59 protein-coding genes and 3 tRNA genes (1 of these 62 only partly in view) are annotated in these 56,445 nt (G+C 40.4%); 42 read left to right on the plus strand and 20 right to left on the minus strand.

Going from position 1 to position 56,445, the window contains the following annotated elements:
• Positions 1-322: 322 nt before the first annotated feature.
• From B6N13_RS20740 to B6N13_RS20750, 3 genes are all read right to left on the minus strand, one after another.
• Entirely contained in the window at positions 323-1,489 is a 1,167-nt protein-coding gene (locus B6N13_RS20740; RefSeq protein ID WP_012069876.1) for a type III PLP-dependent enzyme, read from the minus strand.
• 266 nt (positions 1,490-1,755) lie between these two features.
• A complete protein-coding gene (locus B6N13_RS20745; protein WP_012069877.1) occupies positions 1,756-2,175 on the minus strand; it encodes a DUF6691 family protein in 420 nt (139 codons plus the stop codon).
• A 10-nt stretch (positions 2,176-2,185) separates the two neighbouring features.
• Complete coding sequence (locus B6N13_RS20750) at positions 2,186-2,584, minus strand: YeeE/YedE family protein (RefSeq protein ID WP_012069878.1); 399 nt, start codon at positions 2,582-2,584, stop codon at positions 2,186-2,188.
• Between the two features lie 208 nt (positions 2,585-2,792).
• On the opposite strand from B6N13_RS20750, the gene B6N13_RS20755 reads away from it, so the two are divergent.
• Both B6N13_RS20755 and B6N13_RS20760 read left to right on the plus strand, forming a co-directional pair.
• Positions 2,793-3,263 carry a hypothetical protein gene (locus B6N13_RS20755; protein WP_169460475.1) on the plus strand — a complete coding sequence of 157 codons (471 nt, stop codon included), beginning with the start codon at positions 2,793-2,795 and terminating at the stop codon, positions 3,261-3,263.
• The gene (locus B6N13_RS20760) at positions 3,257-3,703 is read left to right on the plus strand and encodes a TerB family tellurite resistance protein (RefSeq protein ID WP_169460476.1); all 447 of its coding nucleotides are present in this window, start codon (positions 3,257-3,259) and stop codon (positions 3,701-3,703) included. The genes B6N13_RS20755 and B6N13_RS20760 overlap by 7 nt, the downstream gene beginning before the upstream one ends.
• A 73-nt stretch (positions 3,704-3,776) precedes the next feature.
• On the opposite strand, the gene B6N13_RS20765 is transcribed toward B6N13_RS20760, so the two are convergent.
• Positions 3,777-4,361, minus strand: a complete 585-nt coding sequence (locus B6N13_RS20765) for a Fe-Mn family superoxide dismutase (RefSeq protein ID WP_169460477.1) — start codon at positions 4,359-4,361, stop codon at positions 3,777-3,779.
• Positions 4,362-4,519: 158 nt separating this feature from the next.
• Between B6N13_RS20765 and B6N13_RS20770 the strand changes: the two genes are divergently transcribed.
• From B6N13_RS20770 to cysN, 3 genes are all read left to right on the plus strand, one after another.
• On the plus strand, positions 4,520-5,443 hold the full coding sequence (locus B6N13_RS20770) for a hypothetical protein (protein ID WP_169460478.1): 924 nt from the start codon (positions 4,520-4,522) through the stop codon (positions 5,441-5,443).
• A 224-nt stretch (positions 5,444-5,667) separates the two neighbouring features.
• Positions 5,668-6,573 carry a sulfate adenylyltransferase subunit CysD gene (cysD, locus tag B6N13_RS20775; RefSeq protein ID WP_012069883.1) on the plus strand — a complete coding sequence of 302 codons (906 nt, stop codon included), beginning with the start codon at positions 5,668-5,670 and terminating at the stop codon, positions 6,571-6,573.
• Between the two features lie 18 nt (positions 6,574-6,591).
• Positions 6,592-8,205: a sulfate adenylyltransferase subunit CysN gene (gene cysN, locus B6N13_RS20780; RefSeq protein WP_169460479.1), complete on the plus strand. Its 1,614-nt coding sequence runs from the start codon at positions 6,592-6,594 to the stop codon at positions 8,203-8,205.
• Positions 8,206-8,269: 64 nt separating this feature from the next.
• Here cysN and B6N13_RS20785 read toward each other — a convergent pair whose 3' ends face one another.
• Together B6N13_RS20785 and B6N13_RS20790 are read right to left on the minus strand one after the other, a co-directional pair.
• Entirely contained in the window at positions 8,270-9,010 is a 741-nt protein-coding gene (locus tag B6N13_RS20785; RefSeq protein WP_169460480.1) for a siderophore-interacting protein, read from the minus strand.
• A 10-nt stretch (positions 9,011-9,020) separates the two neighbouring features.
• On the minus strand, positions 9,021-9,467 hold the full coding sequence (locus B6N13_RS20790) for a MarR family winged helix-turn-helix transcriptional regulator (RefSeq protein WP_169460481.1): 447 nt from the start codon (positions 9,465-9,467) through the stop codon (positions 9,021-9,023).
• Positions 9,468-9,665: 198 nt separating this feature from the next.
• On the opposite strand from B6N13_RS20790, the gene B6N13_RS20795 reads away from it, so the two are divergent.
• The 14 genes from B6N13_RS20795 (at position 9,666) to nadA (ending at position 20,506) form a co-directional block, all read left to right on the plus strand.
• Positions 9,666-10,157 carry a GreA/GreB family elongation factor gene (locus tag B6N13_RS20795; RefSeq protein WP_012069887.1) on the plus strand — a complete coding sequence of 164 codons (492 nt, stop codon included), beginning with the start codon at positions 9,666-9,668 and terminating at the stop codon, positions 10,155-10,157.
• 189 nt (positions 10,158-10,346) lie between these two features.
• On the plus strand, positions 10,347-12,119 hold the full coding sequence (gene aspS, locus B6N13_RS20800; protein ID WP_169460482.1) for an aspartate--tRNA ligase: 1,773 nt from the start codon (positions 10,347-10,349) through the stop codon (positions 12,117-12,119).
• Between the two features lie 160 nt (positions 12,120-12,279).
• A complete protein-coding gene (ruvC, locus tag B6N13_RS20805; RefSeq protein WP_169460483.1) occupies positions 12,280-12,837 on the plus strand; it encodes a crossover junction endodeoxyribonuclease RuvC in 558 nt (185 codons plus the stop codon).
• Positions 12,834-13,436 (plus strand): Holliday junction branch migration protein RuvA, encoded by a 603-nt coding sequence (ruvA, locus tag B6N13_RS20810; protein WP_012069890.1) that lies wholly within the window; start codon positions 12,834-12,836, stop codon positions 13,434-13,436. Before ruvC ends, ruvA begins: the two co-directional genes overlap by 4 nt.
• 3 nt (positions 13,437-13,439) lie before the next feature.
• Entirely contained in the window at positions 13,440-14,453 is a 1,014-nt protein-coding gene (gene ruvB, locus B6N13_RS20815; protein ID WP_169460484.1) for a Holliday junction branch migration DNA helicase RuvB, read from the plus strand.
• Between the two features lie 9 nt (positions 14,454-14,462).
• Positions 14,463-15,143: a protein TolQ gene (gene tolQ, locus B6N13_RS20820; RefSeq protein ID WP_012069892.1), complete on the plus strand. Its 681-nt coding sequence runs from the start codon at positions 14,463-14,465 to the stop codon at positions 15,141-15,143.
• Positions 15,143-15,571: a protein TolR gene (tolR, locus tag B6N13_RS20825; RefSeq protein ID WP_012069893.1), complete on the plus strand. Its 429-nt coding sequence runs from the start codon at positions 15,143-15,145 to the stop codon at positions 15,569-15,571. The genes tolQ and tolR overlap by 1 nt, the downstream gene beginning before the upstream one ends.
• Positions 15,571-16,512 carry a cell envelope integrity protein TolA gene (tolA, locus tag B6N13_RS20830; protein WP_169460485.1) on the plus strand — a complete coding sequence of 314 codons (942 nt, stop codon included), beginning with the start codon at positions 15,571-15,573 and terminating at the stop codon, positions 16,510-16,512. The genes tolR and tolA overlap by 1 nt, the downstream gene beginning before the upstream one ends.
• The gene (tolB, locus tag B6N13_RS20835) at positions 16,512-17,810 is read left to right on the plus strand and encodes a Tol-Pal system beta propeller repeat protein TolB (protein ID WP_012069895.1); all 1,299 of its coding nucleotides are present in this window, start codon (positions 16,512-16,514) and stop codon (positions 17,808-17,810) included. The genes tolA and tolB overlap by 1 nt, the downstream gene beginning before the upstream one ends.
• A 19-nt stretch (positions 17,811-17,829) precedes the next feature.
• Positions 17,830-18,408, plus strand: a complete 579-nt coding sequence (gene pal / locus B6N13_RS20840) for a peptidoglycan-associated lipoprotein Pal (protein ID WP_012069896.1) — start codon at positions 17,830-17,832, stop codon at positions 18,406-18,408.
• Complete coding sequence (gene ybgF, locus B6N13_RS20845) at positions 18,408-19,196, plus strand: tol-pal system protein YbgF (protein ID WP_169460486.1); 789 nt, start codon at positions 18,408-18,410, stop codon at positions 19,194-19,196. Before pal ends, ybgF begins: the two co-directional genes overlap by 1 nt.
• A 41-nt stretch (positions 19,197-19,237) precedes the next feature.
• A tRNA-Lys gene (locus B6N13_RS20850) sits at positions 19,238-19,313 on the plus strand.
• 29 nt (positions 19,314-19,342) lie between these two features.
• A tRNA-Lys gene (locus tag B6N13_RS20855) sits at positions 19,343-19,418 on the plus strand.
• A gap of 41 nt (positions 19,419-19,459) precedes the next feature.
• Positions 19,460-20,506, plus strand: a complete 1,047-nt coding sequence (gene nadA / locus B6N13_RS20860; RefSeq protein ID WP_169460487.1) for a quinolinate synthase NadA — start codon at positions 19,460-19,462, stop codon at positions 20,504-20,506.
• A 21-nt stretch (positions 20,507-20,527) separates the two neighbouring features.
• Here the strand turns inward: nadA and B6N13_RS20865 are convergent, their stop codons facing one another.
• A complete protein-coding gene (locus tag B6N13_RS20865) occupies positions 20,528-22,042 on the minus strand; it encodes a hypothetical protein (RefSeq protein ID WP_169460488.1) in 1,515 nt (504 codons plus the stop codon).
• Positions 22,043-22,153: 111 nt separating this feature from the next.
• Between B6N13_RS20865 and B6N13_RS20870 the strand changes: the two genes are divergently transcribed.
• Positions 22,154-22,720, plus strand: a complete 567-nt coding sequence (locus B6N13_RS20870; RefSeq protein ID WP_012069900.1) for a nitroreductase — start codon at positions 22,154-22,156, stop codon at positions 22,718-22,720.
• Positions 22,721-22,813: 93 nt separating this feature from the next.
• Positions 22,814-22,901: transfer RNA gene (locus B6N13_RS20875), tRNA-Ser, on the plus strand.
• 65 nt (positions 22,902-22,966) lie between these two features.
• Here B6N13_RS20875 and B6N13_RS20880 read toward each other — a convergent pair.
• The 4 genes from B6N13_RS20880 to B6N13_RS20895 all read right to left on the minus strand — a co-directional run bounded on the left by B6N13_RS20880 (position 22,967) and on the right by B6N13_RS20895 (position 26,881).
• On the minus strand, positions 22,967-24,865 hold the full coding sequence (locus B6N13_RS20880; protein WP_169460489.1) for an alkaline phosphatase D family protein: 1,899 nt from the start codon (positions 24,863-24,865) through the stop codon (positions 22,967-22,969).
• 58 nt (positions 24,866-24,923) lie between these two features.
• Positions 24,924-25,322, minus strand: coding sequence for an acyl-CoA thioesterase (locus tag B6N13_RS20885; protein ID WP_012069902.1), 399 nt, complete (start codon positions 25,320-25,322; stop codon positions 24,924-24,926).
• 23 nt (positions 25,323-25,345) lie between these two features.
• On the minus strand, positions 25,346-26,374 hold the full coding sequence (locus B6N13_RS20890; RefSeq protein ID WP_169460490.1) for a GGDEF domain-containing protein: 1,029 nt from the start codon (positions 26,372-26,374) through the stop codon (positions 25,346-25,348).
• A gap of 162 nt (positions 26,375-26,536) precedes the next feature.
• Positions 26,537-26,881, minus strand: a complete 345-nt coding sequence (locus B6N13_RS20895; protein WP_012069904.1) for a translation initiation factor — start codon at positions 26,879-26,881, stop codon at positions 26,537-26,539.
• Between the two features lie 145 nt (positions 26,882-27,026).
• Here B6N13_RS20895 and B6N13_RS20900 point away from each other — a divergent pair, with 145 nt between their 5' ends.
• The gene (locus tag B6N13_RS20900) at positions 27,027-27,569 is read left to right on the plus strand and encodes a GNAT family N-acetyltransferase (protein WP_048813995.1); all 543 of its coding nucleotides are present in this window, start codon (positions 27,027-27,029) and stop codon (positions 27,567-27,569) included.
• On the opposite strand, the gene B6N13_RS20905 is transcribed toward B6N13_RS20900, so the two are convergent.
• From B6N13_RS20905 to B6N13_RS20915, 3 genes are read right to left on the minus strand one after another with little or no spacing between them, the layout of a single operon-like run.
• Entirely contained in the window at positions 27,538-28,266 is a 729-nt protein-coding gene (locus B6N13_RS20905; RefSeq protein ID WP_169460491.1) for a pseudouridine synthase, read from the minus strand. The two genes, B6N13_RS20900 and B6N13_RS20905, sit on opposite strands and share 32 nt — an antisense overlap.
• Positions 28,263-29,201 (minus strand): D-2-hydroxyacid dehydrogenase, encoded by a 939-nt coding sequence (locus B6N13_RS20910; protein WP_169460492.1) that lies wholly within the window; start codon positions 29,199-29,201, stop codon positions 28,263-28,265. Before B6N13_RS20910 ends, B6N13_RS20905 begins: the two co-directional genes overlap by 4 nt.
• A 19-nt stretch (positions 29,202-29,220) precedes the next feature.
• Positions 29,221-29,823: an arylesterase gene (locus tag B6N13_RS20915; RefSeq protein ID WP_248280402.1), complete on the minus strand. Its 603-nt coding sequence runs from the start codon at positions 29,821-29,823 to the stop codon at positions 29,221-29,223.
• Between the two features lie 53 nt (positions 29,824-29,876).
• Here B6N13_RS20915 and B6N13_RS20920 point away from each other — a divergent pair, with 53 nt between their 5' ends.
• Genes B6N13_RS20920 through B6N13_RS20930 form a run of 3 tightly spaced genes read left to right on the plus strand, consistent with a single transcriptional unit; the run spans position 29,877 to position 35,425 of the window.
• The gene (locus B6N13_RS20920; RefSeq protein ID WP_012069909.1) at positions 29,877-30,560 is read left to right on the plus strand and encodes an ABC transporter ATP-binding protein; all 684 of its coding nucleotides are present in this window, start codon (positions 29,877-29,879) and stop codon (positions 30,558-30,560) included.
• Positions 30,557-33,016 carry an FtsX-like permease family protein gene (locus B6N13_RS20925; protein ID WP_169460494.1) on the plus strand — a complete coding sequence of 820 codons (2,460 nt, stop codon included), beginning with the start codon at positions 30,557-30,559 and terminating at the stop codon, positions 33,014-33,016. Before B6N13_RS20920 ends, B6N13_RS20925 begins: the two co-directional genes overlap by 4 nt.
• 60 nt (positions 33,017-33,076) lie before the next feature.
• Positions 33,077-35,425, plus strand: a complete 2,349-nt coding sequence (locus B6N13_RS20930; protein WP_169460495.1) for a DNA polymerase II — start codon at positions 33,077-33,079, stop codon at positions 35,423-35,425.
• 14 nt (positions 35,426-35,439) lie between these two features.
• Here B6N13_RS20930 and B6N13_RS20935 read toward each other — a convergent pair whose 3' ends face one another.
• Positions 35,440-36,216: a TatD family hydrolase gene (locus B6N13_RS20935; RefSeq protein WP_169460496.1), complete on the minus strand. Its 777-nt coding sequence runs from the start codon at positions 36,214-36,216 to the stop codon at positions 35,440-35,442.
• Positions 36,213-37,397, minus strand: a complete 1,185-nt coding sequence (locus B6N13_RS20940; protein ID WP_169460497.1) for an HDOD domain-containing protein — start codon at positions 37,395-37,397, stop codon at positions 36,213-36,215. Before B6N13_RS20940 ends, B6N13_RS20935 begins: the two co-directional genes overlap by 4 nt.
• Positions 37,398-37,510: 113 nt before the next feature.
• On the opposite strand from B6N13_RS20940, the gene B6N13_RS20945 reads away from it, so the two are divergent.
• From B6N13_RS20945 to B6N13_RS20970, 6 genes are all read left to right on the plus strand, one after another.
• A complete protein-coding gene (locus tag B6N13_RS20945; protein ID WP_169460498.1) occupies positions 37,511-38,446 on the plus strand; it encodes a chemotaxis protein CheV in 936 nt (311 codons plus the stop codon).
• A 105-nt stretch (positions 38,447-38,551) separates the two neighbouring features.
• Entirely contained in the window at positions 38,552-39,355 is an 804-nt protein-coding gene (locus B6N13_RS20950) for a sulfite exporter TauE/SafE family protein (RefSeq protein WP_169460499.1), read from the plus strand.
• A 180-nt stretch (positions 39,356-39,535) separates the two neighbouring features.
• Positions 39,536-40,528 carry a ferrochelatase gene (gene hemH / locus B6N13_RS20955; RefSeq protein WP_169460500.1) on the plus strand — a complete coding sequence of 331 codons (993 nt, stop codon included), beginning with the start codon at positions 39,536-39,538 and terminating at the stop codon, positions 40,526-40,528.
• Position 40,529: 1 nt separating this feature from the next.
• The gene (locus B6N13_RS20960) at positions 40,530-41,267 is read left to right on the plus strand and encodes an HAD family hydrolase (protein WP_169460501.1); all 738 of its coding nucleotides are present in this window, start codon (positions 40,530-40,532) and stop codon (positions 41,265-41,267) included.
• Entirely contained in the window at positions 41,267-41,635 is a 369-nt protein-coding gene (locus B6N13_RS20965) for a hypothetical protein (RefSeq protein ID WP_157035970.1), read from the plus strand. The genes B6N13_RS20960 and B6N13_RS20965 overlap by 1 nt, the downstream gene beginning before the upstream one ends.
• Positions 41,636-41,638: 3 nt before the next feature.
• On the plus strand, positions 41,639-42,154 hold the full coding sequence (locus B6N13_RS20970) for a topoisomerase DNA-binding C4 zinc finger domain-containing protein (protein ID WP_012069919.1): 516 nt from the start codon (positions 41,639-41,641) through the stop codon (positions 42,152-42,154).
• Between the two features lie 22 nt (positions 42,155-42,176).
• Here the strand turns inward: B6N13_RS20970 and B6N13_RS20975 are convergent, their stop codons facing one another.
• Entirely contained in the window at positions 42,177-43,073 is an 897-nt protein-coding gene (locus tag B6N13_RS20975; RefSeq protein ID WP_248280403.1) for a TIGR01777 family oxidoreductase, read from the minus strand.
• Between the two features lie 152 nt (positions 43,074-43,225).
• Here B6N13_RS20975 and B6N13_RS20980 point away from each other — a divergent pair, with 152 nt between their 5' ends.
• From B6N13_RS20980 to B6N13_RS21010, 7 genes are read left to right on the plus strand one after another with little or no spacing between them, the layout of a single operon-like run.
• Positions 43,226-43,633 (plus strand): CbiX/SirB N-terminal domain-containing protein, encoded by a 408-nt coding sequence (locus B6N13_RS20980; protein WP_169460502.1) that lies wholly within the window; start codon positions 43,226-43,228, stop codon positions 43,631-43,633.
• 39 nt (positions 43,634-43,672) lie between these two features.
• Positions 43,673-45,064 carry a Wadjet anti-phage system protein JetA family protein gene (locus B6N13_RS20985; RefSeq protein WP_012069922.1) on the plus strand — a complete coding sequence of 464 codons (1,392 nt, stop codon included), beginning with the start codon at positions 43,673-43,675 and terminating at the stop codon, positions 45,062-45,064.
• A complete protein-coding gene (locus B6N13_RS20990; RefSeq protein ID WP_169460503.1) occupies positions 45,064-45,711 on the plus strand; it encodes a DUF4194 domain-containing protein in 648 nt (215 codons plus the stop codon). Before B6N13_RS20985 ends, B6N13_RS20990 begins: the two co-directional genes overlap by 1 nt.
• Positions 45,712-45,720: 9 nt before the next feature.
• Positions 45,721-49,137, plus strand: a complete 3,417-nt coding sequence (locus B6N13_RS20995; RefSeq protein ID WP_012069924.1) for an SbcC/MukB-like Walker B domain-containing protein — start codon at positions 45,721-45,723, stop codon at positions 49,135-49,137.
• Between the two features lie 11 nt (positions 49,138-49,148).
• Positions 49,149-49,463, plus strand: coding sequence for a BolA/IbaG family iron-sulfur metabolism protein (locus B6N13_RS21000; RefSeq protein ID WP_012069925.1), 315 nt, complete (start codon positions 49,149-49,151; stop codon positions 49,461-49,463).
• 18 nt (positions 49,464-49,481) lie between these two features.
• Positions 49,482-49,784 carry an STAS domain-containing protein gene (locus B6N13_RS21005; protein WP_012069926.1) on the plus strand — a complete coding sequence of 101 codons (303 nt, stop codon included), beginning with the start codon at positions 49,482-49,484 and terminating at the stop codon, positions 49,782-49,784.
• A gap of 8 nt (positions 49,785-49,792) precedes the next feature.
• Complete coding sequence (locus B6N13_RS21010; RefSeq protein ID WP_012069927.1) at positions 49,793-50,944, plus strand: fused response regulator/phosphatase; 1,152 nt, start codon at positions 49,793-49,795, stop codon at positions 50,942-50,944.
• 28 nt (positions 50,945-50,972) lie between these two features.
• On the opposite strand, the gene B6N13_RS21015 is transcribed toward B6N13_RS21010, so the two are convergent.
• Entirely contained in the window at positions 50,973-51,617 is a 645-nt protein-coding gene (locus B6N13_RS21015) for a UPF0149 family protein (RefSeq protein WP_169460504.1), read from the minus strand.
• Positions 51,618-51,713: 96 nt separating this feature from the next.
• Between B6N13_RS21015 and B6N13_RS21020 the strand changes: the two genes are divergently transcribed.
• The 4 genes from B6N13_RS21020 to B6N13_RS21035 all read left to right on the plus strand — a co-directional run bounded on the left by B6N13_RS21020 (position 51,714) and on the right by B6N13_RS21035 (position 55,528).
• A complete protein-coding gene (locus B6N13_RS21020; RefSeq protein WP_169460505.1) occupies positions 51,714-53,480 on the plus strand; it encodes an ATP-dependent DNA helicase RecQ in 1,767 nt (588 codons plus the stop codon).
• Positions 53,471-53,995, plus strand: a complete 525-nt coding sequence (locus B6N13_RS21025) for a SprT family zinc-dependent metalloprotease (protein WP_012069930.1) — start codon at positions 53,471-53,473, stop codon at positions 53,993-53,995. The genes B6N13_RS21020 and B6N13_RS21025 overlap by 10 nt, the downstream gene beginning before the upstream one ends.
• Positions 53,996-54,114: 119 nt before the next feature.
• Positions 54,115-54,954: a tRNA 2-thiocytidine(32) synthetase TtcA gene (gene ttcA, locus B6N13_RS21030; protein WP_012069931.1), complete on the plus strand. Its 840-nt coding sequence runs from the start codon at positions 54,115-54,117 to the stop codon at positions 54,952-54,954.
• Between the two features lie 10 nt (positions 54,955-54,964).
• On the plus strand, positions 54,965-55,528 hold the full coding sequence (locus B6N13_RS21035) for a YfaZ family outer membrane protein (protein WP_012069932.1): 564 nt from the start codon (positions 54,965-54,967) through the stop codon (positions 55,526-55,528).
• 66 nt (positions 55,529-55,594) lie between these two features.
• Here the strand turns inward: B6N13_RS21035 and B6N13_RS21040 are convergent, their stop codons facing one another.
• Both B6N13_RS21040 and fnr read right to left on the minus strand, forming a co-directional pair.
• Complete coding sequence (locus B6N13_RS21040) at positions 55,595-56,137, minus strand: adenine phosphoribosyltransferase (protein ID WP_012069933.1); 543 nt, start codon at positions 56,135-56,137, stop codon at positions 55,595-55,597.
• 24 nt (positions 56,138-56,161) lie between these two features.
• On the minus strand, positions 56,162-56,445 hold the 3' end of the coding sequence (gene fnr / locus B6N13_RS21045; RefSeq protein WP_012069934.1) for a fumarate/nitrate reduction transcriptional regulator Fnr. Its footprint extends 478 nt past the window's final position; the window shows 284 of its 762 coding nt (coding positions 479-762); the start codon falls outside the window, past its right edge; it ends in the stop codon at positions 56,162-56,164.

Raw genomic sequence — 56,445 nt, forward strand, 5'->3', positions numbered from 1 at the left:
GTTAACAATGCCACCCTCAAACACAGCCTAGGTCTGACTGAGTATCGGGCTTTGCGCTATTTTGCACGCTTACCCACCTAAACTGCCGAAGCAGGTTCACTTGCGTTGTGTACTGTTAACTTCCTATCGCTTCCTTCAGACCCTGCCGTTGGCCAGCAACGCCCTTGCGATTCGGATTCTCTTCCCCCCAGTCGGGGTGAGACAGGTTTCTTACAACCTGACGGGTTTGCCAGCTTCGCTGGGCAAACAAAAAAAGCCTCAGAAAATGCATTTCTGAGGCTTCTTTTCTAGCTATAAAGCGTATTACTTATAAAAAAAGTACTTACAAGTAGTATGAAGCCAATGGCGGGAAGCCGTTAAATTCTACTGCGCTGTACGTTGTTGTATAGGCACCAGTAGATAACCAGTACATGCGATCACCAATAGCCAAATTCAGTGGTAGGCCATACTTGTAGTTTTCATACATAATATCGGCGCTGTCACAGGTTGGACCAGCGATAATAACTTCTTCTAGCTCGCCACCTTTTTCAACATGAATCGGGTATTTGATGGATTCATCTAGCGTTTCAATAAGGCCAGAGAATTTACCAACGTCAGTGAACACCCAGCGATTTAATGCGGTGTGTGATTTGCGAGAAATCAAAACCACTTCGCTTACTAGAACACCTGCGTTAGAGATCAAAGAACGGCCTGGCTCTAGAATAATGCGAGGTAAATCTGTTCCAAAGTCTTCTTCTAAGAAACGGGTAATTTCTTCTGCGTAGGTTGCAAGATCATTAGTACGAGCAATATAGTTTGCAGGGAACCCACCGCCCATATTGATCATCTCTAATACGATACCGTCTTCTTCTTTAAGGCGTTCAAAAATTACTTTAACACTAGCGATCGCAGCATCCCATGCACCGATATCTCGTTGCTGAGATCCAACGTGGAAAGAAATGCCGTAAGGAATCAATCCAAGTTCTTTTGCAAGTACCAATAAGTCCATTGCCATGTCTGGACGGCAGCCAAATTTACGAGAAAGTGGCCAGTCAGCTGTTACTGTGCCTTCAGTCAAGATGCGAACATAAACGCGAGAACCTGGAGCGGCCTTTGCGATGTTACGCAAGTCTGCTTCAGAATCTGTTGCAAACATACGTACACCTTTTTCATAAAAGTAACGCACGTCCTTTGCTTTCTTGATGGTGTTGCCGTAGCTCACTTGATCGGGAGAAATGCCGCCGATTGCAAACAGCTTGTCCAACTCGTAGCGTGACGCTACATCAAAGTTTGAGCCACGGTCGCGAAGTAGAGTTAAAATTTCTGGAGCTGGATTTGCTTTTATAGCATAAAAAATATCAGCAACAGGAAAGCCTTTGGTTAACTCTGTATAAGCTTCATCAATAATGTCAGTATCGATAACAACAAAAGGGGTGTCTTTGGTTTCAGCAAACGCTTTAAAACGGGCAAAACGCTCAGGTGTGTAGAAAGAATTGACGTCGATAGTCATGGGCTAAAGGCTCCTTAATTATGCAAAACATAAACCGATTAAATAAGTAAACGCCTTTACCTTCTCCCGTCCTACTTATGGCTGTTACTTATCCGGCGGCAAGGCCTTAAGCGACTAGCGCAGCAGTTGAAGCGGTGCGGATTATGTTCAGCAATGACGCGGGCGAAATTTAAGACGCAAGCCGTCTTGGGTCAAGTATTTTTTCATATTTTAGACTAAAAAAAAGAGACTGCAAAAGTCTCCTTTTTATTTAGGGATTTCTAGGTCTATTTTTGAGTGATGCGAGTCTGGATGTAATGTAACCCACTGCCAGCAATTAAAGCCGCCACGAAGTAAAAACCTTCGCTTGGGTTATTTACTAATGCCGTTAATCCAGGCCCAGGGCAATAGCCACTAATTCCCCAACCAATGCCAAAAAGCGATGCACCTATGACGAGTTTTGCGTCGATATTGCGCAGCGTAGGAACCTGCCATTTACTGGCCAGCAACGGTGTTAAGCGTTTTCCTTTAATAACATAGCCAATCATTCCAACTGCAATGGCGCTTGCCATTACAATGATTAAAGAAGGGTTCCAATCACCGAAAATATCTAAAAAGCCAATAACGACAGCCGGATTGGTCATTTCGGAAAACGCCAACCCTAAGCCAAATAATAAGCCAGCAGCGAGTGTAATAATTGCGTACATAGATTTTCTCCTAATTAAGCGCAGCAACTGTGATAATAGCCGCAGTCATGAAGACCAAAGTGGCTACTATTGAGCGAGGGGAAAGTCGCGATATACCACAAACGCCGTGACCACTCGTGCATCCACTCCCGAGTCGTGTCCCATAACCAACCAGTAGACCGGATACAATCAAAAGAAGAGGGCTTCTTGTTTCCGGAAAAGCAACAGTTTGTTCTGTTAGAATTCCATAAGCGCTACCACCTATTATTAGTCCTGCTATGAATAGAAATGGCAAATAACGTTCTTTGCTAAAAAGTAACTGAGATAATATCCCACTAATGCCGATCACTTTTCCGACACTGAGAAGGTAGATTGTGGTTGTGAGACCTATTAATAGGCCTCCTACGAGAGGGTTAAACATTGTATCCATAATTAGATTCCTTTAGTTTATATAAGATTATTCTAATTTACATTAATAAGAAAAGTCTAATGTAATATTGTAAATAAAACTTTATTTACCTAGATAAAAATAAGTTATATGGAATGCTTGGTGGGCTGCCTGTTGCACAGTCTTTACCTATTAGCTTGCAGATATTAAAAAGCACCCGCTGTATTCTTATAAACCTAAGGAGTCTCATATGAGCAAATTGTGGCTAGGTGCTTGTGTTGACGAAGCCAATTATGTATTTCTGTTGCCAAACAGACCTATTTTGCCGACACCAGTCGATATTGTTTTTTTAAAGAAGCCTGATGTTTCTATCTTAATTGAGTTAAATGGTAATCACTGGCGTAAAATTTTCACTATCATGGCAAAACTAACAGTCCCTAGTTATGATTCATGGAAAGTCTTTCGCGATAAAGAGCTGTTTACTAAAGTAGGTATTGCGTTTTCTTTAGATCAGCTTCATGACTATAAAGGCGTTGTTTTTATTGTCGGAAATACATTTAGAAACGAGCGGCCTGTAGTGAGTTCTGCGCAAGAGATCGGCGAAGTGCACACTTCTTTTGTTTACCTACCGTATGTTTGGTGTCCATATCTAGATTATAGGCAATTTCCTAATATTCTAATTGAAGCTCTGCGTGAGTATATTTTGGAGAAAAAATGCTAAAAGCTTTAAAAAGTCTTTTCAGTCTTCCTGTAGAGCAGGGAGAGCAAATATCTTATCAGAAAGCTGTAGCGGCTTTACTGATGGAGGTTATGCTGGCTGATAATGAAATAAATGAGCAAGAAGAAGGCCAAGTGAAGCGCTTCCTGCGTGAGGTAAGTGAGTTGGGAGATGACATAGATACTCTCTATGAAGAGGCTCGCTCTGGCGTAGATCAAGCCAACGATCTTTATCAGTTCACTAAAGTAATTAATGAAACCGCGACTCTAGAGCAGAAGATGTTACTTCTAAAAGCACTATGGCGTGTTGCGCTTGCTGATGGTGATATTGACTCTTATGAAGATCATCGTATCCGTACAATTAGTGAATTGTTGTTTATGCCGCACTCTGAGTTTATTCAAGCAAAACTATTTGTATTGGATGAAATGAAATGGGATAAATGAAAGGCAAAAAAAACGCGGCAATGGCCGCGTTTTTGTTTTAGTCTTATTCTACTTTATTAACGAAAAGATAGAATTAAGCTGCGAAGTTTGCTGCTGCAAATTCCCAGTTAGCTAATGCCCAGAAGCCTTTTAGGTAATCAGGACGAACATTGCGGTAGTCGATATAGTAAGCGTGTTCCCAAAGATCCACAGTAATGATAGCCGTTTGACCATTGGTCATTGGGGTAGCTGCGTTGCTTGTATTCACGATTTCTAGAGAGCCGTCAGCGTTTTTAACCAACCAAGTCCAGCTAGAACCGAAGTTGTTAACTGCTTTATCATCAAATGCTGCTTGGAATTCTGCGAAAGAACCCCATTTTGCGTTGATTGCATCCGCTAGAGCGCCAGTAGGCTCGCCACCGCCATTAGGGCTTAGGCTGTTCCAGAAGAAAGTGTGGTTCCAGATTTGTGCTGCGTTATTGAAAACTGGGCCAGCTGGAGCAGATACAATGATCTCTTCAAGTGATTTATTTTCGTATTCAGAACCAGGAACTAAGCCATTTAATTTAACAACATAAGTGTTGTGATGCTTACCATAATGGTACTCAAGCGTCTCAACAGACATGTGAGGCTCTAGTGCGTCTTTAGCATAAGGAAGAGCGGGTAATTCAAAAGCCATTTCTATTCTCCTTGCTTTTATTTAACGAAAAATGCTTGTTATCAAGCAGTTAATGGTGCTTATATAGTAGCATTGAAGAACTTAAGATAACATTCTTTAGGACTGTTCAATAACTAATTTCCATAATTTCTATTAATAGTGACTATATAAGATTTTCCATGCGTAGAGACGATGATGTTGAGATCCCAAGCCTGACTCTGGATCAAGATGAAGTCAGCGATAGAAGGCCATCCAGTGCAACAGTACAAAAAGGCCATACCACTCCCACTCCAGCAAAACCAGCCCATGCGCCTACTATTGTTCATAAAAAGCCTAGCCTGGCGGGTATTTATATTTTATTGATACTCATTTTAATGGCTTCGGCCGGTGCTGGGTATTGGTTATGGCAACAAAATATGCAGCTGCGTAATGAACTGTATGGTGCAAAAAGTGAGATTCAAAATTTGGATCATCAGCTTCTCGCGGCTGATGTTTCGGCTAATAAGCAAGGTCAAACCTTAGAAGAGACGTTGAAGAATCACGAGAGTGAGATTCGTAAGCTCTGGGGGGTTGCTTACGATACTAATAGAAAGTCGATAGCTACTAATGATGCAGCGATTGATGAACTTCAGAAAAAACTTTCATCATTACGAGATACTGTATCGACTCAATCTAAACGCATTGCGGTACAAGCTGAAGCCTTTAATGAGGTCGAGGCTGGTTATAACAAACTTGTTCCCTCTGTTGCTTCTATAGATGAAGCTGTGAAAGCAATTGCAACGAAACAAGATGATCAAGCAAAACGATTACAGTCATCCGAGAAGCAGATTCTTGCTCAAGCAGGACAAAATGAAGCTCAAGCCTTGAGTTTGGATCAGATTTCGCAGGACTTATCAGCTTTGCAGAAAAAAGTAGCTGTTATAGAAAAACGCACATCAGATACAAGTTCTACAGATGTGGCGAAAATTCAAGACACATTGGCTAAGCATCAAGATGCGATTAACTCGAGTGATGCATTTAGGACTCAGGTCAATGGTGAAATTATCCGTTTACGTAAGCAGATTAATCAGCTCATGCTAGAGCAACAACTAAGCTCTCAGTAATTTACTTCTAAAAACAGAAAAGGCCGATTTTATCGGCCTTTTCTGTTTTTAGTACTGTTACTTATCCTTTTAAGGTTTTCTCTTCGCGATCGCTATAAAGGTTTTACTTATAAAGCTTTTTTAATATGCATATTCTACTAAAGTCTAGATGAGGTGCTTTTTATAACCTAAAGGCATGTTATAGTTCAAAAAATGCTGAAGCCTGACAACAGAGATGGGAAATTATGACAGAGGCAAGACTTACTCACCTAAAACAGCTAGAAGCCGAAAGTATTCATATTATACGTGAGGTAGCTGCTGAATTTGATAACCCAGTAATGCTTTATTCAATTGGTAAAGATTCTGCAGTGATGCTGCATCTTGCCATGAAAGCGTTTTATCCTGGTAAGCCACCGTTTCCACTAATGCATGTGGATACTGGTTGGAAGTTTAAAGAAATGATCACTTTCCGTGATGAAATGGTTTCCAAGCTTGGTTTGGAATTAATAGTTCACCAAAACCAAGAAGGTGTTGAGCAGGGTATTGGGCCGTTTACGCATGGTAGCTCAAAGCATACTGATGTGATGAAAACCCAAGGTCTTAAGCAGGCTTTAGATAAATATGGCTTTGATGCTGCATTTGGTGGAGCACGCCGCGATGAAGAGAAGTCTCGTGCCAAGGAACGGGTTTATTCTTTCCGTGATAAACAGCATCGTTGGGACCCAAAAAACCAGCGCCCAGAATTATGGAATATTTATAATGGTAAAGTTAATAAAGGTGAGAGCATCCGTGTGTTCCCTCTATCTAACTGGACTGAGCTAGATATTTGGCAATACATATATTTAGAAAGCATTCCAATTGTTCCTTTGTATTTTTCAGAAAAACGTCCTGTTGTTGAACGTGATGGTACTTTGATCATGGTTGATGATGAACGCATGCCTTTAAACGGTGAAGTGCCTGAGATGAAGTCCGTTCGTTTCCGTACGCTAGGCTGTTACCCATTAACAGGGGCGGTTGAATCCGAAGCGGCAACTTTGCCTGAGATTATTCAGGAAATGTTGTTGACTAAAAGTTCAGAGCGTCAAGGGCGAATGATTGACCACGATTCATCTGGGTCAATGGAAGAGAAGAAAAAACAAGGCTATTTCTAAGTTTGGAGTAAAGAAAGAATGTCTCACCAATCAGAATTGATCAGCCAAGACATACTTGGTTATTTGAAACAACATGAAGAAAAAGACTTATTGCGTCTTCTTACTTGCGGCAATGTTGATGATGGAAAAAGTACACTCATCGGCCGCTTACTTCATGACTCAAAATTGATCTACGAAGATCATTTAGATGCGGTAAAACGTGACAGTAAAAAATCTGGCACACAAGGCGAAGAAGTCGATTTGGCTTTATTGGTTGATGGCCTTCAAGCTGAGCGTGAGCAGGGCATCACTATCGATGTGGCTTATCGTTATTTCTCAACGGAAAAACGTAAGTTTATTATTGCCGATACGCCGGGGCATGAGCAGTATACTCGCAACATGGCGACAGGTGCGTCCACTTGTGACCTTGCCATTATTCTGATCGACGCTCGCTATGGCGTGCAAACTCAAACACGTCGTCATAGCTACATTGCTTCATTGTTAGGCATTAAGCACGTTGTTGTTGCGATTAATAAAATGGACTTGGTTGAATTCTCTGAAGATAAATTTAACCAGATCAAAAATGATTATTTAGCATTTGTCGACCAACTTGGTGATCGTAAGCCTGAAGATATTTATTTTGTTCCAATGTCTGCATTACGTGGCGATAACGTAGTAAATGCTTCTGAAAGCACACCTTGGTACCAAGGTGGACCATTGATGTCCATTTTGGAAACAGTGCAAATTAATCGTGATGTTAAACGTGACGCTTTTCGCTTTCCAGTGCAGTATGTTAACCGTCCTAACTTAGACTTCCGTGGTTTCTCAGGAACTATTGCAGCTGGTGTGGTTAAGCCAGGTGATAAAGTTGTGGCTTTGCCTTCTGGTAAAACCTCTACCGTTGAAAGAATTGTAACCTTTGATGGCGATCTTGAAACGGCTAAGGCTGGTCAGGCAGTCACTATTACTCTAGAAGACGAAATAGATATTAGCCGTGGTGATATGTTGTCCCATGTTGGACAAGAACCACTTATTGCAACAACTCTAAGATCGTCCATTGTTTGGATGGCTGATCAGCCGCTGGTGCCAGGTAAGTTGTATGACTTTAAGCTTGGTACCCAAACAGTTCCAGGTAAAGTGCATCATTTTAACCATCGTGTTGATGTTAATACGCTTGAAGTGAGTGAAATTGATGCATTGGAGTTGAATGGTATCGGTGATGCGGTAATTCAGTTTGATGCGCCAGTTGCATTTGATGAATACACGGATAGTCGATTTACTGGTGCTTTGATCATCATTGACCGTCTAACCAACGTAACAGTAGGTGCTGGCATGGTTGAAGAAGCCGTGGCGGAGCTTGATCAAGATACTGTTGTTAGTGCAGAAGATCGTGCAGCACGACTTGGACAAAAGCCAGCTGTTATTGCATTAGCAAATAGCGTATTGGCACAAAGTGACGCGCTTGAACGTTTATTATTGCGCCAAGGTGTTGTGGCATTGGTTAAGGCTAATGCGACGGCGCAAGAAGCAGTATTGGTTCGTCAAACTGGTGTAGTTTTTTTAGTGGCTGATGCTTCGATAGCTGATTCTCAAATTACTGAATCTTCATTGGATGAAGTGGTAGATTTGATTGCTGAAAGCGTCCAGTTATAACTCAATAAAAAACAAAAAAACCAGCTCCGTGAGCTGGTTTTTTTGTTTTTAGCTCAAACTTGTTTCACGCAGTTGCTTCTGTATCTATTCGCTTGACTTCTTTGTGCTGATCTTCGTTGCTACCTAATTTCCAGTAGCTAGAAATATAGAAATTTTCTTTTTCAATCTTTAGGTCATTTTTAAAAAATGAGCGCAATGTTTTCATGCAGCTAAATTCACAAGCTACCCAAACAGATAAACTACCTTCAAGCCAAGATAATGACTGAACTTGATCCAACAGTAGGCTGGGATTTTCTCCTGGGTGAGGATTAATAACCCATTTTAGTTCAATGCCAGAAGGGTGCTTTAAAGGCTGAATGTCTTCTTTTGAAATTACTTCGAGTATTGCATAGCCTTTGGCATCTTGAGGAAGCTTTGCTAAATTCACACTAATTGCAGGCAGTGCGGTCATATCTCCTACTAGAATTTGCCAATCAGTAGACTTTTCAATAAGTTTCTTTGGGCCGGGTCCTCCAACTAAAATAATATCATTAGGTTGAGTCTGCTTTGCCCATGAAGATGCTGGGCCACTATCTTCATGTAGTACGAAGTCAATGTCTATTTCATCGGCACGTTGGTTGCGAATAGTATAAGTTCTTACTAATGGTTTTTGATCGCCTCTTGGAAAAATAAGCTTCACATAGCCACTTTCTTGGTCCTCCGGGATGGTCTGTATATTCTCGCCGCCTAGTGTTACTCGTAGCATATTTGTTGTTACATGTGATTTTCTAATAACCGTTAGCTCACGCGGAAGTGGTCTACTCATTTTTAGCTCCCTAATTTTGATTGTCGCAAGGCGGAGATTGATCAAGATTGTTTACCATTATTTCCGAAATGCGAGTGAATTCTTCTATCTGTTGTTCTGTTAAGTTTTGTGTCATGTTTTCGGCGGCGGTTCGGTCTAACATCATAATTTTGTTAAGCAAATCTGCGCCATTCATAGTGAGACTTAATAACTGACTGCGATGATTGTCGGGACTGCGAATTTTTTCAACGTAGCCTGATTCAACTAATTCCTTCAACACTCGAGTAATTTGTGATTTATCTAGTGAAAGTCTATCTGCGATATCCTTTGCACTACATTTTTCAATCTTATTAATGCACTTTAGTGAGCGTATGTGACTAACGGGGATTGAAATACCTGACTTAAAAGCGGCTTCACGCAGTTGCTGTCGATAGTGATGCATCAACTTATGAAGTGACTCGCCAATATTTTCTTTCATCTAGCCTTCTTTCTGGTTATGTTTTTATATGAGAACGATTATCAATATAATACTCTTAGTTGACATTGTCAACTAAGAGTATTGGTGAGTGTATTTGTGACATTTCATAGAATGAGTTACCAAGCGGCAGTTAATGGTTTTTCTTATTGAGGTGAATCATTACAATGCGATGATTGAAATTAAATATATCGAAACATAATGAATAAGCACGATGTGCATAAAGCAGTTACCGCAGCGTTGTTAGGTCGCTATGAAACAGCCAAATGGGCTGCTAAGCAGGCTCACGAGGCCGCTACAAATGAAGAAAGTGTGGCGGAAAATAAATACGACACTTTTGGTTTAGAAGCTTCTTATTTGGCTCATGGGCAATCGCAGCGAGTGTTGGATTGTGAAAAAGACTGGTTGCTTTTTGAGAAGAAGCAGCCCGCTTTAATCAAGGAAGAGGGTGTAATTGATTTGTGGTGTCTAGTTACATTAACAGAGCTTGAATCTTCATGTGGCACTGAAAAATATTTTTTCATTTCTCCTTGTGCTGGTGGACTCACCATCGAAATAATTGAAAAGAAGGTTTGTCTTGTAACGCCATTTAGTCCAGTTGGTAAAAAGTTACTTGGTAAAGTTGTCGGTGATGAGGTTGAATTACTCCAGAATGGTAAGCAAATGGCTTATGAAATAACCACTATTGAATAAAGCTAGCATTGTGAAGGACAAATTTGGCTCAAGCTCTAGAGAGTCAGACTCTGTTCGCATATAATGCTTTGCCTTAAAATATTCTGTTCTTCTATTTGATATATAAAATTCAGTTTACATTACTGACCGAATAGAAAACGTTCTAAGAAAAAATCACTCTCTTACTGAGAAAGTAATAGGAAAGAAATTATGCGCAGCCATTATTGCGGCGAGTTAAATGCTTCTAACATTTCACAAGAAATTACCCTTTGCGGTTGGGTTCATCGTCGTCGTGACCACGGCGGAGTTATTTTCTTAGACGTTCGTGACCGCGAAGGTATTACTCAGGTTGTTTTCGATCCAGATCGTGCCGAAAGTTTTGCTCTTGCTGACAGCGTTCGTAATGAATTTGTTGTTAAGCTTAAAGGTTTAGTGCGTGCTCGTCCTGAAGGCACAGTAAACCCAAATATGAATACCGGTGAAATCGAAGTATTAGGGACGGAACTTGAAATACTAAATGCTGCAAAAACGCCACCATTTCAGCTAGATGAGCACCAATCAGTAGGCGAAGATGTACGATTAAAAAATCGTTTCATCGATTTACGTCGCCCTGAAATTCAACAAAAAATGCGTTTCCGTTCAAAAGTAACATCTGTATTACGCCGCTACTTAGATGGTAATGGTTTTCTAGATATCGAGACACCTATTCTAACTCGTGCAACGCCAGAGGGTGCCCGTGACTATTTGGTACCAAGCCGAACGCAGCAAGGTAGTTTCTTTGCATTGCCTCAGTCTCCACAGTTGTTTAAGCAATTGTTAATGGTGTCTGGTTTTGATCGTTATTACCAAATCGCAAAATGTTTTCGTGATGAAGATTTGCGTGCGGATCGCCAACCAGAGTTTACTCAAGTGGACATCGAAACATCGTTCATGAGTGAACAAGAAATCATGGCAATGACGGAAGAAATGATCGTTGGCTTGTTTAAAGAGCTAATGGATATTGATTTGGGAACTTTCCCTCGCATGCCTTATTCTGAAGCAATGGAAACTTATGGCAGCGATAAGCCGGATCTTCGCATTCCGCTTACAATAGTAACTGTTTCTGATTTGATGGCTGGCGTTGATTTCAAAGTCTTCTCTGGCCCAGCGACGGATCCTAAAGGTCGTGTTGCCGCTCTTAAAGTGCCTGGCGGTAACGCCTTAACTCGTAAGCAAATTGACGATTACACTAAATTTGTTTCGATTTACGGTGCGAAAGGCTTGGCTTACATCAAGGTTAATGACAAATCTAACCTTGAAGAAGGTTTGCAATCTCCGATTGTTAAGTTCCTTCCAGTTGAAGTTCGTGCAGCTTTGCTTGAGCGCTTGGAAGCTGAAGATGGTGATTTGATTTTCTTCGGTGCGGACTCGGCTAAAATAGTAAATGAGGCACTTGGTGCATTGCGTTGCAAGCTAGGTGATGATTTGAACCTATATACTTGTAAGTGGGCACCTTTGTGGGTTGTTGATTTCCCAATGTTTGAAGAAACAAGTGATGGCGGAATTACAGCGATTCACCATCCATTTACAGCGCCGTCTTGTTCTCCAGAAGAACTAAAAGCAAGTCCATTGACTGCGCTTTCGCAAGCCTATGACATGGTTCTAAACGGTACTGAGCTTGGCGGTGGTTCTATTCGTATTCACCAGTCATCAATGCAAGAAACAGTATTTGAACTACTTAATATCACTAAAGAAGAGCAAGAAGAGAAGTTTGGTTTCTTATTGGATGCGCTTAAGTTTGGCGCGCCACCACATGGTGGTTTAGCCTTTGGTCTAGATCGTCTTGTGATGCTAATGACTGGTTCTAGTTCTATACGTGATGTTATTGCTTTCCCTAAAACGCAAAGTGCTACTTGTCTATTGACTCAAGCGCCAGGCGAAGTAAGCGAGAAGCAATTAAAAGAATTGAATATCCGCATTAGAAAACCTGTTGTTGAATCATAGAAATGACTCTTAAACTTATTCTAAAACAGTAAGTTATGTTAAGGGATTGAAAGAAAAACGTAAAAGGCCGCTTATTAGCGGCCTTTTTTATGTTTTGCCATTGCATACTTTGTAAAGGGCTGTTGAAATATACAGTAATTATAAAAGGCATAGAAAAGTCATGGCCACGACTAGAATTTTAGCAATTGACCCCGGTTCCCGAATAACAGGCTTTGGGATTGTTGATGTTACAAATGGAAAATCTATTTACGTAAGTAGCGGTTGTATTCGATTACCGGATGAGGCGCTATCAGTTAGGCTTAAATATATTTTTCAAAATGTTTCAGGGTTATTAGAAGAATATAAACCAAATGAATTTGCTATCGAGGAAGTGTTTCTGGCCAAGAATGCTAATTCGGCGTTAAAGCTAGGTCAGGCAAGAGGGGCGGCTATTGTTGCTGCGTCTCTTCAAGAACTTGAGGTGCATGAATATGCTGCTCGAAGAGTTAAACAGTCGGTTGTCGGGAATGGCAATGCAGATAAAACGCAAGTTCAAATGATGGTTCAGCTTTTGTTAAATTTGACCTCGAAGCCTCAGGCTGATGCAGCTGATGCTTTAGCAATTGCTTTGTGTCATGCTAATACTCGAACTTCTGGCGGGCTGGAGTACGGTGTCGGAAAACGAGCAGGGCGCACTTCTAAGCGGTGGACAGAACAAGACATAAGGAAAACTTTGTGATCGGACGAATTGTCGGCACTTTGATAGAGAAAACCCCTCCAGAGCTGATGGTTGATGTTAATGGTATTGGCTATGAAGTTAGTGCTTCTATGACCACTATTTATGATTTACCTCAAATCGGAGGGCAGGTGACATTATTTACTCACCTATTGGTTAAAGAGGATTCGCATACTCTTTATGGCTTTATCGATAAAAATGAGCGCGCTTTATTTCGGGTTTTAATTAAAGTAAATGGTATTGGTCCAAAAATGGCGTTGGCAATTTTGTCGAGCATGTCATCTGAAGAACTGATTACCAATGTTCAGGAGTCTGATGTGACGGCATTAACGCGCATTCCTGGAGTAGGCAAGAAAACGGCTGAGCGACTCATTATTGAGTTAAGAGATAAGCTTGGTCAGGCGGCAAAAACTGATTTGTTTTCAGCTCCTGCGGTGTTGCGTCAGGTGCAAGCTGACCCTAGACAGGAAGCAGAAGCGGCTCTCATATCTCTTGGATATAAACCACAAGAAGCAGCGAAAGCTATTGCGGGTGTTCCAGTGGATGCCGCTAATAGTGAAGATGTAATTAAAGCTGCTTTAAAAGGGATGTTAAGGAAATAAATCATGATTGAACAAGATCGTATTATTTCTGCTGAACTTAAAGGTAATGATCGTCAAGTAGATCGGGCAATACGTCCGCAGGTGCTTGCTGAATATATTGGTCAGCCCGTTGTTCGAGAGCAGATGGAAATTTTTATCCAGGCTGCAAGGCAACGTGGAGAGCCATTAGATCATACGTTAATATTTGGGCCTCCAGGTCTAGGAAAAACTACTCTTGCTAATATCATTGGCAATGAGATGGGAGCTGAGGTAAGAACAACTTCTGGTCCAGTTCTTGAAAGAGCTGGTGATTTAGCCGCGCTACTAACAAACTTAAATGAAGGTGACATTCTATTTATTGATGAAATACATAGATTAAGCCCAGCAATTGAAGAAGTGCTTTATCCTGCTATGGAAGATTATCAGCTGGATATAATGATTGGCGAAGGTCCAGCTGCTAGATCAATTAAAATTGAACTCCCGCCATTTACACTTGTCGGAGCAACTACACGAGCAGGTCTACTGACATCTCCACTGCGAGATCGTTTTGGTATTGTTCAGCGGTTAGAGTTTTATGATGTTGAATCATTGACAACTATTGTGGCTCGCTCGGCTGGAAAAATGGGTGTGGAGCTTGATCAGTCTGGTTGCTTCGAAGTCGCCAGAAGGTCAAGGGGGACACCAAGAATAGCAAACCGCTTGCTGCGTCGTGTCAGAGATGTTGCTCAGGTGAGTGGCGAGGTGCTCGTAGGGCAAAAAGTTGCTCAAAGGGCGCTAGATATGTTAAGTGTAGACAGTCAGGGCTTTGATCACTTAGACAGACGTATGTTATTGACTATGATAGAAAAGTTTGACGGGAGACCAGTTGGTCTAGATAGCGTCTCTGCCGCATTAGGTGAAGACAAAGATACTATTGAAGACGTCATTGAGCCGTTTTTAATTCAGCAAGGCTTTATCATCAGGACGCCAAGAGGTCGTCAGGTTACGAAGCGTGCTTATGAACATTTTAATTACCAACTACCTTCAGATTTTAAATAGAGGTTCATAATGTCAATTTGGGGACTTATCGCCAGTGCTAGTTTTGTTGTTCAGCTTGTGATGCTGATACTGCTAGCTGCTTCCATTTTTTCATGGATTGTAATATTTCAAAGAATTCGTGTTTTGAAAGAAGCAAAAAAAGTGCGTACTGCATTTGAGGAAAGTTTTTGGTCGGGCATCGATCTTAGTCAGCTTTATCGCAAGCTCACACAAGAAGGTCGTAAAGTGGAAGGTATGGAGAATATCTTTACCTCAGGTATTAAAGAATTCACTCGATTAAGACAGAGTCATAATGTTGATCCAGAAGCCATTATGGATGGTGTTCAAAGAGCAATGCGAGTAGCACTTTACCGGGAAGAAGAAAAGCTAGATCAACATCTACCATTCTTGGCAACAGTGGGTTCAACGAGTCCTTACATTGGTTTGTTTGGTACTGTTTGGGGCATTATGCATTCCTTTATCGGTCTTGCAGAAGTTCAACAAGCAACGTTGGCAACAGTTGCACCGGGTATCGCTGAGGCTTTAATTGCGACAGCTATAGGTTTAGCTGCAGCCATTCCTGCTGTAATTGCTTACAACCGGTTTTCATCTACAGCTGAATCTTTAGGTTCTAGTTATGAAAACTTTGCAGATGAATTTACTAGCATTCTACATCGCAAGGTGCATGTTAGAGAGGGAGGCGCTGTATAGTGGCTCGCTCAAGAAGAAGAAACAAACGTCGCCCGATGGCTGAAATCAATGTGGTTCCCTATATTGATGTCATGCTCGTACTTTTGGTGATTTTTATGATTACTGCACCAATGTTGACTCAAGGGGTTGATGTTGAACTGCCAAACGCAAATGCAGCGCCAATTCAAGATACAGAAAATGATGTTATGATTGCCTCTGTTGACTCTAAAGGTAAGTATTATTTAGATGTTGGCGGTAAGCAAGAATCAATCGCTTTATCTCAAATACAAGATAGAGTAAGAAAAGTATTAAGCCAAAACCCAAAGATGTCTGTATTAGTAAGAGGGGATAAAAACGTTCCTTATGGCGATGTCATTGGTCTTATGGTTACACTGCAAAGTGCAGGGGTTCCAAATGTAGGTTTAGTGACTGAGCCGGATAAAAATTAATGAAGTGGTTACGTAGTGATAGTTATAGTATCCCAACCGTGCTGGCTATAGGTTTACACGTTGCTATTGTTGTGGCAGGTTTTGTTGCTATTGATTTTAGTGATAATGAAATCCCAAAACCTAAGCGACCACCTATTGTTAATGCTACTGTTGTTGATGTCTCTCAAACAATCATAGGTAAAAGAGAGTCTGATGAAAAAGCAGCAAAACAACAGGCCGCAGCATTAGCAGAAAAAAAGAAAAAAGAAGCTGAGCAGGCACGCAAAAAAGAAACGCAACGTAAGGCATTAGAGGAAAAGCAAAAACAGCTTGCTCAAGCTAAACAGGCAAAAGAAAAAGCAGAGGCTGAAAAGCAAGAAGCTGAAAGAATGAAAAAAGCAGCCGAACAAAAGCGTATTGCTCAAGAGGCGGAAAGTAAGCGTTTGGCTCAGGAGCAGGCCGATAAAAAACGTTTAGCTGAAAAAGAAGCCAGTGAGAAGAAAAAACAAGAGCTTGCTCGTAAGGCTGAAGCTGATCGGTTAGCTGAAGAAGAACGAAAGCGTCAAGAAGAAGCCGCTAAATTGGCGGAGAAAAAGAAAGCTGAAGAGGCCGCTGCCAAAGCTGCCGCAGAAGAGGCTATGCAGCGAGCTGCTGATGAAGCTCAAATGGTTCAGTCTATCAGTGGGCTAATAAATGATAGGGTTACTGCAGCTTGGATTCGCCCTCCAAGCGCTCGAAATAATATGAAGGCTCAATTGCGTATTTATTTTTTGCCAAATGGTGAGGTTATGAATGCTCAAATTACGAAAAGTAGTGGAGATGCTTTATTCGATCAAAGAGCAGTTGATGCTGTTTACAAAGTAAGAAAGATAGAAGAGTTATCGAAAGTAGACTCGTATGTTTTTGAACGTAATTTTCGTCAGGTAGATTTAATTTTTAACCCGCAAGATTTGAGAAACTAATGATGTTTAAAAAATGCTTGAGTGTTTTATTCACTTGCTTAATATTTATAAGCTCAGCTAGAGCCCAATTAGTTATTGAAATAACAAGTGGTGCAGATCAATTATTACCTATTGCTGTTGTGCCTTTTGGCTATGAGGGTGTGGATGCATTGCCTGAGGATATTGCTCAAATTGTCGAGGCTGACTTAGCCCGTAGCGGTTTATTTCAGCCAATTCCTCGCTCTAATATGTTAAGTATGCCATCAAAAGAAGCGGATGTTTTTTATAGGGATTGGCGACTTTTGAAAAGTGATTATGTTGTTATTGGCGCAATAAAAAAACTACCTAATAATCAATATCGGATTGGTTTTGAGTTATTGAATGTTTTAAGTCAGAAGCCAGTGCAAAAACATAGCTCTATTGATGTTAGTGCCAGAAACTTTCGTGATGCTGCTCATTATATTAGTGATAAAGTTTACGAATTATTGACAGGTACAAGAGGCGCATTTAGTACTAGAATATTATATGTTACTGCAGAAGGAGATAAAAAGGCTCCACTGTTTAAATTGCAAGTTGCAGATGCTGATGGGCATCGCCCTCAGGTTGTTGTCGAATCTAAAGAGCCAATATTATCTCCGTCATGGAGTATGGATGGTAGAAAAATTGCTTATGTAATGTTTAGAAATCGACGCCCAAATATTTTCATTCAAGAATTAGCAACTGGGAAGCGTCAACAGATTGCGCAATTTAGAGGGTTAAACGGTGCACCAGCTTGGTCACCTGATGGAAAAAAATTAGCACTGGTTCTTTCTAAAGATAATAATCCTGAAATTTATACTTTAGACATCGCCACACAGAAACTTGAGCGTATGACAAACCATTATGCTATAGATACCGAACCAAGCTGGGAGCCAGATGGTAAGGGAATTGTATTCACATCTGATCGAGGCGGAAATCCGCAGATATATCGATTAGATGTAAATAGTAAGCGTGTAGAGAGGGTTACTTTTGAAGGTGACCTAAATACCAGAGCGAGAATGACGCCAGATGGTCGTTATCTTGTAACGGTTCAAAAGAATGATGGTAATTATCATATTGCGCTTCAAGATATGAAAACTGGCCGAGTTCAAATTCTCACAGAGACTTACTTAGATGAATCGCCAAGCATTGCGCCAAATGGTAGCATGGTGATGTATGCCACAACCTATCAAGGAAAGGGTATCTTAGCCGTAGTATCCGTTGATGGGCTTGTAAAATATAGGTTACCATCAGCTGACGGAGATGTACGTGAACCATCTTGGTCCCCGTATTTCAAATAAAGACATTGAGGAGTGAATAATGAGTGTAACAAAACTAGGTAAGTTTGCTGTAATTGGTTTGTCTGCAGCTTGGATTGCAGGTTGTAGCACAACAGCAACAGATACTGATTCTTCAACTGTTGCTGAAGATGCCAATTCTACTGAGCAAACAAATGGAGCTGCTGAAAACACTGATCAAGCATTCGGTGCTGGTCAAGGTGATGCAATGACAAGTGTTATTGTTGAAGAAGAAGTTACCACGAATGATAATGGTATGGATTCTTTAGCTGGTGTTCAAACCGTATTCTATTTTGATTTTGATAAATCAATTGTGCGTCCAGAATCTCGTGAAGCTCTAGCAAAGCACGCTGAATACTTAGTATCACACCCAGATGCACGTATAGTATTAGAAGGTCATGCTGATGAGCGTGGTACTCGCGAATACAACATGGCTCTAGGTGAGCGTCGTGCTAAAGCAATTAGTCGTTATTTGACAATCCAAGGTGTTGCTGCTTCACAAATTGAAACAGTTAGCTTTGGTGAAGAAGTTCCTGTTGCCTTCGGTCATGACAGTAACGCTTGGCAGTTAAACCGTCGAGTTGAAGTTCGTTACGAATAATGAACCCTAAAGTCGTAAGAATTCGCTCTTTCGCAATGGCGCTGTGTTTCACAGCGCCATTTGCGCTAGCTGAAGCTCAAATGGCAAGTGGCGGGCTTTCCCCCAATGCCGCTGCAGACCTACTCTTTCAATTGGAAACACTGCAACAGGAGGTTCAAAGCCTTCGTGGACAGTTGGAAAATCAAGGTCATGAATTAAAGCTAATGAAAGAGAACCAAAGAGATCGCTATATTGATCTTGATAAACGTATATCTTTACTTATGTCTGCATCTGCGAGCGAGCCAAAGTATTCTTCTGCTCCAGCGCCAAGAGTAGAGCAATCGGTTACTCAAACGTCGGTAGAAAAAGTAAATAATTCAACTAATACGTTAGTGGCTTCGCCTTTAGCGCCGATTAGTTTGCAGCCACCAACTGCGCAAGCTCAACAAGCTTATAATGATGCTTATAATTTAATTCGTCAGAGAAACTTTGATGAAGCGGAAACCGCATTTTCAAAGTTTGTTAAAGACTATCCTGACAACTCTTTAACAGGGAATGGTTATTATTGGTTGGGAGAAGTTAAATTGGTTCAAGGTAAGTCTAAGGAAGCAATAGAGGCATTTTCTACTGTTATTCAAAACTTTCCAGGACATAGCAAAGAACAAGATTCATTATATAAGTTAGGTACGGTTAGCGATCAGCTTGGTGACACAGCAAAAGCTAAGTCCTATTTACAAGATGTAATTAGACGTTTTCCCGATAGTAAAGCTGCTAAACTAGCTGCAGGGTATTTGAGTAAAATTAAATAACTTGCATTTCTCAGCGGGCTCTGTAATATACGCAACCCGTTGGGTCGTTAGCTCAGTTGGTAGAGCAGTTGACTTTTAATCAATTGGTCACTGGTTCGAATCCAGTACGACCCACCAACTTCTTTTTATTCCTTTTTGTGATTTTTGGGTCGTTAGCTCAGTTGGTAGAGCAGTTGACTTTTAATCAATTGGTCACTGGTTCGAATCCAGTACGACCCACCAAAAACACTCATTCCGCTCCCAGTTTCTTAAGGGGTAATGATATGTCCGAACTTTTTGATAAAGCAGCACTTCGCAATACAGTTCAAAAATATTTGTCTGAAGCAGAAAAAAGTCTTGAAATAAAATCTGTCGACGACGATCAAATTCGCGACGAGATCAAGTCTTTACTTAAGCAAAAAAATGCCGTGTTAGTTGCTCATTACTATACTGAAGATGCGATTCAAGAGCTCGCAGAAGAGACTGGCGGAATAATAGCAGACTCATTAGAGATGGCACGTTTTGGTGCAAATCATGATGCTAAGACTCTTGTGGTTGCCGGCGTTAAATTTATGGGTGAGACCGCAAAAATACTGAGCCCAGAAAAAACTATTTTAATGCCTACACTTGAAGCAACATGTTCACTGGATATTGGTTGCCCGATCGGCGAGTTTTCAGCTTTTTGCGACCAACATCCAGATAGAAAAGTGGTTGTATATGCAAACACTTCAGCTGCAGTTAAAGCGAGAGCGGATTGGGTCGTAACCTCTAGCATAGCTTTAGATGTTGTAAATCATCTTGTAGAGCAGGGCGAAAAAATTATTTGGGCACCCGACCAGCATCTAGGTGGTTATATCCAGCGTGAAACTCGCGCAGATATGATTCTTTGGGATGGCGCCTGTATTGTTCATGAAGAGTTCAAAGCAAAAGGTATTTTGGATCTAAAAGCGATATATCCAGATGCTGCAGTACTTGTTCATCCAGAATCTCCAGAAGCGGTTGTTGAGGTAGCTGATGTTGTAGGCTCTACATCTCAGTTGCTAAATGCGTCAAAGAATATGCCAAATGATACCTTCATTGTCGCCACAGACAGGGGTATTTTTTACAAAATGAAGCAAGCATCACCAAATAAACGTTTCGTAGAGGCCCCTACGGCTGGCTCTGGCGCAAATTGTCGTAGTTGTGCGCATTGTCCTTGGATGGCATTAAATAGCTTGGAAATGCTTCGTAACTCGCTCAGAGATAGCTCAGGTGAAATTCATGTGCCTGAAGAAACCAGAATTAAAGCTTTGATTCCGCTACAGCGAATGCTTGATTTTCAGGTAAAGTAGTTGATTTTAGTTTAGGGGTGGCTAATTATTTAGCGTCCCTAAATATTTCATTTCTAAATCTGAAAATGCCAACTGAAGGCGATCGCATTCAAGGCTTTTTTTATTATATGTGGCTCTAAGAGTTTGATAATCCTTGCTTGATACCATCTCAGATAATTTCTTTTTTAGCTCAGTAGTTGTATGAACTAGCTGTCTATTTTTTTCCCTTTGCTCTAAAAGAGGTTTTGGCTGACTTCTAGAGCCATGAACACCAGTTAATCCAAGCGTCTCTATTTTTTGCTTTAATTCATTATTAGTATTTTCAGCAGACTCTAATTCTTGCGCCAATAGAGTGACGCAGGTTTCTGATTCTTGGAGTAAGCGTTCTAGCATTTTTGCATCTTTATCTTGTTCTATAAGACTAACTGATGACATGTTTTCAAGTGCAGTGTTTAAGCCATCACGCAATGAGCCAAGGGTTTCTTTTTTATTGGCACTTAAAGCTTGTAAATTACCAATTGCTGTTTCATTACTTTTGCTTAACTGCTTTTCTAATTCAGCAAGTTTTGCATCTTTCACGCTAATATCTTGTCTTAGTGAAGCAATGGATAAATTTGAAGTTTCAAGTTCTGCTTCTAATTGCAGTATTAGTGTTTGCGATTCTTTAGACATGCGCTCCATTTTGGTTATGGCAACTTTTTGGGCCTCTATGGCTGCATGTGTATTCTTGTTTTTATAGGCTTTATCTATTTCACTTTTAAGTTGCTCAATTACCATTTTTTGCCGATCAGAGAGGCTGCTTAAGCTAGAAATTTGTTTAAAGGAAGCATCGCGTATCGCTTTTTCTTGTTTTTGAGCGGTTGGGATCTGCAAATTGAATTCGGCGCTACTTCCTGTATGTTCCGATTGTTTTTGTTCTAATTTTTTAATTTTTTTCTGTATATCATCAATTTCAATCTGTAGGCGCCGCTGTTCTGCTTTTTTTATTTCTAGTTGCTTTAAGCGTCTTGTTGCCCGATCAATATTTTTGCGTAAATCTTCATTTAACAAAGTTTGGTTTTTTGAAAGTGACTCTTTAGTGATTAGTATCTCGGTTGCTTGAAAAAATTCGTCTTCCATCTCCTTTAGATTTTGATGTAATTCTTTAGGGTTGGTTGTTTGTAATTTAGGTGCTGACAATGCATACAATAAGCTTGATAAGAAACGATTTAATATGGGCGTTGGTTTTTCACTAACTTGATTTAACAAAATAGCTCTTTCAGCTTTAAGTACCGTCCCCCAAATTTTCAACCTGTTTATTTCATGCGGATCTAGCTTACCGGGTACGATAGACTGTGCTGCAAAATTAATCTGCAAATCTAAGTAATGAGCCAATCCCTTATAGGCACCGGAGTCATCTATTCCATCAGTAGGGTCTAAAGTCTCCTTGGAGGAGGCGTCAGTCTGTTTTTCTAATTTCTTTTTGGCAAGTGAGTGAGACAGCCATAAAAAAACACCATTGGCCAATAGTAGGAAGGTACTTAACTCAAGCAGCGCCCAAATCAACCACTTTGACATAAAAAACTCCTAGACCCTAAAGTAATAAATATGATATCCATTATCATTAAACTATAGCAAATCATTATTTTAGCTTGCTGTTTTTCTTATGTTAGCGGAATTAAATATTTTATGAGTAAAGAATTTATAACATTCATGCGTAATCGTGTATCACAGCCAGTACTTAACTCACCAGCGCCATCCGAAAGTGAATGGGAATTTATTCTGAGTGCTGCCAGTCGCGCTGCGGATCATGGGAATCTTAAACCGTGGCGTTTCTGTATTTTTGAGGGGGAGGGGCGCGCAAAGCTTGGCCAGATTTATTGGCATCATGCTTTATCTGAAGTTGAACTGATGCCTAGGAGTAAGGAGGATGCTTTTGTTAAAAAAGCATATCGAGCTCCAGCCGTTTTGCTAATCTATGCGCGAATTCAGGATCACCCAAAAGTCCCTCCAATAGAGCAGATTATGGCTGCTTCTGCGGCCGCTCAACAAGTTTTATTAGGATTAAATGCACTTGGTTATGGCGGTATATGGCGCAGTGGTCCAGCTTGTTTCACTCAAAAAACAAAAGACCTTTTATCACTAGAAAAAAATGATCAAATAATTGGGCTAATTTATGCTGGAACGCCAAAAGAAGAATCAACCTTTATCCCAGAGGTAGAGCTTGGTGCTCATTTAAAATGGGTAAGAGATTAATTTTTAAGACGATTTTGATAAAAACTAGTTGCAATTCTTTTTCCTCATAACTAGAATACGCGCACAAATTACGCACTGCGTATATAAGGTTTTGGTGAGCTGTCCGAGTGGCCGAAGGAGCACGCCTGGAAAGCGTGTATGTCGAAAGGCATCAAGAGTTCGAATCTCTTGCTCACCGCCATTTTTTAAAAAAAGACATCCTAGGATGTCTTTTTTTTCGTCTTTAATTTATTGAATTCGTTGTGTTTATTCCCATGTAGCGTCTTGTTCAGACAATTTGAAGTGTATGTCACGACCATCAGAGCACATTTGCACAACTGCTGATGGCGAGCCATCGTCATTTAATGTTACTAAGCTTATTCCCGCCCCATTAAGAAGGCGTTCACCATGCGCAGCGGTTTCTGGTTTATGAGGAATGACTTTCATACTTCGACGCCGAGTAAACCAGTTTAGTGGTGATCGTGGAGAATATAGCCAGCGATTTAGGCGATCAAATATATCTAATAACTTTCTAGGGAATTCATTTTTGATTCCGCTACTGGTTATTTGCCACAAATCTGATCCTTGTTTATTCCCACGCAGCTGAATGTCGTAAACAAAAGAGTAGTGAACATCACCAGACAGTATGACAAAGTTTTGTGGTGTTCGTTTGTGTCTAAACATATTCATTAGGGCATAAGCTGAGCCTGAGTGAGCCATCCAGTTTTCTGCGTCAACCATTAAGGGTTGGCCAAACCAAGTAAATACTCTTTGGATGGTTTCAATCAATTTAACCCCAAAAATTGGTGCTGGAGAGACCAATATTACCGCTTCTAGACCTTTTAATTGATGCTGTAGATCAGTTAAAGACTCCCAGTCCATTAATCCAGATGGTTTTTCTAATGACCTTTCAGAGCGCCATCTGTTAGTGCGTGTATCAAGTACGACAAGTGGGGGATTAGTTTGCCAAGTATAATTCCACTTAGAAAACTGCAGGAGTTTATGGATCAACTCGTCATGTGTCTTATTGCCCGGGTTATTAAGTACCTCTTGTACTTGATCAATTAGTTCAGCAGTAAAATTTTCTGGTGCATTGCCTAAGCCTTGACATAACAAATACCCAATCAAGGCATTGCCAATAATGCGTGTAGAGAAAGGGTGATCATAGGCGGTCTGTTCCCAAGCAGCAGTTAGGTTCCAATCATCTGTGATGTCATGGTCGTCAAAGATCATTGCCACGGGTAGATGCGCAAGTGCACGACGAACCTTAGACAAGCCTTTAACAAAGTCTTGCAATATAAGCGTTTGTTTCGAAAAATCTTTCTTTTGTTCATCAGATAAACCGGTTGGCTCCGACCAACCATTATCATCTAATAATAAATCCCAACCCTTAGGTGACCAAACTAGAGCGTACATAGAAAGTATTTCAGCCAAAGAAATTAAATGATTTTGAGCTGTATCTGTCGTGAAAACAGGCTTTCGTACACCGCCAAAAATCTGCTCAATCATACTACGGTTTACTTTGTTCTCAGGTAAAAGCGTTTCTCTTGCATAGTAATAAGAAGGCTCTATATGTAACTGATGGGCACTTTCAACTTCAATACAAGGTAGCTTTTCATCTTGCATGCCAAGATGGGGTATCAGTTGATGAATAGCCCATAACATTGGAGCCGCTACATCATCCGCATAAATTTGATCTCCGCTCATCATTAAAATACTGGGCCAATCTTTTGGATCTGTATTCTGCAACAACTCATCAACCCTTAATAATCCGTCTTTACTGGAATGATGGGGCTTACGACAAGATCCGTGCAGCATTTTATGAATATTTGGTTGCAAAATAAAAAATGGCAGTGACTGCTCGGGATAAACAAGATCCTCTGCCCATTGAGTCCAGTCAAGGCCATTAAGATGTAGGTCATAATGAATAGGATTGTTAATTGGTAAAGGGGTTTCTAGTTTAATATCGAGTAGCTGTATGAAGAGTTTTTCACCCGCCTTCAGTTGGGTATGACATTCAGCTATCTGAGTGTCTTTTAGTACAAACAGCGTTGTTTCGTTTTGAGTTAATATTAAGTTAACCGCAACAGGTTCTGTCGTCATCAACCAGAACGTAAGTCGATCCGTTGTCATTCTTCGTAATAACGGGCCAGCTAATACCTGCATAATTTCCTCATATAACTTGTTGAATACTGCATATATCAGTATTCAACAAGTTATTGATTCAGGATGCAACCAAATGATCGACAATCGATTTGCCTTCTTTTGTAGTTGATGTAACTGTCATTTTTGCAGTTAATATTAATTGATCGTTGTCCGAGTGATGCACTGCCTGAAGAAAATTAAGCTTCAGCTTCGATACTCGCTCTATTGTTGTGTGGATATAAAATGAGTCCCCACCTTGCAAAGATCGCTTATAGTCTAATTCTGCCTTGATCAAAACAAGATAGATGCCTTGCTTGGTGATCTCAGCAAAGTCTAGACCTCTCGATTTGATGAACTGATGTCTAGCATGCTCTAAATAGTTCTGATAAACAGCATTGTTAACAATTCCTTGTATATCGCACTCGTAGTCACGAACCTCAAAATAAATGCGATCTTTGTGTTCTAATTTGTCCTTCATAGTATTGCCTTAAATATCGGGATTTACTCATGGTGGGCAATTCGATTTTTGCCAGACCGTTTTGCGTATAATAAATAATGTTGCGATCGCTCAACTAGCTCACTAGGGCTCTCATCACCGAATAAAGTAGCCACGCCTATGGATACCGTCACTTGGCGTAACAGGACTTTGGTATTTTTGTAGCGTATTTTTTGAATTGAAACTTCATTGCGAATAGATTCTGCTAGTTGTGAGGCAGCACTCAACTCTGTTTCACTCAGCAACATAGCAAATCGACCACCTTTAATGCGCGCAATAAAACCATTTTCAGGCAATAATTCAAGTAAAAGTTTTGCTATATATCGAATGAGTGAAGTGCCAGCTTTGTTACCATATTCTTGATTGATTTCAGCAAGGTTATCTATATCTATTAATAATAGGGTTAAATCATCCTCAGCATAAGGCACTAAGGAGAATAATGACCTTTCAAAACCTTTCTCATTGGCTAGTAAAGTCATAGTATCGAGTTCAGTATTTTTCTTAACATCTAATAATTCTGAACGAAGATTTGCTAACTCTTCTTGAGCAGAAAGTAGTGAGCTGCTGAATTTTTCAATTGCTTGATTAGCTTTGAAAGCACCGCGTTCTAATAAAAGAGCAAGCCGTTCTATTTGAGCTGGCTCATTAGCATTTTTTAGTGCAGCTTTTGCATTACGTAATGTGCCGTTAAAGAGTTCAAGCTCACTAGCAATACTGCTAGTGTTTGTTTCTAAATTAGTGGTAAGGCTTTTTAATACTGAACCTTGACGGTGAGCATGCTGAAACTCTTCAGGAAGTAAGAACTCATTAAATAGCTCTTGAGAAACGAACGCTGGTAGTCCACCAAATCGGCGTAAAGCTCGATCTACAACCTGATTAAATTTAGGATTTCTATTAGATGCGTATTTATACCAGATCCCATAATTATATGGAGTTGGCGGGATATCTAGCTTAACCATTAGTGGTATCGCTGATCGCATTAGCTGATTAGCCTGCTTAATGTTGTGCTGGAACATTGAAACCTCTGTTGCCATGACTTAACTCCAAGACGTCCCATTTCATTGAAGATAGCTTATGTTTATAAAAGAGCACGGAAGCTCGGTAACATTACGGCTTCGATCTTATACGACTTTGTCATGTTTTCGCATTCTTGAAAACACAAAAAATATAGTAATTCTAAATAAAGATAATAGCTATTAGCCACCGGTAAATTTACTAGAAAACCCTTCTTTTTCAAGTAGTTCTTTTATCTTCTGTCGGTTATCACCTTGTATTTCAACTTGCCCATCTTTCACTGAGCCACCAGTACCACATTGTGTCTTTAGTTTTTTGCCCAGAATCTTCAATGCTTCTTCAGTAAGTGGAAGGCCTGTAACAACAGTGACCCCTTTACCTTTACGGCCCTTTGTCTCTAAGGCTATTAGAACTTTACCACTGCCAATAATGTTATCATTTTTGCATTGACACTCAGAAATAGGGTATTCGCAGCTTGAGCAAAGCCGCCCTTGGTCTGTTGAGTAGACTAAATTTCGGTTCTTCATGGATTTTGACAACCTTTACTATCCGTTGAAACGCAGCATTTTATCATTTCAATAAAAGCTAATCAGATAAAAATTGTATTATTCAGCATTTCGTTAAAATCTGCACTAAGCTGATGATAATACCAGTTAAAAAATGCGTGTTAATATGAAAAAATTACTGAAAATTCGACAAGCCACTGAGGCTGACCTTAGATGTATTTTGCTCTTTGAGTTTCGTAATAGAGGCTGGTTTTCTCAATTTTTACCAAGCCAAGTGCTAAGACAGCAAACGGAAATGTATTTTAAGCGATTACTTAGGAGTAATTTGAAACATCTGCAATATCTAGTGTACTTACCAAATGATATTCTTATTGGTCGTTTTAATGGACAAATATTAGGCACTAAGTCAGTTGAAGTGTCTTTTCGGATAGCTAAAAATTTCACTAATCAAGGGATTGCAAGGCATGTGTTGAAACACATACTTATTATTTGGGCAAGTAATGGTATAACTGAAGTGTACGCACAAGTAGCGGATCATAATAAAGCCTCAATAAAAGTCCTTCTTTCATGCGGCTTTGAAATTAATGAAATCCAAAAAAATGCGATAAATTTAGATCCAGAGATCCATGACTGCTTGGTGTTTCGCTGGTCAATTGCAGAAGATTTACCCTACAAAGTCACTCAGTTCGATAATATTCCAGTTTGTTAAGTATATTAATTATCTTGTCGCTTAAATCTGCTTTTAACGTAATCGGCTGATTTGTAATAGGGTGATTGAATTCAAGGCGTGAAGCGTGAAGCATCAATCTAAAGTCCTCAGACCAAAGCTCTTTTGCAACTTTGTTAATATGGCGACAGCCATAACAAGAATCCCCCACTAGCGGATTCAGATGATGTTTAAAATGTCGACGAATTTGATGTTTTCGACCTTGTTTAGGGGTGACTTCAAGCCAGCTTAAACGCATGCTGTCATATCGACTCACGGGAACGGGAAGTTGATATTGAATTAGTCGAGTAAAGCCAGTCTCAGCCTCTCTTTCAGTACCTTCGATTTTAAAACGTGATCTACCTTTCTGCTCATTAAGCTTAGCAAGAGGATAATTAATCACACCTGATTCATTACAATATCCACGTACTAAGCAGTGATAAGTTTTCTGAGTCTTAGATTCAGCAAACTGAGTGGAAAGGCGTCTTGCTACTTCTGGACTAAACGCCATCACTAATACACCGGATGTGCCTCGATCAAGGCGATGAACAGGAAACACCCATTTCCCTGTTTGATCTCTCAGCCTTTGAACAACGGCATCTTCTTCGTCTTTGGCTAAATTGGTGCGATGAACGAGCAAGCCCGCAGGTTTATTGACGGCAACCAAGTGTTCATCTTGAAATAAAATATCTAATGTCATTCAGGCTTATCTATGAAAGTGGTTATTTTATCCATAGCCATATCGACTAAGGTTTGCATAGCTTCATCACTAGCCCAAGCAATATGAGGAGTTAGCAAAAAATTTGGCTGTTTGGTAAGAGCTTGGAGTAGATGGTCTAGCGGCATAGGTTCTTGTGTCGAAACATCAAAAGCCGCACCAGTGATGGTATTGTTTTCGAAAGCTCGTAACAGCGCATGCTCATCAACAATGCCGCCACGGCTGATATTTAGTAATAGACAGCTTTTTTTCATTAATGAAAACTCAGCATCGCTGATTAGATTGTTTGTTTCTGGTGTTAATGGGCAATTGATGCTGATCACATCTGCGAGCTTTAAGGCTTCTTCGAAGTTGATGTAACCAGGTCTAGCATTTGTAGCCCCTTTGCGATCAGCAAAGATCACTTTCATTCCGAAGGCGAGTGCAATGGCTGCAACTTTTTTACCTAAGGTTCCACCGCCGACGATAGCCATGGTTGAACCAGACAAATCTTTAATAGGATAATCTAGGAAACAAAAATATTCAGAAGTAGCCCATCTACCAGAGTTTACCGCATCTAAATAGGACACTAAGTTTCTTCTAAGCGCAAGCAGCATTGCAAACGTATGTTCAGGCACACTGATTGTTGAGTAGTCCGCTACATTTTGAACGGCGATGTTTTTGTCCTTACAAGCTTTTAGGTCTACATTATTGGTGCCAGTTGCCATAACTTGTATGAGTTTTAGATCTAACGCGCTGTTAATTGCAGCAGCATTAACAACGACTTTATTGGTAAGCACAATAGTTGCTTTCTTGATACGCTCTGCTACTTGCTCAAGTGCTGTATTTTCATAAACAACAACCTCACTAATTTGGGTCGGCAGTTGTATTTTTATGTACTCAGGGAATGAGCCTCTGTCTAGAAAAACCGCTTTCATCGAACTTTCCTTATTTCTTCTACTTGATGTTGTCTATTAGTGGTTGTAAATATGGCACTATATTTTGAAGTACTATTGGTTGACCTGCTTTATTAGGATGCAAACCATCGTTTTGCATTAGATCTTTGTTTAACGCTACATTTTCAAGCATAAAGGGTAGGTAGGCGATGTTGTACTTACTGGCAATATCTTTGTACAAATTGAAAAACATTTGCGTATAGCGTTTTCCATAATTTTGCGGAATCTGATTGCCTATTAGTAATACAACAGCGCCACTACTTTGAGCTTGCTCAACCATTTTCTCCAAATTTTGTGTGGTCTGATCTAAAGGGTAACCACGTAATGCATCATTGGCGCCAAGCTCTAAAACCACCAAATCTGGTTTATGAATGGCTAAAAGATCGCCAAAACGTGACAAACCACCTTGTGTTGTTTCGCCACTAACGCTGGCATTAATAACCTGAAGTTTGGGATGTGATTGAGAAAGTTGATTTTCTAGTAAACTAACCCAGCCATCTTGTTGTCGTAAGTTATATGCCGCACTGAGGCTATCGCCCATAACAAGTAAAGTGGAAGCCGAAGCGAATGAACTAATGAAAAGCAGTGTGATTATTGTACACATCTGCCTTAATTGTTTTTTGAAAAACATATAAAACCTTTTTAGAGTGAATCACCATGGCTAGAAACACCGCGATTAAAGTGTCTAATTTAACCCATACAGTGACATCGAATACAGGGAATTTAACCATATTGAAAGGAATCAATATGGAAATCAAGGAAAGTGAGTCCGTTGCTATTGTCGGTTCATCTGGCTCAGGCAAGTCCACTTTATTAGGTTTGCTGGCCGGATTAGATGTGAATACATCTGGCGATATTTTTCTTTATGAACAAAAGTTTTCTAGCCAAACCGAAGAACAAAGAGCACTCGTTCGTGGCCAATATGTTGGTTTTGTCTTTCAATCGTTTCATCTTTTGCCTAGCCTGCAAGCCATTGAAAATGTCATGTTACCTGCAGAACTAAAGGGTGATAAAGAAGCACGCAAGAAAGCTGAAGTATTACTTGAGAAAGTCGGCTTGTCGCACCGATTAACCCATTATCCAAATCAACTGTCAGGCGGTGAACAACAGCGCGTCGCCATTGCTCGAGCGTTTGCTTCCAACCCTAAAATTCTGTTCGCCGATGAGCCTACAGGCAACCTTGATGAAGAGAACGGTAAACTTATTATCAAGTTGTTGTTTGACCTTAACCAATCCCAAGGCACAACATTAGTGATGGTGACTCATGATAATGAACTTGCCAAAATGTGTGACCGTCAATTGGTCATGTCTGCAGGTCAGCTAACGGAAAAATCCTTATGAGATTTGCCTTTCGTTTAATGTTTCGAGATATTCGTAGTGGTGACTTGCTCACACTTTTATTGGCTTTGGTTATTTCAGTGAGCACAGTCACATCGATTGGTTTGTTCATTGATCGCTTACAACTATCCTTCGAACAAGAGTCTGCAAACCTTCTAGCGGCCGATCGTCTAATCCGCTCTGATGACATTATTCCAGCAGAATGGGAAACAAAGGCGAAAGAACTGTCTTTGCAAACCGCGCAAAGAACGTCTTTCACTACCATGATGTTCGCTGGTGATTCACTTCAGCTTTCTCAATTAAGTGCAGTTAGCGATGATTATCCATTGAAAGGCGCTTACCTTGTCGACGACATTTTATTTGGCACAGGTAAAAATTTGACTGAAACGCCAAAGCGGGGGGAGGTTTGGGTATCGTCACGTTTAGCTAGTCTGCTTAAAATTAGCCTTGGTGATCAAGTTGAAGTGGGAGACGCCTCACTTAAAGTTACGAAATACCTAGTGCGAGATCCCGGTTCCAGCACTTCCGCGTTTGCTATTTCTCCACGTGCCGTGATGAATATAGCGGATCTTGCGGCAACCAATGTAATTATCCCAGGTAGCCGAGTACGTTATTCTCTCTTGCTTGCTGGAAAGAAAGCTTCGCTTGAAGAATATGAAACTTGGATAACACCACAATTAAATGAAGGCCAACGTTGGCAAACACCAACTCAGCGTGGGGAACGTATTGGTGACACTATCGGACGGGCAGAGTCCTTTTTGTTATTAGCAGGTACTTTAGCGGTAGTTATGTCTGGCGTCGCTATGGCGCTTGCTTCGGCTCGATTTGTAAAACGTCACTTGATGCAAGTCGCTATTTTAAAAACACTAGGCGCAACGCCAAAATTATTAGGACGATTATTCTTCCTACAGCTTTTTACTTTATTTCTTATCGGTGCCGTGATTGGCTTGAGCGTCGGCTGGGGCATGCAGGAAATAATCGCCTCTTTGCTGTCTGGGTTAATGTCGACAACATTACCAGAGCCCTCTATTAGTCGTTTATGGCTAGGGGCAGCGACTGGGCTGATATCCATGGTGGCTTTTTGCCTCCCGCTGATGTCTCACCTTATCAAGATTTCGCCATTATCTGTGTTGCAGCCTAATGCAAAAGTTGAACTTAATACCTTTACCATTTACGTAATCGGATTCATCGGTATGTTTGGATTAATGTGCATGTATACCAATGGCTTCTTGCTGCCAAGCATTATGACTGCTGCCATTTTGGGGATTGCACTGTTTGTTGCAGCCATTGGTTGGTTGGCTTTTAAACTTGGCCGTTCGTTGACCTCAGGAGCCACTAGCGGTTGGCAAATAGGTCTTGCTTCCTTATATAGAAGGTTAATACCAAACCTATTTCAACTTTTGGTATTCACGTTAATCATCATGCTTTCTTTGATTCTGATTGGAGTTAAATCCAGTTTAATAGCTGACTGGCAACAACAACTACCAGAAGATGCCCCAAATCATTATTTATTCAATGTACAAGCGAACCAAATTGATCCGATTAATGATCAAACGACTCAATTGAGTCTCAAAAAATCTGATTGGTATCCTATGGTACGTGGTCGTGTCACCGCAGTGAATGATCAAACCGTACAATCCCTTTATCCTGACGAAAAGGGCGAGCCTGAGCTTTATGAACGAGAGCTAAACTTAACTTGGTCAGACACACTTGGAAAGGGCAACGAACTTGTCGAAGGGGATTTCTCAGCAGAAGGCTTGTCTATTGAGCAACGCGTTGCTAAGGAAGCAAACCTAAAAATAGGAGATAAGCTGACTATCAATATTGGTGGCAATATTGTCACCTTGCCTATTACTTCCGTTCGTACTGTTGACTGGGGATCAATGCAGCCCAACTTCTACCTAATTTTGCCAAAGAATGTGTTAGAAGATTATCCTGCCAACTTTGTAAGTAGCTTGTTTGTAAGTGATAAAGAGGCGCAATCTTTTTATCGATTGATGGCGAAATTCCCTACGGTTTCCATTTTGAATGTGGGCGATATTTTAAAGCAAATACAGACAATAATAGGGCAGTTATCTCAAGCTATTCAGCTGGTGCTGTTTTGTATTCTTAGTGCTGGCGCTTTAGTGTTATTGGCCAGCGTTCGCTCGACACTAGAAGAACGTCTAGAGGAAGGCGCTTTGTTGCGAGTGCTAGGCGCTAGAGGTGCATTAGTCAGACAGGCGTTGTTGGTGGAATTTGGCGCTCTTGGATTCTTTGCCGGACTCATTGCCGCCATAGGCGCAGAAACCTGCTTATTTGGTTTGCAGGTTTTTGTGTTCAACGCCGAAGCGAGTTTTCACCCATTATTATGGCTGTTGGGACCCTCGATTGGTGTGTTCGTCATATCAACGATTGGTATATTTGCTAGTAGGACTGTGTTAAAAGTGCCGCCCATGCTTTTACTACGTGGGTTATAATTAAAAACGTTCCATAAGCGCTTTGGGATTACGTACTTTTAACAATACTAGGCTGTTTAGATGTTTGTAGAAAAAACCGGCTATATTGTGACCCGCCATACGCGTGATGTTAGCGGCCACATTGAAATGAGCCTTTTTATAAAGACACCGGAAGGAACGGTAAAAGTCCTTCCGGACAGGCAGCTTAGCGTATTTTTCACCGATGCACCGCTCGATAGTCTTCCAGCTGATATAACGGGCGTGCAATGTTCCGAATCTGCATTGAAGTCATTCAATAACGAGCCAGTTGTGTTAGTTCAAAGCACTAGCCTAATGCTCCACCAGCAAATGATTAATTTGGTAAAGCGTAATGGCTTCTCTGTTTTTGAAGAAGATATTAAGGCTCACAATCGTTATTTGATGGAACGCAATATTAGAGGTGCAGTGCGTTTTATTGGTGTCCCCGACTCAAGTAATCAAACTTTTCGCCAAGCTAGGGTTATTGCTGGTGATTGGCAACCAGATTGGAATGTTTGGTCACTGGATATCGAAACCTCTGTTTCAACAAACACCTTGCTTTCCATAGGCATTACATCACGAGATCAACGAGTCGCTTTCGTAGTAACCGACCAAGAGGCCAGTTCTCCAATTATTCGTCGTTTTAGTGATGAAAAAAGCTTATTACTGGCGTTTATTCGTTATGTAAAAAAGTATTCACCAGATATTTTTATTGGTTGGAATCTAATTGGCTTTGATTTGCAATTTATTGATCAGCGCTGTCAGATTCTAGGGATTCGTCCAGCATTTGGTGTCAATGGTGAGAACTGGAATATTCGCTCATCCGATAATCAGGGCAAATACTTTGCCAGCATTCCCGGACGCGTTGCTTTAGACGGCATCACTTTATTGAAAGTGGGTGGTTATCATTTTGAATCCTACAGTCTAAACAACGTCAGTAACGAAATTCTTGATGATGGCAAGCTCCTGCATGGGAGCGAACGTTGGCAAGAAATAGAAAGGTTGCACAAAGAAGATCTAGATGCATTTGTTGCCTACAATCTGCAAGATTGCGACCTTGTTATGCGTATTTTTGAAAAACTAAAGCTTATAGAGTTACAACAAACCCGAGTTGATTTAACAGGCATTCCTTTTGAGCAAACAGGTGGCTCAGTCGCAGCCTTTGAAAATTTATATTTACCGCGACTCCATTCGGCAGGTTGGGTTGCACCTGCATGGAGGGATGATGTCTTTGTCGCAAGCCCTGGTGGTTTCGTTATGTCATCCATACCTGGGCTATATAAGAATGTATTGGTATTCGATTTTAAAAGTTTGTATCCAAGTATTATTCGCACCTTTCATGTTGATCCTTTGGCGCGCATAGCAGCGCAGCATTCAGCAGCACTATGCCATAACAAATTATCTACTACGCAGCTGGTTCCTGGTTTTCTGGGCGCTCGTTTTGATCGCCAACAAGCCATTTTGCCCTCATTAGTTGGTGAGCTTGCTCAGGCAAGGGAGGAAGCCAAAAGAGTTGGCAATGGCATTTTAAGCTATGCTATTAAAATCATTATGAATTCATTTTATGGCGTATTGGGATCAAACGTTTGTCGTTTTTACCATGCGGAATTGGCTAGTTCTATCACCATGCGTGGCCATGAACTGTTAGGTAGAACTCAAGTCTGGATGGAAGAGCGTGGTGCTCGAGTGATATATGGCGACACAGATTCTCTCTTTGTCACATTAAACAGCGAGCAAGAAGACCCTCAAAAACAAGGTGAGCGATTGCGCGATGATATTAATGCCTGTTTATCAAACTGGTGTAAGGAGTACGCGCAGCTTGACTCCCATTTAGAGCTTGAGTTTGAAAGAGTTTACGAACGATTTTTCATGCCCACAATACGCGGGCAAGAAGAAGGCAGTAAAAAGCGCTATGCAGGAAAATCAAACGGAAAACTTGTTTTTAAAGGCTTGGAGGCCGCTCGAACTGATTGGACGCCTTTGGCAAGACAATTTCAAAGAACTTTGTTTGAGAAAGTGTTTAGTGATGAAAACCCAATAACTTACATTCAAGAGACCATTGCAAAACTTAGAGCGGGTGATTATGACGAGCAATTGGTTTACAGCAAGCAGTTGAGTCGACCGTTGTCTTCTTACACAAAAAATAAGCCGCCGCATGTAAGAGCGGCAGCCATGATCGATCAAAAAAGAGCAGAGCAGGGGCTTCCCTTAGAATACAACAAAGGTAGAAAGCGTGTTTATTACCTTTATCAGCGCTCTGGCGTGGTGCCTTATGAAAGCTCTGGGGATTTGATTGATTTGGATTACGAGCATTATATCGAGAAGCAGATAGAACCTATTGCCGATAGCATATTGCCATTTTTCAAAACCAATATGGCAAGTTTGCTCTCGCAGCAAATCTCTTTGCTTTAGTTTTTATTAAGCGATTAGATACGGATTCCGAATGCTGTTGCTGTGTTGTCTAGTGTTATTTGCGCCAGCTCTTCCAAAGAAATCCCTTTTAATCTAGCAACTTCTTGTGCAACCCATGGCAAATATTTAGGATGATTTCTCTTTGGTCGCGGACGAATATTGCGAGGTAGTAAATAAGGCGCGTCAGTTTCAATAAGTAGTTTATCCAAAGGAATATGAGGAACAGAAGTTTGCAAATCTGCGCCTCGGCGTTCATCACAAACCCAACCTGTGATACCAATAAACAATCCCAGTTCTAAATATTTTTCTAACTCAACTCGACTTCCTGTAAAACAATGAATCACAGATTTTTGCGCTAGCTTTGGATACTTTTTAAGTATCTCTATCATCTCTTTATGTGCATCTCTTTCATGTAGATACAGTGGAAGTTCGTGTTCAATTGCCAATTCTATTTGCTCATTAAATGCATAAAACTGCTCGACTTGTGTTGAGTAGTTGCGGTTGAAATCGAGTCCTGTTTCACCAATAGCGACAGGTTTTGCGTAGTTAATAAGAGCAGAAAACTGCGATTTACTTTCGTTATTCCAAGTTTTTGCTTGATGAGGGTGGCAGCCTATTGTGTTCCATATCGAAGAGTATTTCTGGCTTAACACTTGGATCTGTTTGCTTTCCGCTAAATCGGATGCGATACAGATCATACCTTTAACACCAACCTCTTGCATGTCGATCATTGTTTGATCTAAATCATCTAGAAAATAGCTGTGATTAATATTTACTCCGATGTCTATCATAAACTTCCCATTTCACGAGCTTCTTTTAAGCTTTTTATATAAAGATCTTTGAGTGATTGCTTTGATATATTTTTGGTTGCAAGCATATCAAAGGGGATTTTCTCCCATCGACCGGCTTCATACGCAACGACTATTTTTAAAATTCCACCTAAATTACCTTTGTACTCTAGTAATGCGGATTTTATGTTTTCGTCAAGTGGTAAATATTTCAGAAGTATTGGCAGTTCTTCGCCGAAAAAGCTTGGCAGGTAAGAAAAAAGCCCTACTAAAAAAGCACCATCTAACTTTGGGAGCAGTGCACCAGAGAGGTTTTGACAAAAACAAGCTCGAGAAACTGCCATAGAGAATAAACAATTAGGCTTACCTGGTACACTTCCTAACATGACAAGTCCAACCCATTTAATCAGGTCTCTGACGCCAATTATCTCAATTGCTCGTTGAGCATTAGATACATTAAATTGGCTACGATACATCACTGAATGTGTGAGTTTAATAATTCGATAAGTGAGTGTAGGGTCTCGCTCAATACATTCAGCTAATACTCGTGGAGATGACTCTCGGTTGTTAAGCGCAACTAATAAATCAATCAAAATAGCTTGATACGCTAAGACTCGTTTACCTTTAACTGATGTTATTTTATTGATGAAATTACCACTAAATTGGCCTTCAGGAATACTTTCTAAAAGCTTCGTAAATTGTTCCGACTTTTCTACTTTATTAACCCAAAGCTTTTTTGACGATAAGGCTGGATGTTTAAATCTTGTAAGAGCATCATCGACAGATAGATGATCTAAGGTGAGCATTACGTAAGAAAAAACACTCAGCAATGCAACAGTAAATGCTTCAGGGTTAGGATTTATAATGCCCAGCTGGTAGCCTTGAAGACGAAACTCAGTTAATGTCTCAATATGTTTTTCAGTCAAATCATTGGCACATAAGAAAATTACCATATGAATGTTTGTTTGTAATGGTAGGGCCGAGAGTTCATTTAGGCTAGTCTGAAAAAATATAGTTTTTTGCTGTGTTATTTCGTTAAGATTAACATCAACGAACAAAGAGCTTAGAAAAGAAGCATCTTGCCCTTGAGTTACATTGCTTGGATGTAGTATGTAATATGCGGTTGTTTCTGATAGTCGATTTACAACAGCTTTACGGCAAAAAAGTATATCGGCATCCTTCATTAAGAATCCTTGCAAGAAGAGTTAACACAAAAAAATACTGTAAGATTTATCCTTATAGAATATCATGGTTATAATGGATTAATGCCTTAATTTAAAAATGTTTGGAGTAATATATGGCAAGCATGCTAGACGCTGTAGACCAAAGAACCAAGTTAGTGGGTGAAAACCGCTTGGAACTTTTAATGTTCCGCCTTGGTGGAATGCAAATGTTTGCAATAAACGTTTTTAAAGTTCAAGAAGTGGTCATGCTACCCAAGTTGAACTTAATGCCGCATAGGCACCCATCAGTCGCTGGTGTGACACACTTTCGTGGAAGAACAGTGCCAGTTATCGACTTATCTGAATCAATTGGTATGAGACCAATCGATCGCACCCAGCCATGTAATTTAATTGTGACTGAATATAACAATACCGTACAAGGATTTATGGTTGGTGAAGTCGATCGTATTATCAATATGAACTGGAATGAAATTTTACCTCCACCAGATGGAACTGGCCGTCAACATTACCTAACAGCGATTACTCGAGTTAATGACCGTATTGTTGAAATCATCGATGTTGAGAAAGTTTTAGCCGAAATATCACCTTATGATACTAGTGTTAGCGATCACGTTATAGATAAAGATCTGTTGACCCTAGCTAAAGGCTTAGAAGTGCTAGTTGTTGACGATTCATCTGTTGGTTTAGCACAATGTCGCTCCACATTAGATTTCATGGGCATTACTGTTCATGAAGCTACTGATGGCAAACGAGGGCTTGAAAAACTAAAGAAATGGGCTGACGCAGGTGAAATTGTTCCAGAAAAATTATTAATGATGATCACAGATGCGGAAATGCCGGAGATGGACGGTTATCGTTTAACGCGTGAAGTACGTGAAGACCCGAGACTTAAAGATCTATATATCGTCTTACATACGTCTCTTAGTGGTAGTTTTAACAAAGCCATGGTGCAAAAAGTTGGCTGTGATGATTTCTTGTCGAAATTCCAACCAGACAAGCTGGCGTCTTTGATTCAAGAGAGAATTCGTGGCGTTGTTAATCAAGAGTAATATAGAAAAGCTACTGATTAATAATGTTCTAATAAAGTATAAAAAGCAGGCTAATGTCTGCTTTTTTGTTGTCTTTCTCCATGGCTAGGAAGGGTGTTTTATCTTATGCCAAGTATTGAAATGTTTTTTTTATTGCTCTTTATTGGGGCGGCAACAGGCTCAATCACTTCCATTATTAAAATAGCGCCGGCACTGATTGCCATTCCTGCCTTATACTTTTTTTTGCCTGTATTTAATTTGTCTTTCGAACATCTCATGCTTCCTGCAATTGCTACTTGTATCACTGCGTTTATCCCAGCGCATCTTTATGCTTGGATAATTTCTATGAAAAAGGGAGAGGTTGATTCGCAGCAGTTGCTCAACTTCGCTCCAGGTATTGCGATGGGCGGCGTAATAGGCGCACAATTACTGTCTCTTAGTAGCCTGTTCGTTTTCAAAATTGCTTTCTCGTTAATCGCCCTCATCGCTGTTGCAAACGTTGTCTTTCGATCTAGATCAGAGACACTGCATATAGCGCCGGTAGGGAAAACATGGAATTTACCCATTGGCTTAATCATTGGTGTATTGTCACTTGTCGCTGGCAATTGTGGTCATACGTTAGGGCACTTATTATGTCGTTTTAAGAAAGTTGAGGCTAAACTAGAACAAGGTACATCAAATGGTTTTGTTGTTTTTGCTTCCATAGCAGCAATGATCGGCTTTATTTATCCCGCACAAACCTTCGATCATATAGGGTTTACTGGTTTTGCTGGTGCAGTACAATTACCTTCAATGATTATTTTGTCGTGTAGTCATTTATTTTTTTATTGGTTGTGTCATAACCGAGGCAATACACTAGACAAAAGCGTCTTATCCATCAGTGTTATTGTATTTGTGGCTTTTTCTGTCCTTCGTCTATGGATCTCATGACGTATTTTTCTGTGTTGAATGTTAATTTGTGTTACTTGGCTCAATAATAGAATTACCACGAACCTTCTATTTAGATACGAAACTACACAATATCAAGCCATAATTAGCTTGGTATTTTCATTATTGCCCCCAATTTATTGGCTTATAATAGATAAAGAACTCCAACTCAAAAGGTATAGCATGAAAAACACGAGCGACTATGGCGTATTGATGATGAACTTGGGGACACCAGATGCTCCACAGACACCTGAAGTTCGCCGTTATCTTAGAGAGTTTCTTTCTGATTCTCGTGTTGTAGATTTAAATCCTTTAATTTGGAAGCCTATCCTCAACCTAATTATTCTTACTATACGCCCACCAAAAGTAGCAAAGATCTACCAACAAGTTTGGATGGATGAAGGTTCACCTCTTCTAGTGTTAAGTGAAAGATTAAAGGAAAAGGTAAAAGAGGCTCTATCAGAAAAAAAAGATCAAACGGTTCCTGTTGAACTGGCAATGACTTATGGCAATCCAAGTGTTGAGGTAGCCGCAAATAAATTAAGAGAGCAGGGTGTCAAAAATATAATTGTTATCCCTATGTACCCACAGTTCTCGGCTACGACCACTGCAGCGGCTTATGATAGATTAATGAAATCGCTAAAGAGCTGTCCTCATTGGCCATCACTACAACTGCTTCATGATTATGCTGATCATCCCATGTATATCAAGGCGCTATCTAATTCGGTACGTGCTCAATGGGACAAGCAGGGTGAGAGACGTCATCTTGTTTTATCTTACCATGGCATTCCAAAACGTTACGTTACGAATGGAGATCCTTATGCGCGTCGCTGCGAAACTACAAGTCGATTAGTTGCTGAGGAGTTAGAATTAGGTGATCACGAGTGGACACATGTTTATCAATCTAGGTTCGGGCGTGAAGAATGGTTGAAGCCTTATGCTGATGCTACGCTGAAAGCTTTACCTTCGATGGGAGTGAAAAAAATTAACATTATTAGTCCCGCATTTTCAATTGACTGCATCGAGACATTAGAAGAAGTTACTCTGGAGCTAGGTGATGAGTTTAAAAATAATGGTGGTTTAGCATTTGACTACATTCCTGCGTTAAACGATACACCTGATCAAGTAGCCTTATATGTTAATTTGATTGAACAAAATTCTAAGCAGTGGACGTAAAATGACGTTAAACATTTCACAGATTAAAGCAATTGCCTTTGATGCAGACGATACACTCTGGAGAAATGAGGATATTTTCATTCATGCCCAAGATGAATTTATTAATTTACTATTGCCATTTCATGATGAAAGCTACATTCGCTCTCATCTCGGTGAGGTGCAGATTAATAACTTAGAACATTTTGGTTATGGTATAAAAGGCTTCACTTTATCTATGATCGAAACTGCTATTGAGCTAACCGAAGGTCGCATCACTGGCAACGAAATACATGAAATTATACAGCTTGCTAAATGTATGCTGGCTTCACCAGTGGAGCTGTTACCGAATGTAGAAAACGTGCTTTCTCAACTAAAAGGACGGTTTCGCTTATTGGTTATCACTAAAGGTGATCTACTTGATCAAGAAAGCAAACTAGCAAGATCCGGTATTGCTGATTATTTTGATGCCATTGAAATAGTAAGTGACAAAACATCTGCAGTTTACCAGCAAATACTTCAACGTCATAAGCTTTCTACCGATCATTTTTTAATGGTTGGGAACTCGTTGAAATCCGACATTTTGCCTGTTTTAGATCTTGGCGCCCAAGCACTTCATGTTCCTTATCACACCACTTGGGACCATGAAAAAGTTACAGACGAGACACTATTGCATTACCCGCAATTGGGAACTCTTAGTGATATAGCTCAAGTTACTGATTGGTTAAACCTTTCAACTCCTATGAACAAAAAGGCAGTATGATGAAATATATAAAAGCAATTGTTTGCTCACTCATTCTTGTTTCTACATTAGCTCAAGCCGAAGAAAGTACACTTGATAAGGCAAAAGAAGGGGCTCAAAAGTTATGGGAGAAAACCAAAACAACAACGTCAGAAATAGCAGATACCACCGCAGAAAAAGCATCTGAATTTGGTGAGAAGGCATCAGAGTTTGGCAGTAAAGCATCTAAAAATGCTAAAGAAACTGGCACAGTTGTCTGGGATAAAATGAAAGAGGCGGGGGCAGCAACCGCTGAGGGCGCAAGAAAAGGTGCTTCAAAAATCCGCAGCCTAGCAGGCCAAGAAGATTGTGAAAAAAACAGTACGTCTTGTAGTAAAAATAAAGAGTAACCAGTGCAGGAAAAAGACAACAACTCTCCAGCAACATCCTCTAGTAACTGGGAACAAGAGTTCCTAGATCAGAGCGATGATGCTCATATTAAATCTGCTAAAATTCGCTATCGTTGTCCAAAGTGCGAAAGTTTATTGGTTTTAAAAGAAGGCGCCAATGGCGCATTCTGGGGCTGTGAATCTTATCCTGTCTGTAACTACACAGCAAATAATGAAAACGGTAAGCCAGTCAGAGCTAAGCGCTATCTTTGTCCTGCTTGCCAGTCTCCACTAAGAAGAAAAGCTTTTAAGGATAATGCTTTTTGGGGCTGCTCAAATTATCCTGAATGCAAAGTTACTGTAGAAGATGATAATGGCGTTCCTTCAAGTACCAAAAAATATCCTTGCCGCGCCTGCGGACACTATCTCGTCAGAAAGAAAAGTAAAAATGGGTACTTTTGGGGTTGTATAACCTATCCTGTGTGCACCAATACTCTAAATGATGATAAAGGCTTACCGGTATTGAAAAAGAAACGCTGATAGTTTTAAGAACATTATCCACTCAATGTTGTTTAGCAATATCCGTCAAGGCACCTTCGATATTATCAAACTGAAATTCAAAGCCTTGTTTTTCTAACTTTTGAGGAACAACCTTCGCACCTTCGGTTAGTAACGAAGCCATTTCTCCAAAAACAAGGTCAAGCGGCCACCTGGGTGTCGGTAAAATAGCAGGGCGCTTTAATGACGCAGCGTATGATTTGGCAAAATGTTGTTGCTCAATCAATTGCGGAGCTACTAAGTTATAAATCCCTGTGTAGGACTCATCGAACATAGCATTAGTAATGGCTTTCATCACATCAGCTATGTGCACCCACGAAAACCACTGTTTGCCGCCAGCGATAGGACCTCCTAAACCGCACAAAAATGGTAGACGCATTTTCTTTAGTGCTCCACCATTCCCCAGCACAACTCCTAATCGAAATATCACCACCCTTGTATCATCATTCGAAAATGCTTTTGCAGAGTTCTCCCAAGCAGCGCAGAGATCATGAGAAAACCCTGGTTTTGGTGGTGTGTTTTCATAAAAAACTTCATTTCTCGCTACGCCATAATAACCAACCGCTGACATTGAAATCACCGTCTTAGGTGGATGTTTCATAGCTGCCTTAACCTTATTTGTTAGAGTTATTCTGCTATCAAATAGAATTTCTTTGCGCTTTTTAGTCCATGGCTGACTGGCAATGTTTTCACCGGCAAGATTGATAAACACATCTATTTTCTCATCTAATTCTGCTAACGATGCCAATGTTAATTGTTTAACACTGGCCTCTAGTCGTTTATCCACCTTTCTCACAAAGGCATAGATTTGATGATTGTCTTTTAATAATTCGGCAAGCAAAGATTGACCAATAAAGCCTGTCGCTCCAGATAATAGAATCTTCATTTCATCGTGCTCCATGTGTTGCGATAATGAATGTATTACGCATAAAAAATGAAATAGGATCAATAACTTCCTAAATCTAACTCATAATCTACTTTTTGCCTGATTTGATCAGAAGATTTTAAGGTTTTTTGCTCTGCACCTTCTTTTTCTGACATAGGATGGCTAAAATGGGGAATCGAGAAACATTAGGTATCAAAATGCTACGCAAAGAATACGATCACATCATTCTTCTTGCACATGGAAGCCCTGATCCCCTTTGGAAACTGCCCTTCGAATCGCTCTATCATCAAGTGGCACAAACATATGGTGAAGGCAACGTAAGTTTAGCCTACATGGAACTTACGTCTCCATCCTTGGAAGATGTTGTAGGCATGCTAGGCGCAGAGACTCGTAACGTTGCTGTGTTGCCACTTTTTTTAGCAGTCGGACGTCATTTAAGACATGATGTACCTACGCAAATAGCTACATTGCAAAAAGACGATCTACACATAGAGTTGCTGCCTCCAATTGGAGATGATGCGCTAGTAAAACAGGCCATGCAAACTGTCGTCGCTAATCATTTAGGTAAGGTTTAAACATGCCATTAGTTTTCGTTAATTCATGGAGCTCGATGAATGCTATTTAGACACTTACCTGATGAAATATTTCAGGCATTAAGCGGCTCTAATAGAGCATTGATTGAAGCGGTATTGAATGATCTTGCTGATGTTTTTTATGATCACGCAGAAGATCCAATAAAAGACAAATCTACCATCATTGAATCGATAGAAGACACACTGCATAAGTTAGATACGCTTGCTTGGCATGATGACCAAAAAGAATCATTTGATTCGCCGAAAACCATTCATGATTATGCTTTAAGAATCTATCATCGCTTAGTGAATACTGGTTGGTTAGTAGAGGAGCAGGAGCTGTATCGAGTCAGCGTATTGATGACTCCGCAAATCTCCATGTTACTTCGTTCCCTAGTCGAAATTAGCCGACACGGTAAGCGCAACTACGGTGCAACCGTATTAAGTATTCTTAGTAACTTAGAGTCTGTTGCCAAGCACCCCGTAGAACGTGGCGTAACATTACGTCAATCAGCAGAAGCTTCCAGAGATTTCTCTGCACATTTGAACCAGATATTACTTGGTATACGCAGCTTACAGCGAGAGTTGTTTGCAAGCCGAGATCCTAAAGCCATTGTAGCGGGCTTCTTTGATTTATTTGTCGAAGGCATATTGATTGCCGATTACAAAACCATCAAAACCAGTAACAACCCATTTCGCTTTAGAAGACAAATTCTTGAATTAACACAGGAGTTTTTAGCGAATCCCGAAACCATGGGGCAAGTTGCTCAGTGTTATGTTGATCAGCAACTGATTACTATGGCTGAAGCACAAGCCATGGTAGAAAAAGATTGCCGTGACATCATTCAAACCTTTAGCAACATTGAACAACGCTTAGAACGTATTGATGAATACCGGTATCGTTTAGAAAAACGTGCGGCCGACACGGCTCGCTACATGGACAGTTCTAGACCGGGTATGGCGAATAAAGTAGCTGGCATCATTACTGATGTAGCAAAATACGACAAGTTACCAATCTTAAAAGAAGTTATTGGTTCACGTTTTATTGGCATGGCTTCAGCAGCACAACCAACAAAACGCCGTGAGCCGCCACCACCTCGTGTCATGACACCTTCAGAAGTGTCAGCTGACGCAATCAGATTGCGTGATCAGCAGCGCCGCTTCCATGAAGCTCGACAAGTTACTATTCCAAAAATGCAGAGTTATTTAGATAAACAGATCGCTTCTGGCGATAGTAAGCATATTTTGGATTTCACTATTGAATCGGTAGAAGACTTTGTATGCTTTGACCATTTACGTTATGTCGGCTCTCTTGGCGTGAGTGCTAAAAAAATAGAAGATTTATTTGAAGTACAGTTTACTAATCAGTATTTAGATGTGCATAACTTCGTTGAATGTCGTGAATTTACTGTCGTGCGTAGGAGCAAAGCGTAATGCTTAGAGAATTAAAAAAAGTCGTTGAAGAGTCCGGCAAAGACGCTCAAGAATTCCAACAGACAGCAAACTTTGTAATTGCAAATCAATTTGCCAGCGCCTACAAACATGGTCAACGGAAACATTATCTGCTTTTAGAGTCTTATCAGGACTACTTCGATAATTTATTCGACGCGTTAGGTATGAAGCTTTACATCAACGAGAATGAACGTCTTGCCGGTGTTTTACCCATCCAGAAAGAAGCGTTTGTTCGTTTGAAAACTGACGAAACGCTATTTTTATTGGTTCTTCGCCAAATCTATGAAGAAAAAATTGAGAATTTTGAAGTTGATAATGGCTTTGTCGCAACCAATACTCACACCATTTTAGACAGATTTGTTCAGTTGGTTAAACGTGAAATTCCAAATGAAACACGCTTCAAAGACATTTTAGCTTTGTTCAGCCGTCATGGAATTGTTATTCGTGGCAAATCTTATGAGGAAGACAGCAAGAATCAAATGATCAACATTACTCCGGTGGTCAGATTAATCGTAACCGAGGCGTATCTAAGGCAATTAGAGGCATTCAATGGCACCGATCCAGACGAAGATGAAGTTGCCGATTCAGATGCTGAAACAGAAACAACGCAAGAAACCAATCAAGACTAGGGCCAAAATATGAAAAAGTTAAATCGAATCGTATTAGTAAATTGGTACCTACTTGGTGCAGAAGAAATCAATATTCGTGGTAATACCGCCATTATAGGGCCAACGGGCTCTGGTAAATCGTCTCTGCTTGATGCTATTCAAACCGTATTGACAGGGGCAAGTAAGCGTCACCTTAATTACAACGCTAGCGCAAACGATGGCAAAGCCAGTGGTCGAAGTATTCGTTCTTACATATTGGGGATGATCGACTCAGGCCAAGCCAATGCAAAAGCTTTTGGAACACAACCAAGACAAGACGCAACAAGTTACCTCGCATTAATTTTCGAAGACAGCATCACAGGCAAAGAATCGACTGTAGGCTTGGCGTTAAGCGCATCATTAGCTTCTCCAGAAGAGGATGTTCTTGGGCGTTTTGTACTTTCCAATTTTGGCGCTAGAAAATCAGATTTTATCGATGCGATGGAAGGTAAGAGCTACAAGGCCAAACCTTGGATTGAAGTTCGTGAAACGATGAAAAAAATCTGCCTAGACCCTTATATCAAATCAGGCAGTGCGTCAGCGACCCAATATATCAATCGCTATCTTGAAGAGCTAAGTCCTAGTCCAGATCATTTGATCACACTAGATAGTTTCCTTAAAAACTTCAAAAACGCTTTGAAGTTTGTACCTATTGCCTCTCCAACTCGCTTTGTACAAGACTTCGTCTTAGCAGAAGCGCCATTGCAAGTTGGCGCTTACCAAAAGTCACTGAATGAATATCGTCACTTAGAAGCCAAAACCCTTGAAGTCTCTAAGCGCATTGATGATTTAAAACTTATTCAGCAAGATTGTGAGAAAAAGCATCAGCAAGAGCAAAGTGCGATTAATTATCAGTGGATTGCAACTGAGGCACGTTTTGATGAGCTGGGTAGTAAACAAGATGATATCCAAGATCAATATGAGCTTCAAAAAGAACGTGAAGAAGAGATCGAAGAAGAATTAGCAACTCAAGGTAGCCTATTAAAGCAACTGCAAGGGCAGCTACTGCGTTTCGAGCAACAGTATGAGCACTCTGATGTTGGTTTAAAGCTTCAGCAATTAGAGCAAAATAAGAAATTGCTCACTCTGCAAGGTCAACAAGATCAAAAAGCTATACTGCAAGTTCGTCAATTAACCTTATTATTATCGGCACTTAACTCTTTTGAAGATTTGCTCTCGAAAGAAACCAACGCCTTAGTGAAAGAATTTGCAGCATTTAATGGCTTGATCACAGAAGAAGGACGCGTAGAAGGCAACCTTAAACCATTAACTCAGAAGCTTATTGCTCTTAATGAGATTTTAGACAGAGAGAAATCTCAGGTTTTTGGCCAGCGATCAGAGCTAAACCGTACGATCCTGAATTTAAAAGATGAATGTAAGCAACTAGAATCGGACGTTTCTTCTTTAAAAGGTGGCGTCAGCCCACTTTCCCAAAATACAAAACGTCTAATTGCGTTATTAAAAGACGCTAATATTACTGCTACACCATTAAGCCATTTGGCCGAAGTAACCGACAGAAAGTGGCAAGATGCTATTGAAGGTTATCTTGGTGCGCAGCGCGAAGCATTAATTGTTGAGCCTGAAGACGCAGAAGAATCTATTCGTATATTCCGTGCTCATCGACGCCAATTAATGGGCTGTCGAGTTATCGATACCACACAGACTCGACTTTGGTTGAACCGTGGCGACAATCATTCTGCATTGCGTTTTATTCGCTGTAATAATGATCATGCTCAAGCTTATCTAAATCGTCGTTTGGGTGGCATCAAGCCAGTAGATACAGAACGAGAGTTGCTGCGCGAAGACAGTGCAATGACAGCGGATGGTATGTTAAAACTTGCCGGAACGATTTCGACTATTCGCTTTGTGCCGCACATGATGGTCGGTATTAATACCGAGGGTATGCGTGAATCCCGTGAAAAACAACTTGCAAGCCTAAGTGGCGAACTGATGAATTTCCTTAAGGCAGATCAGCGCCTTGAACAGGCTGATTCCTTACTAGGTCGTGTTATGGCCAACAACCAATTTGATGCTGAAAGCATTGGTAACGCCAGCCACACTGTTACCCGCTTAACTCAAGAGTTAGAGTCGGTTGAAGCTGAAATTTCGCAACTGCAAAAACATGACGATACTGAGCTACAAGAACGCATCGAGGAGCTTAAATCGCGCATTGCAAATGTCGAATTGGATCAGAAAAAATTAGATCGTGAACGTCAACAAATTGCAGAACAGTTTGGCGCATTGAATACGCAAAAAAGTCAGCTAAGCTCTGCTTTGTCAGCACTTGATGAAGAGCGTAACCGCCTAACATCGAATCCAAAATACGATGCAGAATTTGCTAGTGAACGTTACGCTTTATTAGAAGGCAGTATGGTAAATGGTGCGGCTATCTATAAAGAGGCTATTAGTCGAGCCGACAAAGCTAGCGAAAAAGCCCGCAGCTTTGATCAAAAGGTTCGTAAGGAAGTAGCGGATCATTATGGCAAATATCATCATGCGAATTTAGACAACGATGTTCAATTGGATTACTTAGAATCAAAGTTTGAAGAGTTTGAACACTATGTTTCTTATCAAATCGATATTTTGAGCGAAACAGAGTTAGCGAAATACGCCAAGCGTGCGGAATTGGCTCGTAAAGAGGCAGAAGAAACGTTCAGATCAGACTATGTGTCTAAATTGAAAGATTCCCTTGATCAAGTGGCGCACATTATTCGTGAGCTGAACCACAGCTTGAAGCGCCGCCCATTTAACCAGGAAATCTATCAATTCCGCTATTATCCAAATGGCGATATGAAAGACATCTTGGATCTTGTTGAGCGTTTTAGTGCGCAAGATCAAGCCAATGTGGGTGGATTGTTCGACCCGCATTTGAGTAATGATCCTGATCATATTCGCGCAATCGCATCTATTCAGGAACTTATATCTGATGATGAAAAACAACAAGACCTTGCAGACTACCGTAAGTTCTATAACTTCGAAGTAGACATTTTAGACGCAGAAGGTAATAAGAAAACTACGCTAAGCCAACGAATTCAAACAGGTTCTGGTGGTGAGCATCAAATTCCGTTCTATTTGGCGATTGCTGCCGCTTTGTCTACTACGTATCGCTTACATGAAACCATGGAAGGTGAGATCGTTGGTGGTTTCTCATTAGCTATGTTCGATGAAGCTTTCAATAAAATAGATATGGTGAAGACGTCTACGTGTATGGGGTTCATGAAAGATATCGGCTTGCAGGTTATCGCAGCAGCGCCAGACGATAAGCGTGCTGTGATGGCGGCAAATATGGATACGATTATTAGCGTGTGGCGTGAAGGTGGAGCAGTATCTATTGACGTAGCTTACCCGAAAGAAAAAGGCCAAATATTACTAAATGGACAATCAGATAACTTAGCAACTCCAGCTTGATAGAGAATGGCATGATCATACAAAATCAGATAGATCAACGTATCAATGAAAAATTGGATGTACATCATATGACGCTCGAAAATGAGAGTTATATGCATAATGTACCTGCAGGAAGCGAGTCACATTTTAAGTTGGTTCTAGTAAGTGATGCTTTCGAAGGTAAGAGGCTGGTTCAGCGTCATCAGCTTGTTTATGGAGTACTGCAAGACGAAATGACAAAGATTCACGCTCTCGCTATGCATCTATACACAATTAAAGAGTGGAGTGAGCGCAACGCGCTTGCTCCTTCATCGCCAAAATGCCACGGAGGCGAGCAGGGCAAATAACCCTAACTCGATCTGCTAATGAGTATTTCAATCACTGTTAATGATGCCAAAGATATAGCAACAATCACTATTATTGGAAGTTTTGATTTCTCTTTATTTAATGAATTTAGAGCGGGCTACTCAGATCTTACTAAACCTTATAAAACCTACGTGGTTGATATGAGCATGGTCGAATATTTAGATAGCGCTGCTCTTGGTATGCTGCTAAGTATGCGTAATGCCATTGACGCAGACTCCAACATTCAGTTAACAGGTGCAAATGCCTTTATTAAAAACATTCTCATGATCTCTCGTTTTGATAAACGCTTTGATATTCAGTAAAGGCCAAAATGATGAAATTATTATGCGTAGACAGCGAGCCAGTTTATCGCGAAATTATTTCTTTATGCGCAGAGAAAGAAGGTGTTGAAGTCAAGAGTGTAGCTAGTTATGAAGAGGCTATTCTTACATTTGAAAGCTACGCTCCCGATATAGTTACTCTTGATGTGATTGTAAAGGGCGGTAGTGGCTATGATTTAGTCCAAAAACTTAAAGCCTTGTCAGGTAACCGCTTTGTACCAATGATTTTTCTCGCATCTCATACAGCTGATTCAGTAATGGATAAGTGTTTTAAAGCTGGTGCAGATGACTTCATTCCCAAGCCATTTAATGAGGTACTTTTCAATATTCGACTCAAAACGCACATGCGTCATGTTGAGCTAATGAAGGAAATGTACCGAAAAAACAAAGCGCTGACTTACTATCAAAAGATGATAGAGCGAGAACATGAAATGGCCCATCATGTACTTGATCATATTCAAACTCGAAGTGAAAAAAACTCTGAACAAGTCGCCATAACTAGGTTATCTGCAGCCAGCTTTAATGGTGATTTAGCCTTAGTAAAAACTCGCTCAGATGCTGCACGTCTCGTTTTTGTAGGAGATTTTACAGGACATGGCTTGCCGGCTTCTATTGGCGCTTTACCTGTCATGCAAACATTTTTTGATGCAGTTGATGATCTGGTCTGCGTAAATGAATTAGCAGTTCGAATTAATCGAATACTGTTCAGTATCTTACCCGATTATATGTTTTGCGCTGGTTATCTCATTCTTATGACGCAAGAAGGTGAAATCACTTATTGGGGAGGAGGAATGCCTAACGCTTTTATTAGACGCTCTAATGGTTTAGTAGACTACTTACACTCAAATCATATGCCGCTTGGTATTCTTTCTGCCAGTGAATTCGAGGCAGACTTACAAAATAATAAGTTAAACGCAGGAGATACCTTAGTTATTGTATCTGATGGGGTTTTAGAGCTTAAAAATTGCAGCGAAGAAATGCTTGGAGATAAAAAGGTCAAGAACCTTATATCGAACGCCTATGCTGAAAAAAGCCTAATTACTGCGCAACAAATCATAGAGCAGCAACTTGCTGAATATTTAGGTGAGTCAGAGCAACTAGATGATATTACTCTCGTTGCTCTTAGGAGTCCTTGCTTATAATGGCAATATTACAAACAAGTCACTTCTATTAAGACTTTTTACTACCTTTCTTCTTGTTCTTATTACTTTTTACTTTAGGTTGAACCTTTGGAAATGGTCGCTTTTCAGGTTCCGTACGCAAAACTAAAAACAAGTCTGTAACTACTTCTGGGATCTGTGCAATACATGAATTAGTTAGTTTTTCGCTTTCACGAATTTGAACAACTTCTTCATCATCAAATAAATCAGACGCAACCATAATTGGTAATAACAATTCGGCAACGACTTCTTCTTTCTCAGGCTCAAACCAATGACTCTCAGTCATGAACACACCTTCCATAAAACCAGTAGCCCATTCCTGCAATTCACTTAGTTCTTCTGGTGACGAGGCCATTTCAAGTTCGCAAGGCACCATGAATCCTTCTTCCGACTCTAACTCTTTTTGAATGTCGATAAAAAGCCGCGAGAGGTACTGAAGTATTTGCTTCTCTTGTTTTTCATTTTCAAATTGCGGTGTGTCTTCAAAAATAACAGGCAGCCACTTGTCTTCGGCTGTCAGAACAGGACAAATAGACAGTGCCGTTAAGAAGCCATGAGCCATAACAAAGTTCTGACATTCCTCATGAACTTGATCCGACTCCAAAAAATTTTCTAACGTCTCTAACTCAAGGTCATCAAGAGGTTGGTGTGCCATGTAAATGTTTCCCTAATACAAATTAAGTGACTGATTCTAGCGAAAAGAAGACGAAAAATCGATGCAGAAAGTGTTGTGTTAAGGGATAATTCGCAAATGAATCTAAAGAAGCACACACTTTCACGTCTAGGCTATTCAGAATATCGCCCTTTGCAAGAACAGGCGATCGAGGCTTTGTGCGCAGGACGTGACGTTCTACTCGCAGCACCAACTGGTGGCGGAAAATCTTTGGTATACCAAGCGGCTGGACTTATACGAAATGGCGTTGCTGTGATTGTTAGTCCTTTACTATCTCTTATGTCACAGCAAGTAGAAGAATTAAACAAAAAAGGCATACGAGCCAAATTTCTTAACTCTACTTTGAATCCGGGCGAACAAGATGATCTCATTTGGGCATTACGACATCAGCATATTGACTTACTTTACTTATCACCAGAAAAACTTGTTCAGTCTTCGGTCATAGGTTTTTTGCACAGTTTTGATATTTCGTTATTTGCCATTGATGAAGCCCATTGTATTTCCCAATGGGGAAATTTTTTCAGACCGGAATACAGCCAACTTGGGCAACTAAAACACTCATTTCCTGACGTTCCTATCATTGCTCTTACTGGTACAGTTGATCAAAAAACTATGGTGACGATTCAGGAGTCACTGCAACTTCATGATTGTCTGGTGTTACGTAATAGCTTTGATCGCACCAATATTAAAATTCAGATAGCACAAAAAAGAAAAGCCAAACAACAGATTTTGTACTTTCTGCATCATGAGGTGCCAGGGGAAACAGGCATTATTTATTGCCGCTCACGAAAAAAAACCGAGGAGCTAGCTAGTTGGTTAAATGAACTTGGATTGCCAAGTTTAAGTTATCACGCAGCAATGTTAGATGAAGATAAGCAACGAAATCACAAGATATTTGCTGAGCAGCAGGGCACCATAATGGTGGCAACCACTGCTTATGGTATGGGGATTGATATTGCTCATGTACGATTTGTTGTTCACTTAGACTTACCAAGCAGTCCTGAGTCTTATTTTCAAGAAGTTGGGCGAGCGGGACGTGATGGAAAACCTGCGAAGTCTTTGTTGCTATATGGTTTGCAAGACATGCTTCAAGCACAGCAGATGGCCGCAATGCAGCCGTTAGCAGCAGAAAGAGAAATACAACATTTAAGCAGTTTGTTTCGTATTTTAGAAGGGCGTGGCTGTAGAAGGCAAAATTTGCTAGCGCATTTTGATGAGAGTATTCCTGCTTGCCAGCATTGTGATCGATGTCTTTCCAACAAGTCTGAACAGAATATGACGATTGCCAGTCAGAAGCTTTTATCTCTTATTTATCACACAAAAGGACTTCAACCTTTTTCGCTACTTATCCAAATTCTACTTGGGAAGAAAAGCAAAGTTGTTTCGTCCATTGGGGCAGAGTCGTTACCATTATTTGGTAAAGGCAAAGAATTAAGTGAAGTGCAATGGAAATCAGTTATAAGACATTTAATTGCCTACGATTACATTACACTTGGAGCTCATGGTGTTTTTGCCGTACATATCAACGAGAAATCACGGAGTGTACTTCAAGGAAAAACACAAATAATCATCCCTAGTGAACATTACTACCCAACCCTTCAAGAAGATCACCTTATAATAGACAGCATAAATTGGCATAAAATCTTGGCTTGGAAGTATAACTACGGCAAAATTAACTTAAGTGATACCCAACTTAGGTTAATTTGTTTGCATAAGCCAAACTCGATTGCTTCATTGAGTCGCTTAACAGGTTTACCAAAAGAAAAAGTGGCTGATTTTGCTGAATCGCTCATTAGAATCATTCATGAGGTAGATTTAAAAGAGAACGTTGCATTATGCCCTTAACCTCTCGACAGTCGAGCGTAAACTACGATGAAGATGTGCTGAGCATCATTATTGAAAAAGCCGATCATTGCTTTGATAAAGCAGATGCGTTTTTTGGCAATAAATTTAAACGCTCGTCATGTAATTTGAAGCAAAGAGGTAGGGCGGCAGGCACCGCTCACCTACAAAAAAATGAACTGCGATTCAACCACTTCATGTATCAACAAAACCCAGTTGAGTTTTTAGACACTGTAGTTCCGCATGAAGTTGCTCACATTATTGTATTTCAAATCTACGGTAATACGGTGAAACCTCATGGTAAAGAGTGGCAAGCTGTTATGCTTAAGGTATACGGTATCAGGCCCAATAGAACACATACCTTTGATGTTCCTCCGCAAAAACAAACCTATGAATACCACTGCTCCTGCCAAAAACATCAATTCACTAAACAGCGTCACACCAGAGCTCAGCGGGGTGTTGAATACATCTGTAAAGGTTGTCGCTCAACGTTACAATTTATAAGCAAAAATAACTGATAATCTATAAAAACAGTGAAAAAGTGATTTTTTATACACTCTTGCCTTATATTATCCATTTTTGATGCGATAGCTTCATGCTTATAGTAATATAGGCGAGTTTTGTTTACAGCGTATATATGATGGATTTATCTACTCGACCTAAAGAAAAGTTAGAGCTAAACAAGCTCCAAAAACGCCTTCGCAGATTAACAGGCCAAGCTATAGCTGACTTCAATATGATTGAAGATGGTGACAAAGTGATGGTGTGTTTATCTGGAGGCAAAGACTCTTACACTATGCTTGAAATTTTGCGGAACCTTCAGGCTAGCGCACCTATAAATTTCAGTATTGTTGCTGTAAATTTAGATCAGAAGCAACCTGGTTTCCCTGAGCATATCTTACCTGCTTATCTGGAAGAACTTGGTGTGGATTTTCATATTTTAGAACGCGATACTTACAGCATCGTAAAGGAAATTGTGCCAGAGGGAAAAACCACTTGTGGTTTATGTTCTCGCTTGCGCCGCGGTTCTCTATACGGTTTTGCAGAGGAAATTGGAGCGACTAAAATTGCACTTGGCCATCACAGAGATGACATTCTTGAAACTTTATTCTTGAATATGTTTTTTGGTGGTAAATTAAAGTCTATGCCACCAAAATTGTTAAGTGATGATGGTAAGCATATCGTTATCCGTCCTCTTGCTTACTGCAAAGAAGAAGATATCGAAGCCTTCTCTGTGATGAAGGAATATCCTATTATCCCTTGTAACCTTTGTGGCTCTCAGGAGAATTTACAAAGACAAGTCGTAAAAGACATGTTGCAAAAGTGGGAAAAAGAATTTCCAGGTAGAACCGAAAGTATGTTCTCTGCTATTCAAAATGTCGTACCATCGCATTTAGCAGATACAAAATTATTCGACTTTAAAGGGTTAAAACAGTCGCCTGCGGCCTTTGACCGATTAAATATTATTTCATTATAGGATAATAGAAATGAACCTAACGCATAAAGCTCTATTGTTAACCGCCGGTATTTTAGGGTCTTCTATCGTCAATGCATCATCCGCTGGAGTTAGTCTAACGAATGACACAGTAAAAGGTGATATTAACTTAAATATGGGGGCGTTCGGCGTTAATGGCGGCGTAACTCATAATGATGACAAAAACACTTCTACTGCACATATAGGCGTCACTGTTGAAGACTCAGATACTAGTGGACCGCTTCAAGCAGGTATTGGTATTAGACTATATGCTATCGATGCAGATTTAGACAAGAAGGACGACTTATCTGTTGCGCTCGCTTTAGGTGGTTGGTACCGATACACCTTACCAGAAGCGAATCGAGTAAGCATTTATGGCTCTGTATATTACTCACCACAAGTACTATCTATTTCCAACTTAGATCATATGTACACTTATGAATTTCGCGCAGAATACATGACTATGCGCAATGCACGAGCGTTTGTTCGCTATGGCAAAACAGTGACTGTGTATGAAGATGATTCTCGTAAAGAAATTGACAAAGGTCTTTCTATTGGTGCAACAGTAGACTTTTAATAGCGATAAACTGCTTATTGAAAAACAAAAAAGGTGGCTAAGCCACCTTTTTTGTTAACTCAAATATTACTCACCGTCATAAGCACAAAGGCTGAAAACAGGTATATCACTATCTCTTAGTTTTTGACTTCCACCTAGATCTGGCAAATCTATAATAGCTGCCACTTCCTTGATGCTCGCGCCTTGGCTGGTCAATAGTTCGATTGCAGCAAGTAGGGTGCCGCCCGTAGCGATCAAATCATCAAACAATAATACCTCATCACCCGCTTTCACTGCACCTTCTTGGATCTCTAATTCAGCTTCGCCGTATTCCAAAGCATACTTTTGCGAAATAGTTTTTCCTGGAAGCTTGCCTTTTTTACGTACTAAAATCAGCGGCTTTTGAAGTTCATAGGCTAAAACGGCAGCAATTAAAAAACCTCGAGCGTCAATGCAGGCTATATGAGTGATATCGGTTGCAATATAACGATGCACATAGGCATCAACAACCATTCTCATGCCTTTAGGGTCGCTAAAAATGGGGGTAATGTCTCGAAAACTTATGCCTTGTTTTGGCCAATCTTCTATTGTTTGTATTAGTGATTTAACGTAAAAATCGTCGTACAGCATGCCTGTTGGGCCTCATCATATCAATCAAATGTGGGCAATTTTACCACAATCACTAGCAACCCCAACGAGTTTTTGCATTTCTGGGAAATCAATTATCTCTATTTCTTTACCATCAACATGTATTAATTCGTTCTTTTGGAAGCGAGTAATGACACGGCTAACCGTTTCAACTGCTAAGCCAAGGTAGTTGCCGATTTCACCGCGCGACATAGATAAGCGGAAAGAGCTCGCAGAGTAACCGCGTTTTTTAAATCGATTGGATAAATTCAGAAGGAAAGAAGCCACTTTCTCATCAGCATTCTTTTTCC

This window comes from Marinomonas sp. UCMA 3892 (genome assembly GCF_012726345.1).
Taxonomy (GTDB): Bacteria; Pseudomonadota; Gammaproteobacteria; order Pseudomonadales; family Marinomonadaceae; genus Marinomonas.

What these genes read in the sequence shown, in the direction of transcription:
- B6N13_RS20795 (WP_012069887.1), top strand. Translation starts at nt 9,666, where the DNA reads ATGAATAAGCACGATGTGCATAAAGCAGTTACCGCAGCGTTGTTAGGT.
- B6N13_RS21035 (WP_012069932.1), top strand. Translation starts at nt 54,965, where the DNA reads ATGAACCTAACGCATAAAGCTCTATTGTTAACCGCCGGTATTTTAGGG.
- B6N13_RS21025 (WP_012069930.1), top strand. Translation starts at nt 53,471, where the DNA reads ATGCCCTTAACCTCTCGACAGTCGAGCGTAAACTACGATGAAGATGTG.
- B6N13_RS20990 (WP_169460503.1), top strand. Translation starts at nt 45,064, where the DNA reads ATGCTTAGAGAATTAAAAAAAGTCGTTGAAGAGTCCGGCAAAGACGCT.
- pal (WP_012069896.1), top strand. Translation starts at nt 17,830, where the DNA reads ATGAGTGTAACAAAACTAGGTAAGTTTGCTGTAATTGGTTTGTCTGCA.
- B6N13_RS20745 (WP_012069877.1), bottom strand. Translation starts at nt 2,175, where the DNA reads ATGTACGCAATTATTACACTCGCTGCTGGCTTATTATTTGGCTTAGGG.
- cysD (WP_012069883.1), top strand. Translation starts at nt 5,668, where the DNA reads ATGACAGAGGCAAGACTTACTCACCTAAAACAGCTAGAAGCCGAAAGT.
- cysN (WP_169460479.1), top strand. Translation starts at nt 6,592, where the DNA reads ATGTCTCACCAATCAGAATTGATCAGCCAAGACATACTTGGTTATTTG.
- B6N13_RS20910 (WP_169460492.1), bottom strand. Translation starts at nt 29,201, where the DNA reads ATGAAAGCGGTTTTTCTAGACAGAGGCTCATTCCCTGAGTACATAAAA.
- B6N13_RS20930 (WP_169460495.1), top strand. Translation starts at nt 33,077, where the DNA reads ATGTTTGTAGAAAAAACCGGCTATATTGTGACCCGCCATACGCGTGAT.
- B6N13_RS20870 (WP_012069900.1), top strand. Translation starts at nt 22,154, where the DNA reads ATGAGTAAAGAATTTATAACATTCATGCGTAATCGTGTATCACAGCCA.
- B6N13_RS20975 (WP_248280403.1), bottom strand. Translation starts at nt 43,073, where the DNA reads ATGGAGCACGATGAAATGAAGATTCTATTATCTGGAGCGACAGGCTTT.
- B6N13_RS20980 (WP_169460502.1), top strand. Translation starts at nt 43,226, where the DNA reads ATGGGGAATCGAGAAACATTAGGTATCAAAATGCTACGCAAAGAATAC.
- B6N13_RS20755 (WP_169460475.1), top strand. Translation starts at nt 2,793, where the DNA reads ATGAGCAAATTGTGGCTAGGTGCTTGTGTTGACGAAGCCAATTATGTA.
- B6N13_RS20920 (WP_012069909.1), top strand. Translation starts at nt 29,877, where the DNA reads ATGGCTAGAAACACCGCGATTAAAGTGTCTAATTTAACCCATACAGTG.
- B6N13_RS20995 (WP_012069924.1), top strand. Translation starts at nt 45,721, where the DNA reads ATGAAAAAGTTAAATCGAATCGTATTAGTAAATTGGTACCTACTTGGT.
- B6N13_RS20785 (WP_169460480.1), bottom strand. Translation starts at nt 9,010, where the DNA reads ATGAGTAGACCACTTCCGCGTGAGCTAACGGTTATTAGAAAATCACAT.
- B6N13_RS21020 (WP_169460505.1), top strand. Translation starts at nt 51,714, where the DNA reads ATGAATCTAAAGAAGCACACACTTTCACGTCTAGGCTATTCAGAATAT.
- B6N13_RS21000 (WP_012069925.1), top strand. Translation starts at nt 49,149, where the DNA reads ATGATCATACAAAATCAGATAGATCAACGTATCAATGAAAAATTGGAT.
- tolB (WP_012069895.1), top strand. Translation starts at nt 16,512, where the DNA reads ATGATGTTTAAAAAATGCTTGAGTGTTTTATTCACTTGCTTAATATTT.
- B6N13_RS20965 (WP_157035970.1), top strand. Translation starts at nt 41,267, where the DNA reads ATGAAATATATAAAAGCAATTGTTTGCTCACTCATTCTTGTTTCTACA.
- ruvC (WP_169460483.1), top strand. Translation starts at nt 12,280, where the DNA reads ATGGCCACGACTAGAATTTTAGCAATTGACCCCGGTTCCCGAATAACA.
- B6N13_RS20945 (WP_169460498.1), top strand. Translation starts at nt 37,511, where the DNA reads ATGGCAAGCATGCTAGACGCTGTAGACCAAAGAACCAAGTTAGTGGGT.
- B6N13_RS20935 (WP_169460496.1), bottom strand. Translation starts at nt 36,216, where the DNA reads ATGATAGACATCGGAGTAAATATTAATCACAGCTATTTTCTAGATGAT.
- hemH (WP_169460500.1), top strand. Translation starts at nt 39,536, where the DNA reads ATGAAAAACACGAGCGACTATGGCGTATTGATGATGAACTTGGGGACA.
- ttcA (WP_012069931.1), top strand. Translation starts at nt 54,115, where the DNA reads ATGATGGATTTATCTACTCGACCTAAAGAAAAGTTAGAGCTAAACAAG.
- B6N13_RS20940 (WP_169460497.1), bottom strand. Translation starts at nt 37,397, where the DNA reads ATGAAGGATGCCGATATACTTTTTTGCCGTAAAGCTGTTGTAAATCGA.
- aspS (WP_169460482.1), top strand. Translation starts at nt 10,347, where the DNA reads ATGCGCAGCCATTATTGCGGCGAGTTAAATGCTTCTAACATTTCACAA.
- B6N13_RS20905 (WP_169460491.1), bottom strand. Translation starts at nt 28,266, where the DNA reads ATGACATTAGATATTTTATTTCAAGATGAACACTTGGTTGCCGTCAAT.
- B6N13_RS20950 (WP_169460499.1), top strand. Translation starts at nt 38,552, where the DNA reads ATGCCAAGTATTGAAATGTTTTTTTTATTGCTCTTTATTGGGGCGGCA.
- ruvB (WP_169460484.1), top strand. Translation starts at nt 13,440, where the DNA reads ATGATTGAACAAGATCGTATTATTTCTGCTGAACTTAAAGGTAATGAT.
- B6N13_RS21040 (WP_012069933.1), bottom strand. Translation starts at nt 56,137, where the DNA reads ATGCTGTACGACGATTTTTACGTTAAATCACTAATACAAACAATAGAA.
- B6N13_RS20890 (WP_169460490.1), bottom strand. Translation starts at nt 26,374, where the DNA reads ATGGCAACAGAGGTTTCAATGTTCCAGCACAACATTAAGCAGGCTAAT.
- B6N13_RS21010 (WP_012069927.1), top strand. Translation starts at nt 49,793, where the DNA reads ATGATGAAATTATTATGCGTAGACAGCGAGCCAGTTTATCGCGAAATT.
- B6N13_RS20915 (WP_248280402.1), bottom strand. Translation starts at nt 29,823, where the DNA reads ATGTGTACAATAATCACACTGCTTTTCATTAGTTCATTCGCTTCGGCT.
- B6N13_RS20750 (WP_012069878.1), bottom strand. Translation starts at nt 2,584, where the DNA reads ATGGATACAATGTTTAACCCTCTCGTAGGAGGCCTATTAATAGGTCTC.
- tolQ (WP_012069892.1), top strand. Translation starts at nt 14,463, where the DNA reads ATGTCAATTTGGGGACTTATCGCCAGTGCTAGTTTTGTTGTTCAGCTT.
- B6N13_RS20960 (WP_169460501.1), top strand. Translation starts at nt 40,530, where the DNA reads ATGACGTTAAACATTTCACAGATTAAAGCAATTGCCTTTGATGCAGAC.
- B6N13_RS21005 (WP_012069926.1), top strand. Translation starts at nt 49,482, where the DNA reads ATGAGTATTTCAATCACTGTTAATGATGCCAAAGATATAGCAACAATC.
- B6N13_RS21015 (WP_169460504.1), bottom strand. Translation starts at nt 51,617, where the DNA reads ATGGCACACCAACCTCTTGATGACCTTGAGTTAGAGACGTTAGAAAAT.
- B6N13_RS20895 (WP_012069904.1), bottom strand. Translation starts at nt 26,881, where the DNA reads ATGAAGAACCGAAATTTAGTCTACTCAACAGACCAAGGGCGGCTTTGC.
- B6N13_RS20770 (WP_169460478.1), top strand. Translation starts at nt 4,520, where the DNA reads ATGCGTAGAGACGATGATGTTGAGATCCCAAGCCTGACTCTGGATCAA.
- B6N13_RS20865 (WP_169460488.1), bottom strand. Translation starts at nt 22,042, where the DNA reads ATGTCAAAGTGGTTGATTTGGGCGCTGCTTGAGTTAAGTACCTTCCTA.
- B6N13_RS20765 (WP_169460477.1), bottom strand. Translation starts at nt 4,361, where the DNA reads ATGGCTTTTGAATTACCCGCTCTTCCTTATGCTAAAGACGCACTAGAG.
- B6N13_RS20740 (WP_012069876.1), bottom strand. Translation starts at nt 1,489, where the DNA reads ATGACTATCGACGTCAATTCTTTCTACACACCTGAGCGTTTTGCCCGT.
- B6N13_RS20790 (WP_169460481.1), bottom strand. Translation starts at nt 9,467, where the DNA reads ATGAAAGAAAATATTGGCGAGTCACTTCATAAGTTGATGCATCACTAT.
- B6N13_RS20985 (WP_012069922.1), top strand. Translation starts at nt 43,673, where the DNA reads ATGCTATTTAGACACTTACCTGATGAAATATTTCAGGCATTAAGCGGC.
- nadA (WP_169460487.1), top strand. Translation starts at nt 19,460, where the DNA reads ATGTCCGAACTTTTTGATAAAGCAGCACTTCGCAATACAGTTCAAAAA.
- B6N13_RS20880 (WP_169460489.1), bottom strand. Translation starts at nt 24,865, where the DNA reads ATGCAGGTATTAGCTGGCCCGTTATTACGAAGAATGACAACGGATCGA.
- B6N13_RS20925 (WP_169460494.1), top strand. Translation starts at nt 30,557, where the DNA reads ATGAGATTTGCCTTTCGTTTAATGTTTCGAGATATTCGTAGTGGTGAC.
- tolA (WP_169460485.1), top strand. Translation starts at nt 15,571, where the DNA reads ATGAAGTGGTTACGTAGTGATAGTTATAGTATCCCAACCGTGCTGGCT.
- B6N13_RS20900 (WP_048813995.1), top strand. Translation starts at nt 27,027, where the DNA reads ATGAAAAAATTACTGAAAATTCGACAAGCCACTGAGGCTGACCTTAGA.
- B6N13_RS20885 (WP_012069902.1), bottom strand. Translation starts at nt 25,322, where the DNA reads ATGAAGGACAAATTAGAACACAAAGATCGCATTTATTTTGAGGTTCGT.
- B6N13_RS20760 (WP_169460476.1), top strand. Translation starts at nt 3,257, where the DNA reads ATGCTAAAAGCTTTAAAAAGTCTTTTCAGTCTTCCTGTAGAGCAGGGA.
- ybgF (WP_169460486.1), top strand. Translation starts at nt 18,408, where the DNA reads ATGAACCCTAAAGTCGTAAGAATTCGCTCTTTCGCAATGGCGCTGTGT.